The sequence below is a fragment of the Lacticaseibacillus parakribbianus genome (genome assembly GCF_025490915.1).
GTDB classification, from domain to species: Bacteria; Bacillota; Bacilli; order Lactobacillales; family Lactobacillaceae; genus Lacticaseibacillus; species Lacticaseibacillus parakribbianus.
This window is the reverse complement of sequence record NZ_JANQBA010000018.1, coordinates 1-41,356: the sequence shown is the minus strand read 5'-3', so window position 1 is coordinate 41,356 and position 41,356 is coordinate 1. Positions and strand designations below refer to the sequence as shown.

Annotated in this window: 34 protein-coding genes, 3 tRNA genes and 1 rRNA gene; 9 read left to right on the top strand and 29 right to left on the bottom strand. The window is 62.9% G+C overall.

Annotated elements, in window-relative coordinates; genetic code table 11:
* Positions 1-164: 164 nt before the first annotated feature.
* The 6 genes from NUH19_RS12235 to NUH19_RS12210 form a co-directional block, all read right to left on the bottom strand.
* Positions 165-1,043, bottom strand: a complete 879-nt coding sequence (locus NUH19_RS12235) for an ROK family protein (RefSeq protein WP_262316832.1) — start codon at positions 1,041-1,043, stop codon at positions 165-167.
* Between the two features lie 66 nt (positions 1,044-1,109).
* Complete coding sequence (locus NUH19_RS12230) at positions 1,110-2,114, bottom strand: GDSL-type esterase/lipase family protein (protein ID WP_262316831.1); 1,005 nt, start codon at positions 2,112-2,114, stop codon at positions 1,110-1,112.
* Between the two features lie 46 nt (positions 2,115-2,160).
* On the bottom strand, positions 2,161-4,188 hold the full coding sequence (locus NUH19_RS12225) for a beta-galactosidase (RefSeq protein WP_276580330.1): 2,028 nt from the start codon (positions 4,186-4,188) through the stop codon (positions 2,161-2,163).
* 1 nt (position 4,189) lies between these two features.
* Complete coding sequence (locus NUH19_RS12220) at positions 4,190-6,436, bottom strand: alpha-galactosidase (RefSeq protein ID WP_262316830.1); 2,247 nt, start codon at positions 6,434-6,436, stop codon at positions 4,190-4,192.
* Between the two features lie 107 nt (positions 6,437-6,543).
* Entirely contained in the window at positions 6,544-6,993 is a 450-nt protein-coding gene (locus tag NUH19_RS12215) for a DUF3284 domain-containing protein (RefSeq protein WP_262316829.1), read from the bottom strand.
* 33 nt (positions 6,994-7,026) lie between these two features.
* On the bottom strand, positions 7,027-8,331 hold the full coding sequence (locus NUH19_RS12210; protein ID WP_262316828.1) for a PTS sugar transporter subunit IIC: 1,305 nt from the start codon (positions 8,329-8,331) through the stop codon (positions 7,027-7,029).
* 193 nt (positions 8,332-8,524) lie between these two features.
* On the opposite strand from NUH19_RS12210, the gene NUH19_RS12205 reads away from it, so the two are divergent.
* From NUH19_RS12205 to NUH19_RS12190, 4 genes are all read left to right on the top strand, one after another.
* Positions 8,525-9,376: an AraC family transcriptional regulator gene (locus NUH19_RS12205; protein ID WP_262316827.1), complete on the top strand. Its 852-nt coding sequence runs from the start codon at positions 8,525-8,527 to the stop codon at positions 9,374-9,376.
* A gap of 134 nt (positions 9,377-9,510) precedes the next feature.
* Positions 9,511-10,113 carry an NADPH-dependent FMN reductase gene (locus tag NUH19_RS12200; protein WP_262316826.1) on the top strand — a complete coding sequence of 201 codons (603 nt, stop codon included), beginning with the start codon at positions 9,511-9,513 and terminating at the stop codon, positions 10,111-10,113.
* Between the two features lie 11 nt (positions 10,114-10,124).
* The gene (locus NUH19_RS12195) at positions 10,125-10,976 is read left to right on the top strand and encodes a helix-turn-helix domain-containing protein (RefSeq protein ID WP_262316825.1); all 852 of its coding nucleotides are present in this window, start codon (positions 10,125-10,127) and stop codon (positions 10,974-10,976) included.
* Positions 10,977-11,394: 418 nt separating this feature from the next.
* Complete coding sequence (locus NUH19_RS12190) at positions 11,395-12,858, top strand: ABC transporter substrate-binding protein/permease (RefSeq protein ID WP_262316824.1); 1,464 nt, start codon at positions 11,395-11,397, stop codon at positions 12,856-12,858.
* Positions 12,859-13,047: 189 nt separating this feature from the next.
* Here the strand turns inward: NUH19_RS12190 and NUH19_RS12185 are convergent, their stop codons facing one another.
* Positions 13,048-13,308, bottom strand: a complete 261-nt coding sequence (locus NUH19_RS12185) for a hypothetical protein (RefSeq protein WP_262316823.1) — start codon at positions 13,306-13,308, stop codon at positions 13,048-13,050.
* Between the two features lie 219 nt (positions 13,309-13,527).
* Between NUH19_RS12185 and NUH19_RS12180 the strand changes: the two genes are divergently transcribed.
* The 3 genes from NUH19_RS12180 (at position 13,528) to NUH19_RS12170 (ending at position 16,839) form a co-directional block, all read left to right on the top strand.
* Positions 13,528-14,073 (top strand): Crp/Fnr family transcriptional regulator, encoded by a 546-nt coding sequence (locus NUH19_RS12180; protein WP_262316822.1) that lies wholly within the window; start codon positions 13,528-13,530, stop codon positions 14,071-14,073.
* Between the two features lie 68 nt (positions 14,074-14,141).
* Positions 14,142-14,732, top strand: coding sequence for an NAD(P)H-dependent oxidoreductase (locus tag NUH19_RS12175; RefSeq protein WP_262316821.1), 591 nt, complete (start codon positions 14,142-14,144; stop codon positions 14,730-14,732).
* Positions 14,733-15,357: 625 nt separating this feature from the next.
* Positions 15,358-16,839 carry a hypothetical protein gene (locus tag NUH19_RS12170; protein WP_262316820.1) on the top strand — a complete coding sequence of 494 codons (1,482 nt, stop codon included), beginning with the start codon at positions 15,358-15,360 and terminating at the stop codon, positions 16,837-16,839.
* Between the two features lie 406 nt (positions 16,840-17,245).
* Here the strand turns inward: NUH19_RS12170 and NUH19_RS12165 are convergent, their stop codons facing one another.
* The 17 genes from NUH19_RS12165 to NUH19_RS13125 form a co-directional block, all read right to left on the bottom strand.
* The gene (locus tag NUH19_RS12165; protein WP_262316819.1) at positions 17,246-21,520 is read right to left on the bottom strand and encodes a 2-hydroxyacyl-CoA dehydratase; all 4,275 of its coding nucleotides are present in this window, start codon (positions 21,518-21,520) and stop codon (positions 17,246-17,248) included.
* Positions 21,521-21,585: 65 nt separating this feature from the next.
* Positions 21,586-22,050 (bottom strand): flavodoxin, encoded by a 465-nt coding sequence (locus NUH19_RS12160; RefSeq protein WP_262316818.1) that lies wholly within the window; start codon positions 22,048-22,050, stop codon positions 21,586-21,588.
* Between the two features lie 318 nt (positions 22,051-22,368).
* Entirely contained in the window at positions 22,369-22,866 is a 498-nt protein-coding gene (locus NUH19_RS12155) for a GNAT family N-acetyltransferase (RefSeq protein WP_262316817.1), read from the bottom strand.
* Between the two features lies 1 nt (position 22,867).
* Positions 22,868-23,653: a tyrosine-protein phosphatase gene (locus NUH19_RS12150; protein ID WP_262316816.1), complete on the bottom strand. Its 786-nt coding sequence runs from the start codon at positions 23,651-23,653 to the stop codon at positions 22,868-22,870.
* Positions 23,654-23,687: 34 nt separating this feature from the next.
* Positions 23,688-24,131, bottom strand: coding sequence for a GNAT family N-acetyltransferase (locus NUH19_RS12145; protein ID WP_262316815.1), 444 nt, complete (start codon positions 24,129-24,131; stop codon positions 23,688-23,690).
* Complete coding sequence (locus tag NUH19_RS12140) at positions 24,131-24,613, bottom strand: GNAT family N-acetyltransferase (protein WP_262316814.1); 483 nt, start codon at positions 24,611-24,613, stop codon at positions 24,131-24,133. Before NUH19_RS12140 ends, NUH19_RS12145 begins: the two co-directional genes overlap by 1 nt.
* A 10-nt stretch (positions 24,614-24,623) precedes the next feature.
* On the bottom strand, positions 24,624-25,079 hold the full coding sequence (locus tag NUH19_RS12135) for an NUDIX hydrolase (protein ID WP_262316813.1): 456 nt from the start codon (positions 25,077-25,079) through the stop codon (positions 24,624-24,626).
* Positions 25,080-25,745: 666 nt separating this feature from the next.
* Positions 25,746-26,756: a diacylglycerol kinase gene (locus tag NUH19_RS12130; RefSeq protein WP_262316812.1), complete on the bottom strand. Its 1,011-nt coding sequence runs from the start codon at positions 26,754-26,756 to the stop codon at positions 25,746-25,748.
* A 13-nt stretch (positions 26,757-26,769) separates the two neighbouring features.
* On the bottom strand, positions 26,770-28,200 hold the full coding sequence (gatB, locus tag NUH19_RS12125) for an Asp-tRNA(Asn)/Glu-tRNA(Gln) amidotransferase subunit GatB (RefSeq protein WP_262316811.1): 1,431 nt from the start codon (positions 28,198-28,200) through the stop codon (positions 26,770-26,772).
* Positions 28,197-29,618 (bottom strand): Asp-tRNA(Asn)/Glu-tRNA(Gln) amidotransferase subunit GatA, encoded by a 1,422-nt coding sequence (gatA, locus tag NUH19_RS12120; protein ID WP_262316833.1) that lies wholly within the window; start codon positions 29,616-29,618, stop codon positions 28,197-28,199. The genes gatB and gatA overlap by 4 nt, the downstream gene beginning before the upstream one ends.
* Before the next feature lie 26 nt (positions 29,619-29,644).
* Positions 29,645-29,941 carry an Asp-tRNA(Asn)/Glu-tRNA(Gln) amidotransferase subunit GatC gene (gene gatC / locus NUH19_RS12115; RefSeq protein ID WP_262316810.1) on the bottom strand — a complete coding sequence of 99 codons (297 nt, stop codon included), beginning with the start codon at positions 29,939-29,941 and terminating at the stop codon, positions 29,645-29,647.
* A gap of 140 nt (positions 29,942-30,081) precedes the next feature.
* On the bottom strand, positions 30,082-31,230 hold the full coding sequence (locus NUH19_RS12110) for a CamS family sex pheromone protein (RefSeq protein ID WP_262316809.1): 1,149 nt from the start codon (positions 31,228-31,230) through the stop codon (positions 30,082-30,084).
* A complete protein-coding gene (gene ligA, locus NUH19_RS12105; protein WP_262316808.1) occupies positions 31,227-33,245 on the bottom strand; it encodes an NAD-dependent DNA ligase LigA in 2,019 nt (672 codons plus the stop codon). Before ligA ends, NUH19_RS12110 begins: the two co-directional genes overlap by 4 nt.
* A gap of 144 nt (positions 33,246-33,389) precedes the next feature.
* Positions 33,390-35,621, bottom strand: coding sequence for a DNA helicase PcrA (pcrA, locus tag NUH19_RS12100; protein ID WP_262316807.1), 2,232 nt, complete (start codon positions 35,619-35,621; stop codon positions 33,390-33,392).
* 176 nt (positions 35,622-35,797) lie between these two features.
* The gene (locus tag NUH19_RS12095) at positions 35,798-37,474 is read right to left on the bottom strand and encodes a DUF438 domain-containing protein (RefSeq protein ID WP_262316806.1); all 1,677 of its coding nucleotides are present in this window, start codon (positions 37,472-37,474) and stop codon (positions 35,798-35,800) included.
* The gene (locus NUH19_RS12090) at positions 37,467-37,697 is read right to left on the bottom strand and encodes a DUF1858 domain-containing protein (RefSeq protein ID WP_262316805.1); all 231 of its coding nucleotides are present in this window, start codon (positions 37,695-37,697) and stop codon (positions 37,467-37,469) included. The genes NUH19_RS12095 and NUH19_RS12090 overlap by 8 nt, the downstream gene beginning before the upstream one ends.
* An 11-nt stretch (positions 37,698-37,708) precedes the next feature.
* Positions 37,709-38,992, bottom strand: coding sequence for a 3'-5' exonuclease (locus tag NUH19_RS13125; RefSeq protein WP_262316804.1), 1,284 nt, complete (start codon positions 38,990-38,992; stop codon positions 37,709-37,711).
* 107 nt (positions 38,993-39,099) lie between these two features.
* Between NUH19_RS13125 and NUH19_RS12080 the strand changes: the two genes are divergently transcribed.
* Positions 39,100-39,522 (top strand): hypothetical protein, encoded by a 423-nt coding sequence (locus NUH19_RS12080; RefSeq protein WP_262316803.1) that lies wholly within the window; start codon positions 39,100-39,102, stop codon positions 39,520-39,522.
* Between the two features lie 2 nt (positions 39,523-39,524).
* Entirely contained in the window at positions 39,525-39,737 is a 213-nt protein-coding gene (locus tag NUH19_RS12075; RefSeq protein ID WP_262316802.1) for a zinc ribbon domain-containing protein, read from the top strand.
* Positions 39,738-40,031: 294 nt separating this feature from the next.
* On the opposite strand, the gene NUH19_RS12070 is transcribed toward NUH19_RS12075, so the two are convergent.
* From NUH19_RS12070 to rrf, 5 genes are all read right to left on the bottom strand, one after another.
* On the bottom strand, positions 40,032-40,844 hold the full coding sequence (locus tag NUH19_RS12070; protein WP_262316801.1) for a DNA/RNA non-specific endonuclease: 813 nt from the start codon (positions 40,842-40,844) through the stop codon (positions 40,032-40,034).
* Between the two features lie 49 nt (positions 40,845-40,893).
* A tRNA-Thr gene (locus NUH19_RS12065) sits at positions 40,894-40,966 on the bottom strand.
* A gap of 13 nt (positions 40,967-40,979) precedes the next feature.
* A tRNA-Glu gene (locus NUH19_RS12060) sits at positions 40,980-41,051 on the bottom strand.
* A gap of 101 nt (positions 41,052-41,152) precedes the next feature.
* Positions 41,153-41,224, bottom strand: a tRNA-Asn gene (locus NUH19_RS12055).
* Between the two features lie 12 nt (positions 41,225-41,236).
* Positions 41,237-41,353 (bottom strand): 5S ribosomal RNA (rrf, locus tag NUH19_RS12050).
* Between the last annotated feature and the right edge of the window lie 3 nt (positions 41,354-41,356).

The following is a 41,356-nucleotide window of genomic DNA, read 5'->3' as shown; positions in this document are numbered from 1 at the left end:
ACACAGCATACGGGTATAAGAACTGGATGAACTTCATCAACCGCATTTTCTTGGAACGCGTCTGGTTCAAACCAAATGGCACTAATAAAAGAGCACCCAGACCAATTAAGGTCCAGGCACTCTTATAAATCTGTATCAACTCCACTTGACGAAGAGCCAATGTTTTAGTCGAGCAGGGCCTGGGCCATGGCGAAGTCGCCGACGGTGGCCGAGCCGTTGTTCGGGACCTGGCTCAAGACGATCAGGTCCTCCAACGGTGGGGTCTGAACGTAGCCGTTGTTGAGCTGCTTGAAGAAGTCACGCACCTTCGGCAGTTCGGCCTCACTCAGGACGGAGCCGCCGAACACGATCTTGGCCGGGGCCAGGTTCAGGTAGGCATCAAGCGCCAGCTGCGCGGCGTAGTAGCTGATGTAGGTGAACACCTTGTTGTCGCGCGGCACCTTTTCGCCCGGGATGCCCAGGCGCTTTTCGATCGACGGGCCGGCCGCCATGCCTTCAAAGCAGCGGTTGCCGTGGAACGGGCAGACGCCTTCAAAATCGTCGCCGGGGTACGGCACGACCAGGGCGTGACCCATCTCGGCATGGGCGCGGCCGCCGATGAAGTGACCGTCTTGGATCGCGCCGCCACCGATGCCGGTGCCGATGGTGAAGTACACCAGCGAATCGACGTCCTTGCCGGCGCCGACCGAGTACTCACCGTAGGCCGAGGCGTTCACGTCGGTGGTGAACGCGATCGGCACGTTCAGCGCCGCCTTCAGCGTGCCGACCACGTCGGCGCCTTCCCAGTGCGGCTTCGGGGTTGCCAGCACGTGGCCGTAAGTGGCGGAGTCCTTTTTGACATCGATGGGGCCGAAGCTCCCGATGCCCAGTGCCGCGACCGGGAATTCCTTGAAAAAGGCCACGCACTGCGCCAGGTTCTCCTCCGGCGTGGTGGTTGGAATGCGCTTGGTCTGCAAGATGTTGTAGTGTTCATCGGCCACCGCCAGCACGAACTTGGTGCCGCCGGCCTCGATACTGCCAAGACGAGTTTCTGTGATCGTCATCACCCTCATTTCACGATTGATTGAATCCGGTTTCTATTCTAGCACGAAGACCGAATTCGCTCACCTTTAATTTAGCCAGTCCGTCCGGCCGCGCAACAGCGGCCGCAGCTGGGTCGTGAGGTTGGCCGCAATCGTGGTCATGCCGGCGATGCTTGGGTGCAGCAGGTCGGCGGAAAGCCCGGACAGGTCCGGCAGCAGCTTCAGGCCGCTGACGTAAGGCAGCTTGCCTGCGCATTCGCTTCGCACCACCTGGCGGAACTGGTCGACTTTGGCCGGGTCCTCCGGGTAATCGGTCGCAACCATGTCAAAGGCCAACACCGGCCGCTTGTCTTCGGCAAACGGCGCGATGAAGCGCCGCACCCGGGCGCGGAAGTCGGCGACCGAAAAGCCGCCGAGCATGTTGATGCCCATCTCCAGCGTGGCAAAATCCCAGTCGCTGCGGCCAGCCAAGGCGTCGGCCACCCCGGGTTCCAGCCGCGCCGACCCCGCAAAGCCGTAGTTGAGCAGGTCGGCGGAAAGCTTGGTGGCCGTCTGCTGGGCGTAGGTCGCCATCGGCGTCACCGCCAGAGTCCCGTGGGTGATCGAGGAGCCGTAAGCCAGGTAGGTCGCACTCGGCACCTCGCTTGGCCGCGGCGGCCGGATCGCGCCTTGGACGTCGATCAGCCAGTTGCGGCAGTACGGCAGGCACAGCCGCACCACCGCCGGATCAAAGGGCTGACCCAAGGCGGCCGCGACCTCTTGCAGCCGCGGCAGGTTGGCTGGACGGTGAATCGTCAGCGTCGTCGGCGTCGTGTGCAAAAGCAGGTTGGTCTCCTGGTAGGTGCCTTGAAAGCAGCCGTGCATCACGTACGCGACCTGCAGCTCCTCAGCTTCTTGCGCCTGCAGCGTGATCTGGGCGGTGTCGCCGGTCATCACAAAGCGCAGCTCGACGCCCGAGTCGTTATTGGAGGTGTGGGTCCCCGGCTCGTCCAGTGCGGCGAACATTGCCGCGTCGGCCCGGTCCAAAAGCACCCCGTGGGGGCTGGGCAACACCCGGGCGACGTTGTGCAGGTCCATGTTTTGGTATTCCATTGTTTTCCTCCCAAAAACGCGGCCGGTTCCCACCGGTCGCGCTTATTCACTGCCGCAACACCCGCACCGCGTACGGTGCGAGGGTCAAGGCCCCGGCCGCCACGGCGCTGCCGTCTTCGGCGTCGGTGGTCGCGACGGTCGTGGTCATCGTCTGAACGGTGGCGCTCATGTTCATCACAAAGTAATACGACCCTCTGGCCTGCACGGACACCACCGGGTTGGCGGCCGCCACCAGCGTTGGCGAAAAGCCCAGCGCGGCTGCCACCCGCTGGTACAGCGCCGCCAGCAGGTCGCGGCCGGTGCGAGGCGCGATGTAGTAGGCCTGCCCCGCCCCAAAGGCGTTGCCCGTCACGGCCGGGCTGCCCTGGTAAAAGTCGCGCTGGTAGGTGCCAAGCACCCGGGCCCCGGTGGCCTCAAGCACCTGGGCGAACTGCGTCGTCTCATACGACTGCTCGCCGTAAGCCACGGCGTTGTGCTCGCCTTCGTACAGCGAGTCGAACTCCAGCGGGTGAATCCCAAACAGCCGCTGCAAGACGCGTGGCCAGCCGCCGAGAATCACGGTGTCGGTGGGATCGACGATGCCGGTGAAGTAGCTGGACACCAGGGTGCCACCGCCTTGAACGTAGTCGCTCAAGCGCTTGGCCAAGTCCTTGGTCATCACGTACAGCATCGGCGCGATCACGAGGTCATAGCCGCTGAAGTCGTGGTCGCTTGGCACCATCGCGACGGGAATGTCGTGCTGCCAAAAGTACGCGTAGTGGTCCTCAAGCGTCTGGAAGTAGGCCTTGCGGTCGCGGCCAAACGCCGCCTCGCGCTTTTGGGCCCAAAGGCTCTGCCAGTCGTAGACGATGGCGACTTGGGCCACCCGCTTGCTCCCCTTCACGCCGTCAAGCGCCGCCAGCCGGGCCCCGTAGGCCGCGACCTCGCGGAACACGCGGTTGTTGGCGTCGCCGTCGTGGCCGACCACGGCGCTGTGAAACTTCTCCGAGTTGGCCCGGGCCTGGCGGAACTGGAAGTACAGGCTCCCCTCCGAGCCATGCGCGATCTGCTGAAAGGAGCTCAGCGCGTGAACGCCCGGTCGCTTGGCCTTGGCCACCGGCGAGTTGACCCGCGACGGCGTGGCCTCCATCACCAGAAACGGCTGGTTCTTCAGGCCGTAGAACGTGTCATGAACGAAGGCCGTTTTCAGCGCGGTCTCGGCCAGCGGCTCGAAGTTGTTGTTCCACTGCGGGTAGGCGTCCCAGGACACCAGATCGACGTGCTGGGCGAACTTGGCGTAATCGATGCCTTCAAGCGGAATGAAGTCGTGGCCCGGCCCCTCCGCCATGAAGTTGGTGGTCACCGGCACCGCCGGGTTGGCCGCCCGTAGCACCTTGACCTCGGCGTCGTAAAAATCAATCGTGCGGTCGGTCACGAAGCGCTTCCAGTCCAGCGCCATGCCGTGAACCTTGGTCGAGCCCAAGGCGTTGGGCGTTTTGATCTGCTCCCAGGCCGAGTAGGTGCCGCCCCAAAAGCTCATCAGCCAGGCGTCGTTGACGGCCTTCAGGCTGCCGTACTTTTGGCGCAGCCAGTCGCGCCACGCGTTTTGGCACAGGTCGCAAAAGCACTCGCCGGAGAATTCGTTGGAGACGTGCCACATCGCAAGCGCCGGGTTGTGGCCGTAGCGCTTGGCCAGCTCGCGGTCGATTCGCGCGACGTACTGGCGGTAGACGGGGCTGGTGTAGCAGTGATCGTGGCGGAAGCCGTGGGTGTGGCGGCGCAGCTGGTCGTCGACGCGGTTGACCTCCGGGTACTTCTCGGACAGCCACTGCGGCCGCGCCCCGCTTGGGGTGGCTAAAATCACGTTGCCGCCCCGAGCGTTGACGTCTTCAAAGACCTTGTCCAGCCAGCCGAACTCGAACTGGCCATCGGCGGGTTCAAGCGCCGACCAGGCGAACACCCCCAAGGTCACGGTGTTGATGTGGGCCTTTTGCATCAGCTTCAGGTCCTCTTGCAGCACAGCCGGGTAATCCAGCCACTGGTCGGGATTGTAGTCCCCCCCGTGCAGCAGCCGGGCATCGACATCAAAGCGCATGTTACCCCTCCTTGGTCAGAATCAAGAGCTTGGACTGAAAATCACCGGCGAGCTCGGCGACGGCCTGGTTGGGCCCGTTGAACTCGTAAGGCAGGCGCAGCCCCAGGTGCTTGAGCACAGCCCCGGACACCGGCACGGCGCGGCCGCTGATCGAATAGGACGCCTGCGAATCGACGAACGGCAGGCGCAGCCGATCCACGGCGTTGCCGTCGGGGTTGGCCAAGAGCCGGTAGAAGCCAAAGGCGATGCGGCTGTGATCCGCCGCCTCAATCGCCCAGGCCACGGTGTTGTGTTCGCCGTCTTCAAGCGTTCGCAGGAAGTGGAAGTCGCCGGTCAAAACCAGCGGCTGCAGCTTTTTGTACAGCCGAATCTGCGCGGCGATCGCGTCTAACACGCTTTGGGGTTCTTGGGTCAAATCCAGCTCGTAGCCCAGCGTCCCGAACAGCGCGACGTTGAAGCGCGTCTCAAGCGGCGTGGTGCGGTTGACCTGGCCGTTGGGCACGGCGGTGACGTGGTTGCTCATCGCAGACAGCGGGTAGCCCAAGGCGGTGCCGGTTTGAATCTTCAGGCGTTCGACGGCGTCGGAGTCGTCGGACACCCAGATTTGCGGCGAGTAAAACAGGATTCCCAGGTCAAAGCGGCCGCCGCCGCCGGCACAACCTTCAATCAAGACGTCGGGATAGGCGGTCAACAACTTGGCGTAAAGGCGGTAGACGCCTTGGATGTAGCGGTGGAAGAACTCGCCTTGCGGCCGGCCGATCGCGGCCAAGTACTGCGAGTAGGCCTCGGTGATGTTGCGGTTCATGTCCCACTTGATGTACTCCAAGTGCGTCGCGTCAATCACCTTGGACATCTGCGCAAACAGGTTGTCGACCACCGCCGGGTTGGCGAAGTCCAGCACGTACTGGTTGCGCCCGATCGCACGCCGCTCGTGCGGTGGTGCCACCACCCAGTCGGGGTGAACCGCTATCAAATTGGAACGCGGCGAAATCATTTCGGGCTCGAACCACAGGCCAAACTGCAGCCCCAGGTCGTGAATCGACTGGGCGAAGCCGTCGATGCCGTGCGGGAACTTCTTGGCGTAAACCTGCCAGTCGCCGAGGCTCGAGCGGTCGTCGTCGCGGTGGCCGAACCACCCGTCGTCCAAGACGAAGCAGTCGATGCCGACCTTTTTGCCGGCGGCGGCGAGCTTCAGGAGCTTCTCGGTGTCAAAGTCAAAGTAGGCCGCCTCCCAGGAGTTGAGCACCACCGGCCGCGGCCGGTCGCGCCAGATTGGCGCGATCACGTGGTTGCGAACGAAGTCGGCGTTGGTCCGGCTGAGGCCGGCCAGCCCGGCGTTACTGTAGGTCACAACGGCCTCGGGCGTGGTGAAGCTGGTGGTCGGGTCCAGGCGCCAGGCGAACTGGTCGGGGTGCAGCCCGATCATGAAGCGCGTCTGGTTCCACTCGTTGACCTCGGCTGAGGCCTGGAAGTTGCCGGAGTAGATCAGGTTGAACCCAAAGGCCTCACCCGACTGCAGCGTCCCGTCTGCGGCCTGCAGCGCGACGTACGGGTTTTGCTGGTGGCTGGAGGCGCCGCGCTGCGATTCGATCGCAGTCGTCCCCTGCGCCAGCGGCCGCGACTTGACGTGCCGCTCCCGGGCCCAGTTGCCGGACAGCTGCACGAAGCGGTAGTCGGCCGTCGGCAGGTCCAGGCCGCCTGACAGCGCCCGGGTCAGCGTCAGCGCCGCATCCCCGACGTTGGTCACCGTTTGCCACCGCACGACGGCGGCGCTGTCGTCAAACATCGCGTAATGCTGTTGCAGCGTCAGCCCGTGGGCCGCGTCGGCCAGGTCGACGGTCAACACCGTCACCTGCCCGGCTTGCCCGAAGCTGGCCGGCAGCGCCAGGTTGCGCGGCTTCTCGTGGCTTTCGGCAAAGCCCTGGTACGTGAAGTTCAGGTACAGCGGCGCGTCGCCGCGGGTGGCGGCAATGGCGCCTTGGCGAAAGTCCGAGGTGCCGTAAACCGGGTACTCCTGCAGCTGATCGGCCAGGGTGAACATGGTGTTTTCGGCGGAAAAATGCACGGTGCCACCGGACTTACTCTCAAGCTTGGTGTACGCCTCAAGCGTCTGGGCGGTGGCGGTCACCCGCGGCCCGTAGTACAGGTGACCGAGCTGGTTGTTGGGCAGCAGGTACAAAATGTAACTGACGGAATCGTTGTGAAGGTGAAAGATTCGGTTGTCGATGACGTTAAGCAGTGGTCTCATCTACTTTCTGTTGGCAGCCGGCCGCGCTGCGGCCGGTCGAATTGGGCAATTCAAAGCAAAACGGGTCACCAGGCCCTTGCAGCCCGGTGGCCCGATACGAAGTGCGGCTAATGCCCGGCAGCTTGAGTCAGCTGCTCGATGGCCTGCATCCGGCGCTTCAGATTGTGCTTGTACATGAAGGTGTACACCCAGCCGACGAGCCAGAAATTAGTGGTCAGGCGGTTTTTGGTGAAGCTGTTTTGCTCCGAGTAGGTCAACTTGGTGCCGTCTGGGGCCTGCGCGAATTCGTAGCGCGTGATGATCTCACCTTGGCTGTAGGAGACCTTGGTGGCGATCACCGCGTTGTCAACGACTTCAAGCACCTCGACGTGCGTCGGCACTTCGGCCTGTTGCACCTTGGTTCGCATCTCGGAATCGACGGCAACACCCGAGCCGAGTGCGGTGATGGCCGGATCGAAGTGTTGAAAATACTTCAGTTGCTGCGCGTAGACGGTGGCGTAAGTCGCCTCAAGCGGCGTGTGCAGCGTGGTCGTGTAAGTCATCGGCTTCAGTGGCATGGGGTACCTCCATTGCAAGTTAGGGTTAATCGTTTATTTGGCGGCGGCGGCCTTTTCGAGTTCCTTTTCGCCGTCTTGTTCGTCCTTCAGGAACTGCTTATCAAGTACCTGAAGGAACGGCACCCAGATCAAGGTCGACACGGCAACTTGAACCAGCTGCAGCGCGGCCCCCTTCCAGGAACCGACCGCAATCCAGCCGGACAGGAAGATTGGCGTGGACCAGACAACCGTGGCGCCGATTGGCTTTGGCACCAGGCCGATCGCCATGGCGACGTAGCCGATGGTGATCATCACCATTGGGCCGAGGACCCAAGGAATGAAGATAGTCGGGTTCAACACGATCGGCAGGCCGAAGGTGACAGGCTCGGAAATGTTGAAGAACGCCGGCACGGCAACCATGCGCATGGTCTTCTTCATCCGGGCAGACCGGGCGAAGACCCAGCCCATGGCCAGGGCAAAGCCGAGGATCATGCCGGTGATTTCAAAGACCCCCATGAAGGTCGTGCAGATGATGTGGGGAATCGGCTGGCCCAGGGAGTAGGCCTTGTAGTTTTGCAGCGCCAGGGCGTCGTAAATCGGCTGAACCACCGAGTTGACGACCAAGGTGCCGTGAATCCCGAACCACCACAGGAACTGGGAGAAGAAGCCCACGACTAATGTTGCCGGCAGCGTGGCGCCGATACCCTGCAGTGGGGTCTGGAGAATGTCGTAGATGAAGTCGAACGCGTTGCCCCAGCTGGTGAAGGTGAACAGGTAACGCACCGTGGTGAAGACCAGAAGCGAGGCGGAACCGGGGATAATCGCGGTGAAGGACGTCGCGATAGCAGGCGGAACGGATTCCGGCATCTTAATCGTGATGTTCGCGTTTTCAAGTGCCGCGAAGATCTCGGTGGCAACGATCGCCGTGATGATGGCGACGAACATGCCCTTGGAGCCCAGGTAGTTGATGTCGATGTAAGAGCTCGTCTTGTTGGTCATGATGGGCAAAAGCAAGGCGAAGGCCGCCAGCGAAATGCCGCCGGCGTAAAGCTGGGTGGCGTGGAGCTTGCCGGCCAGGTGGTAGGCGATGCCGAAGACCACGAACAGCGCCGTGATGTTCATCGTCGCGTTACTGATGGGGCCGAGGAAGTTGTTCAGGAAATCGGTTACAACTTTCGGCAGGAACTTGGCGAAGCTGAAGGTCGTGGGGAGATTTTGGATGATGATCATGATGGATGCGAACATGGTGGCCGGGAACGCAACCATCATCCCATCACGAACACTTAACAAGAACTTGTTTTCTGACAGCTTAGTCGCGATTGGTAGGACTTTTTCTGTCATCACATCTTGCATACTCATGCGATGTGCCTCCTAATTGATAATGGCGTTGGGTGCCGCCGCACCGCGTTGGCCGGTATCTTGGCCGAGATGGCCGCCTAACGCAGTGCGGGTACTCACGAAAAAATGTTTTTGAATAAATCGATTTACAAGACCCATCTTAACCGCTTACACTTAAAACCGATATATGCAAATGTTGAGGAGGCATGTCCAAATGTCGACAACTCGCGAAAATCCCCGAATTTACGATTTTTCCAACACCAACCGGACGTTCAACCTGGACGTCAACGTTTACACCTGCGGCAGCGAGGCCTGCGAGCCCGATCACGCCTACGGACCCACCGTGCGGTCCGGCTACATGATCTACTTCGTCTTGAACGGCGAGGGAACTTACACGGTGCGGGACCACCAATACCAACTGGGCCCCAAGCAGGGCTTTGTGATCGAGCCCAACACCCTGATCACCTTCAAGGCCAGCCACGAGAAGCCTTGGACCTACCTGTGGGTCGGCTTTTCCGGCCAAAGCGCGGCCAAGTACATGGCCGGCACCGCCCTATCGTCGGCCGCCCCGCTGTTTGACTTTGAGTTCAACTCCGCGATTTTGCGAGCGGCCAACCAGGTGATCGAAGGCTCCAACCACCGCGAAAACCGCAACCTGATCATGACCGGGCGGCTGTTCGAGTTCCTGTACCGACTGGCCACCGACTACCCCAACCAGCACACCGCCACGACCATGTCGCACCGCGAGCTGGTCGAGTACGCCTTGTTTTACATCTCCCAAAACTACAGCGAGCCGATCTCCGTCGCCAGCCTCGCGGCGGTGATGCACATCGACCGCACCTACCTGCACCGCCTGTTCACCAAGCGCGTCGGCCGCTCCCCTCAAGCTTACATCAAACGCTACCGCATGGACCAGGCCGCCCAGCTGCTGCGCGAAACCGACTTCCCGATTCAAGTCGTCGCCAGAGCCGTCGGGTACGAGAACCAGTTCTCCTTCTCCAAGGCCTTCTCAAGCCTGTACGGCGAGGCCCCGACTGGCTACCGGGCCCGGCAGCACGAGGGCTAGATCGCACGCTGTCAAGCCGCCGGGCGGGGGCCGGCCGGGGCCTCGCCTCCGCGGAGCGACCGCCGGGCCTTTCCGACCTCCGCGACAACGCGTATATTAGAGGCAATGCATTCCGTCTCAGAAAGGACCTCACCATGACTTTGAAGCTCGGCATCATTCTCGGCACCATTCGCCACCAATCGATCGGCGGCAAGCTGTTCGCCTACCTGCAGGCGGCCTTCCCGGACCACGACGACGTGCGGTTCGATTGGATCGACCTGCACGACTTTCCCCTACCGCTGTACGACCACGCGGAGACCCCGGCGGATTCACCGGTCCAAAACCTGGTGTTCGGCGAGTCGGCGTGGCTGGCGGCGCTGGCCGCCCAGGACGGGTACGTGATCATCAGCCCCGAGTACGACCACGCGATGACCGGCGCCCTTAAAAACGCGTTGGATTACGTCGGCCAAGAGATCAGCCGCAAGCCCCTGCAAATTGTGACCTACTCGCACGACGAAACCGGCGGCATCATGGCCGCCGAAAGCATGGTCAACGTGCTGCGAATGCTCGACGCCTTGGTGCTGCCCAAGCCCGTGCTGCTGGCCGGGTGCGACCGCAACTTTTTGCCGGACGGGCGGCTGGATGCGACCGTGCCAACCAGCGCGGCTTACGCCAAGCGACTGGCCGTCGCCTTTCACGAGCTTGAATTCTACGCGCGGCTGTCGCACGACCATCCCTATCGGCCGTTGAACGCCTGACTGGAGGCATTATGTACACCGAATTATCCGGCTCCGACCCGATCACCATCGACACCCCGCTCGGCGGGAAGGTCCCCTTTGGCATTTTGCAGTGCCTGACCGGGGCGACGCTTCACCTGGCGTCGCGCCAGGCGATTCTCAAGCCCGGCGACATCGCGCTGCTGCGGCCCAACGGCCCCTTCACGCTGGCACCGACCACCGGGCCCTTGAACGCCCGCTACTTCACCGTGCCGCTGACCGCAGACGCGAGCTTTGGCCCCAACGAACTGATTCACGCGATGCTGGCGTCGACGGAAACCGCCCACATCGTGTTTCGCCGCATCGACCACGCGCTGACCAACGGCTACTGCGCCCAGCTGGCCCGGCTGATTCGCACGACGCCGCAAGACGACCTTTTGGCCTATCAGGAAGGAACCGTCGCCCACCTGCTTTTGACCGAGCTGTCGCGCTCCGACCTCAACGCGATGATGATCATCGAGTCGGACTTTCCCGAAACCGACCTGCGCCACACCCCCAAGGACCGCCAGGCCGGCAGCATCCTGAACTACATCATGCAGCACATCGACCGCGTCACCCTGAACGCGGCGGCGGCGCATTTTGGCTACGAGGCGAATTACTTCTCGCGGCTGTGCCACCAGCTGTTCCAAAAGCCCTTCTCCGAGGAGGTCCGCTTCATTCGCATGAACCAGGGCAAAAAGATGCTGACCCTGTCCGACCAAAGCATCAACGACATCGCGGCGGCGCTGGGCTACAAGAACCCCGCCAGCTTCGATCGCCACTTCAAGCACTACACCGGCCTCACCCCGTCGCAGTACCGGGCGGCCAAGGCGAGCGAGCCAGGCGCTGACGGAGGCGAGGCGTAACCGGGCCCGAAACGGCGGATCCGAGGTGGCAAATCCGAGGTGGCTGCGGGTGGCCCGTGGTCCGACCGCCCCGCGACCGCGGCCGACGCGCCACGGCCGACGCGCCACGACTGACGCACCAGGGCTGACACGCCACGACCGACGCGCGACCGCGGCCGACACGCCACGGCCGACACGCCAAGGCTGACGCGCCACTGCGGTCGCCGCGCCACTGCAAAGCGCAGACGCAGCGCAGCAGGCCGGGCGCCGGCGCCAAGGCCGCGCCACCGCACCACCGAACCACGTCGCCGCACCAGCCGGGCGGTCGCCAAGCGACCGCCCTTTTTGGCGCGGCGAACGATCGCATCTGAATTTTTATTGAATATTATTCCATGACGTTGTATAGTGGGCGTAATGTTTTTTTAAAGAAGGAGACCGCATGAAACCCAAATCAATTCTCATCTGGCTGTTCGCCTGGCTGCTGTGCCTCGCCGGCCTGGCCGCCCAGCCGGTGCAGGCCGCAAGCGACGACTCGCTGGCCCAAGTCAAGGCCAAGGGCACCCTCATCATGGGCAACTCGCCCAACTACCCGCCCTACGAGTTCACCATTAACGAGAACGGCAAGGAAAAAATCGTCGGCATGGACATCGCGCTGGGCAAGCAGATTGCCAAAGACCTCGGCGTTCGCCTGGTGATTAAGAAGATGTCCTTTGACTCGCTGCTGGTCGCGCTTGAAACCGGCAAGGTCGATATGATCCTCTCCGGCTTCTCACCGACGCCCGAGCGCAAGGCCCACGTCGATTTTTCCAACAACTACTACGTCTCCAAGCAGTACCTCATCGTCAACAAGGCCGACAAGGGGTACTACAAGGACCGCCACTCGTTTTCGGGCAAAAAGGTCGGGGCGGTGCTGGGCAGCACCGCCGCCACCTTGGTCAAGCAGCAGATGCCAGGCGCCGACCTGACGACGATGGAGAACGCCGCGGATCTGGTGTTGGCGCTGAAGGCCCACAAAATCGACGCGATCGTCAAAGACTCCGCCTCGGCCATCGCCTACGCCCAAAGCGACAGCAGCCTGGCCGCCATCGACGGCAAGTTCGCAGTCTCAGCCGACGAGGCCGGCAACGCGATCGCGCTGCCCAAGGGCGCGACCAGCCTAACCGCCGCCGTCAACCAGACCATCGCCAAGGTCCAAAAAAAGGACCTGTTCAACAAGGTCTACCTCAAAGACGCCGGCAAGGCGATCGCCCAGACCAACGCGACCAAGTCGATGTGGCACTACTGGCCATACTTCGCCAAGGGCGTCGCCTACACCGTCGGCATCTCGCTGGTCGCCGTGGTGATCGGCACCCTGCTCGGCGCGGTGATCGCCTTCGTTCGCCTGGGTGACATCAAGGTGCTCAAGGCGCTTTTCACCGCCTACGTCGAGTTCGTCCGCGGGACGCCTTTGATGGTTCAGGTGATGTTCATCTACTTTGGCATCGGCATGTTCTACGACATCTCCGCGGTGGTCGCCGGCACCCTGGCCGTGGGCCTCAACTCGGCGGCTTACGTCTCCGAGGTCTTCCGCGGCGGCATCGAGTCGATCGCCAAGGGTCAAAGCGAGGCCGCGCGGTCCTTGGGCCTGAGCCAAAAGGCCACGATGCGCTACGTCGTCTTGCCGCAGGCGTTGGCCAACATCTGGCCGGCGCTTGGCAACGAGTTCATCTCGCTGATCAAGGAGACCTCGATCGTCTCGATCATCGGCGTCGCCGATTTGATCTACCAGCTGCGCGTGGTTCAGGCCGACACCTACTCAGGGGTGTTGCCGATCACCATCGCGATGGTCCTGTACTTCATCCTGACCTTCGGCCTCTCGCGGCTGTTGCGCCACTTCGAAAAAAAGCTGCACCACGCCGAATAACCGCACAAAAACAGGCGGCCGAACCCCCACGGGTGCGGTCGCCTGTTTTTCGCGTCTATGTCGCGTCTATGTCGCGTCTATGTCGCGTCTATGTCGCGTCTATGTCGCGTCTATGTCGCGTCTATGTCGCGTCTATGTCGCGTCTTTGTCGCGTCTTTGTCGCGTCTTTGTCGCGTCTGTGGCGCATGGTCAGGCCACCTGGCGCGGCTGCTCCAAAAGCACCCGGTCGACGATGCCTTGGGCCGCCACCACCGACAGGCCCGGAAAGGCCTTTTGCAACGCCCGAATCGCCTGCGTCTGGCCGAAGCCACGCTCTTGGGTCAGCCGCCGCGCAACCGCCTCAAGCTCGGCGGGATCGCGCGGAATGCTGGCCGAAAACCGTGCCAGTTGCACGTCTTGAACCACAATCACCGCTGCCCCGATCAACACAACCCACATCAACCAAGCCATCGCTCGCACCTCCCGCATGCCGCTTTGCCTCGGGCGGCCCATGCCACCCCTCTAAGCGCATTATGCCACTGATTGTAAGCGGATACAAGAAGTATAATTTAGCGGGTCAATAATCGGTCGCGTCAGACCTCATCACGGTAGTCGCCGCCAGATGATGTACCCGACAACGCAGTGCAGGCGTATACTCAAGTCACTATCCCCTACAAAGAGAGGCAAACTATGGCAATCACAGATTTCAGCGACCAAATTCGCAGCCTGGGCCAGCGCAGGCACTACGCCGCCGGTGCCGACCTCCTGCGCGAAGGTGACCCGGCGCAGCACCTGTTTTTCATCGAACAAGGCGGTGTCCGGCTGTGGCACAACGACGACGGTCGCGACATCACCGTCCAGTTCTTCTTTGAGGACCAGGTGGTCGCTTCCTTTGAGAGCTTTTACCTGAAAAAGCCCAGCCTCTTTGCCATCACGGCGATTGAACCGACCACCGTCGTTACCGTCGACGCAGCCGCGTTGCAGCGCGTGTTAGACCTTGAGCCGACTTTGATGGCGGCCTTCACGAACCACATCTGCCACCGCTTCATCGCTTACACCCGCTACTTTTTGAACCGCATCGAGCAATCCCCGGAGCAGCGGTTTCGCACCCTGCTGGCAACAGAACCGGCGCTGGTCGCCCGCGTCCCCCAGCACGAGCTGGCCTCGTACCTCGGCATCACGCCGGTGTCGCTGTCGCGCATTCGCAGCCGCATCAAAAAAGAGTCGGGCGCTTAACATTTGTTAAGGCCGCCGTGCAAAAGGTCCACTAAACTAACCTCATCAACCAATTGGAGGTTCGTTACATGGCCAAAACCATTATTGTCACCTGTCACCCCTACGCCGGCAGTTTCTGCCACGCACTGATGTTAGCCGTTCAGCAAGGCGCCAGTGCCGCCGGTCAGGAAGTCGACGTGATCGACCTGGAGGCCGACCACTTCGACCCGGTGATGCACAGCGCAGATTTAATCGGTTTTCTCAAGCACCAGGCGCAAGACGCCCAAGCACAAGACTACATTCGCCGGCTCCAAACCGCCGACCACCTGGTGTTGATTTTCCCCATCTGGTGGGAGCTGATGCCGGCCATGATGAAGGGCTTCATCGACAAGGTCGTCTTTCCCGGTGAAACTTTCGATTACACGCCGAGCGGTACGGGCATGCGCTCGCGCCTGACCCGCCTAAAGTCCACCACCATCATCACCACGATGAACACCCCCCAGTCCTTGTACCGCTGGGTGTTCGGCAACGCCATTCAACGCGCCTTGGTCCGTGGCACGTTCCAAAAAATGGGACTCAGGCACGTGTCTTGGTGCAGTTGCAACATGGTGAAAAAAAGCAAGGCGGCCAAGCGCCAAGCCTGGTTGCGGCAAGCCGAGCGCATCGGGGCGCGGAGCTGACCCATCACCAAAAAGCCCGCCGCAACCTGCGACGGGCGCGTCGAAGCCACCGCACCCTGTGAGTGCGGTGGCTTCGGCCTTATTTGGCTAGGATTCTGGCTTCGTCTTACCGTGGTGGTACCCACCGGTCTCGTCGGGGCCGCAGCTACCTCGCGATGCGAGTAGGTCCCAGCTTGAAGCGACTCGTGGGGTGGAAAAGTCCTTTACCCTGGTATCTCCTCCTAAGGCGGGGGAGTTGCACTAAAACGTGTACGTTTGAAAGCCGTGTGGCGCTACACTGCGGCTTGGCATGGGTGGGGTACTAGAGGCGCTTGCGCTCCGGATCGTTCCCCTATGCGGCAGAGGTGCCAGCGTTGCGGCCACAACGCCATCCCCGCACTTGAACAATCATTCGAGTGTAGCTTAACACCGGACCAATTTGGCGTCAACTTTTTTGACTCACACTGTAAAAAAATGATGATGATCGCGGTCACCGCGCCAAAACAGCGCTGCATCAGGATTAATGGATTATTTCCCCCTTGAGGGTTCGTCGATATGTTACCTGTTTCATCCGCGTAAGCACATGACGTTACATTCCAACCAATCGCGTTTATACTAACATCAAAAGCCAAAGTGGGTGATGACATTGAAACAACGTGAAAAACAGCCCCGTTTCACCGTTCAGATTGTCGGTGGCTTCTCAGGCAAGCTTCTCAATCAGTCTCTTGAGATTACCAACCCAAAATTGCTAGTCGTCTCCGTTACCGAAGTGGTACACGGCGACGTCACACTAACCTTCCCACCGACACTGGCGTATCTCGATTTTCATCCTGAGGCGTCACGGTTTGGTAAATTCATTTGGGAGGTTGGCGACATCCTTCAGCTCACCGGCCGAGTGATTCCATGCTACGAGTATCGGGGCCATGATGCCGACTCACGCCTCCGGTTTGTAGAACAACGCTTTCACAGCCGTGTGGTCGCGCACACCCAACGCTGGTTAACCCAATTGCCCCGTGCAATCAATCGTCGTCCGTTAACTGCGACGTTGAGTCGTTACCTCAACCACCAACTCTCATTTAATCGATTTCAAGAACAGATGTGGCGGTTGGCCCGACCGCTGCCTGCCCCCTACCAACGCGGCCTCCATCATGTCCAGCTGGCCCAGGTACAGGCGATTCGCAGCGTGTACCAGCAACGGGCATCACTTGCACCGGAACACCTCTTAATCACCGACGTCCGTCATCTAACCACAAAACACCTCGCGACCCCAACACCACCAAACAGCAGGCAACCGGAAATCTCTTTGGTCAAGGCACGCCTTCAAGATCCGGCTTATCTGACACAGCTGTTACGCAGAATCACTAACCAAAACCCGGTGTTCCCACCGCACACAGCGGCCATTCCAACTGACGCTGCCACGCCGCTTGCGTCACCAGCCATCCCCACACTGGCGCTGGCCCCCGCATCGCCCGCTGCGCAGTCCCGAGTCTCCGCTTCAACCCTAGTGTCATTGACCATCACCGTGCAACGTGCCCGAACCGTATGCGCGGCCCCTGCGACCGGTCCCCTCACGCCAGTGGACACCTTGGCGGCCACCGTGTCCGACTTCGCCCTGCCGCCGCAAGCACCGGATGGCACCGGTGCTTACTTCAACCCGCACTTTGCGACCTGCCTGGTTTACGACGCCGCCCTGGCTCGCCTGCAGCTGACGCCGGGCTACCAAGGGACCCTCACCGGCACCCTGACGCAGGTGCGTGTGGTGGCGCCTGCCCAACAGGCCGCGCTTGCCCGCGCCCAAAAGCAGGTGCTGCATCACCTGCGCCGGCTGCTCGATCAATCCCTCGCGACCTTTGGCGACCCGATTCTTCCCGCTTACGCCCAGCTTTCGGCCAAGCTGGCGGCAGGCCAACTCGACTTTGCCGCCTACCGCAAGGCGCTGGCCACGCTTCGTCCGGCGGCCGACCCGCCGTTGGCTGACCAGGCAGCGACGCGCCTGGCAGGCCTTCACCAAAAAGTACCGGGCGCTGACCGCCCCGGCGTGGTTTCTAGACCGCATCACCGACCAGGAAACCCAAGAAGACGGGGTGATGCTGCCGCTGCTTGCCATCGACGCCGCGCAACTGGGTGATGCCGCCTACCGCCACCAGCTGTTCGGCCGGTGGCAGCAAAACGCCGCCCAGGCCACCACGTCCAACCAGGGAGAGTGAGACGCCGCTCTGCCAGCCGCCACGCGACAGCCAAGCTGCCGCCGGCCGGCCACCGCAACCACGCCGCCCCGGACCGCTGGATTCACCGGACCACCGACGACTGATCACTTGACCACCGCCGGCCGTGCCACGCCGACCCCGGCCTCGCCGCCTTGCGCCGCTGGGTTTCCCCGGACACGTAACGGCAAAGCCATACCGCAACCACGCTTCAGCCAAGTCTCCGCCACGCCACAGCCTTAGCCACACCAGCCACGACACCACTCAACCACGCCAAAAACGGCCACCGCGCAATTCGCGCAGTGGCCGTTCTTGTTTGGCCCCCAGCCGCTAGCGGCTGGCCACCGCCTGGCTTTCGGCCAGGTGCTTGTTGGCCGTCGCCAGCATCAGCCGGATGCGGTTGAGCTGGTTGACCACGCTGGTGCCGGGGTCGTAATCGATCGGCGCGATGTTGGCGCCTGGGAACTGCTGGCGCAACGCCTTGACCATGCCCTTGCCGACGATGTGGTTAGGCAGGCATCCGAACGGCTGCATGCAGATGATGTTCGGCACCCCGGACTTCAGCAGCTCGATCATCTCGCCGGTCAAAAACCAGCCTTCACCGGTTTGGTTGCCCAGGCTCAAGACCTTGCTGGCGTCATGGGCGATGTCTTCGATCGCCTCGATGCCCTCGAAGCGCTTGGACGCCTTCAGTGCCTTTTGCATCGGCAGCTCGCACCAGCGAATCACCTGGATGGCGAACTCGCCGAACCACTTGGCCGAAGCCTTGGCGCCGAGGTGGTCGTACTTGAAGACTTGGTTGTACAGCGAGTAGTTCATGAAGCCGACGATGTCCGGCACCACGGCCTCGGCCCCCTCCCGCTCCAGCAGGCGAACCAGGTCGTTGTTGGCGATTGGCGAGTACTTGACCAGGATCTCGCCGACCAGGCCGACTTTCGGTTTGACCGCGGCGGTGAGCGGAATCGTGTCGAAGTCCTGGACGATCTGGGCGACGTTCTTCTTGAACTCGTGGAAGCTGCCCTTTTCAATCGACGGGCGAACCAGGTCCAGCCAGTCTTGGTGCAGCTTGTCGACCGCGCCGGCCTCGACCTCGTAAGGCCTGGTGTGGTACACCACCCGCTCGAACAAGTCGCCGTACAAAAAGGCGATGGCGACGCGCCGCAACAGCGGCAGCGTGAACTTGAAGCCTGGCGTCTCCTCGACGCCTTGGTTGCCCAAAGACAAGGAGACCACCGGGATGTTTTCGAAGCCGGCGTCCTTCAGGGCCTTGCGAATCAGCGGGATGTAGTTGGTCGCGCGGCAGCCGCCGCCGGTTTGGGTCATCATCACCGCGGTTTTGTTCAGGTCGTACTTGCCGCTTTGCAGGGCCTCAAGCATCTGGCCGATCGAGATAATCGCCGGGTAGCAGGCGTCGTTGTTGACGAACTGCTGGCCGACGTCGACCGCCTTGCGGTCTTCCATCGGCAAGTTGACCACGTTGTAGCCCGACGCCTGAAGCGCGACGTCGACCAGGCCGGCCTGGTGAATCGGCGACATCATCGGCAACAGCAGCGTGTAGCCGCTTTGGGCCATCGCCTTGGTGAAGTCCACCGGCTCCGGCGCCTCTGCCAGCTTTTGCGGCAGGATGTGGCGGCCTTCGCGCTCGGCGACGGCGGCCTTCAACGACCGCAGGCGGATGCGGATCGCGCCCATGTTGGTGCCTTCGTCGATTTTCAGGCTGGTGTACAGGCGGTTGTAGCGGTCCATAATCTCCTCGACCTGATCGGCGTCGATCGCGTCGATACCGCAGCCAAAGGAGTTGAGCTGGACGAATTCCAGCTGTGGCGTCTTGGCCGCGATTTTGGCCGCGGCGTAAAGCCGGCTGTGATAGACCCACTGGTTGACCACGCGCAGGCCCGCGACGTCGCCGAGGTGGGCGATCGAATCCTCGGTCAGCACGTGGAAGCCCTCGGCGGTCATCAGCTGGGAGATGCCGTGGTTGACCTCTGGATCCAGGTGGTACGGGCGGCCGGCCAGCACGATGCCGTGCTCGCCGGTGGCCATCAGCATTTTGAGCGTGTCCTCGCCGCGGTTTTGAATCTGCTGGTGGAAGTGGGCGAGCTCCTTGTAGCCGGCCTCAAGCGCGTCCGTGACTTCCTGCTTGGTCACGCCGAAGTCTTGCAGGCACTCGTACAAGTTGGCCGCGGTGCCGGCGTGATCAGCCAGGTTCAAGTAAGGCGAGCGCATGTCGACTTGCCCCGAGGCAATCTCGTCGACGTTGTTGCGGATCACGGCCGGGTAGCTTTGAACGATTGGGCAGTTGAAGTGGTTTTGGGCCTGCTGGGACTCGGTCACCTCGTAGACCACCGCCGGGTAGAAAATGTGCTGGTAGCCCTTGTCGATCAGGGCCTGGATGTGGCCGTGAACCTGCTTGGCCGGGTAGCAGACCGTGTCGCTGGGGATGGTTTCCATCCCTTTTTCGTACTGGGCCGCCGAGCCCTTGGGCGACAGCTCCGCGCGAAACTTCAGCTGGGTGAAAAACGTCTGCCACAGCGGGTAGTTCTCGTACATGTTCAAGACCCGCGGCAGGCCGATCGTGCCGCGAACCGCGAGCTTCTTTCGCATCGGCTTGTAGGAAAACAGCAGGTTGTACTTCTCCTGCACCAGGTTGACCTTGCCGTTGTCTTTGGGCAAGCGCTCTTTGAGGCCCCGGGCCTCGCCTTTTTCGCAGCGGTTGCCGGTGACGAAGCGCCGGCCGTCGTTGAACACGGTGATGGTCAAGGCGCAGTTGTTCTCGCAGCCCCCGCAGTGCATGTACTCCTTGGTGAAGGTCAGATTATCCATCTGGGCGGGCTCAAGCATCGTGGTGTGGTCGCCGGCCGCCGCGGCGTCTTGGGCGATCAAGGCCGCGCCGTAAGCGCCCATCAGCCCGGCGATGTTGGGCCGGATGACGTTGACGCCGGCGATCTGCTCGAAGGCGCGAAGCACGGCTTCGTTGTAGAAGGTCCCGCCTTGGCAGACGATGTGTTGGCCCATGTCCGACGGCTTGCGCATCTTGATCACCTTGAACAAGGCGTTTTTGATGATCGACACGGACAGGCCGGCGGCGATGTCGCCGATTGTCGCGCCTTCTTTTTGCACCTGTTTGACCTTGGAGTTCATGAACACGGTGCAGCGCGAGCCCAGGTCGCTGGGGTGCTTGGCCAACAGCGCCGCCTGGGCGAAGTCTTGAATCTTGTAGTTCAGGCTGGTCGCAAAAGTTTCCAAAAACGAGCCACAGCCGCTGGAGCAGGCCTCGTTGAGCTTGATGGTCGACAACGCGTGGTTCTTGATGGTCATCGCCTTCATGTCCTGGCCGCCGATGTCCAAAATGAAGTCGACGTCCGGCTGGAAGTAGCTGGCCGCGCGGTAGTGGGCGACGGTTTCGACCTCGCCGATGTCCACCATCAAGGCGTTTTTGATCAGGTGCTCGCCGTAGCCCGTCACCGCAGCCTTGGCGATGGTGACGCCGGCCGGCAACTTCTGGTACATGTCGCGCATGATCTGCTTGGTTTTCTCGAGCGGATCGCCGTCGTTGCTGTCGTAGTAGGTGTACAGCAGCTTGCGGTCGTCGCTCATCAGGGCCACCTTAGTCGTGGTCGACCCCGCGTCGATGCCCAAGAAGGCAGGCCCTTGGTAGCTCGCCAGGTCGCGGGTGTCGACCCGCGCCGTTGCGTGGCGCTTGCGGAATTCCTGCAACGCGTCGTCGTCTTCAAACAAGGGCGTCAGCGCATGCGCCGGGCGCATGGCCGAATCGTCGCCGTGCTCGAGGGAATCGAGCAAAGCGACCAGCGTGGTCTGCGGCTGGTCTGCGGCGTAAAACGCCGCGCCTTTGGCCACGAACAGCTGCGGGTCGGCCGGGAACACCACCTGCTCCGGCGTCAGTTTCAGCGTGGTGATGAAGCGCTCGCGTAGCTGGTCCATGAAATACAGCGGCCCCCCGAGGAAGGCGACGTTGCCGCGAATCTTGTGGCCGGCGGCGAGCCCGGAGATGGTCTGGTTGACCACCGCCTGGAAGATGCTGGCGGCGATGTCGGCCTTGGCCACGCCGTCGTTGATCAAAGGTTGCACGTCGGTTTTGGCGAACACCCCGCAGCGGCTGGCGATCGGGTGAATCACCTTGGCGTCTTTGGCCAGCTCGTTGAGCCCGTCGGCGTCGACCTTGAGCAGGGTCGCCATCTGGTCGATGAACGCGCCGGTGCCGCCGGCGCAGGAGCCATTCATGCGCTGCTCGAGGCTGGCGCCGAAGAACGTGATCTTCGCGTCCTCGCCGCCCAGCTCGATTGCCACGTCGGTTTGGGGAATCAGCGTCTCGACCGTTTTGGTGCAGGCGATCACCTCCTGAACGAACTTGAGCTTCAGCAGGTTCGCCAGCCCCATGCCGCCAGAGCCCGTGATGGTCAACGACAGGTGCGTCAACGGGCCGAGTTCGTGAATCGCCTCTTCGATAATCTTGTGGCTGGCCGCCTTGACGTCTGAAAAATGCCGCTCGTACCGGGCGAACTGGGTGTGATGCGCCTCGTCCATCACGACGAGCTTAACGGTGGTCGACCCCACGTCGATGCCGCCGATCCAATGTTGTGCCATACTTCCTCCTGGGCGCCCGAGGACGCCTTGCCACCGGCGTCTTCGGGCGCGGCAGCGCGTTGTGTCTACTTCCCCTTGGCCGCGACGGCCGCGATCAGCGAATCCGTGAACGCGTCGAGGTTGGCCAGGTCTTCTTCTTCAGGCTCCAGGTCGATTTTGACGCTGGCCGCGCCTTGCGTGGCGCCGGTGCCCTTGAAGGCCGCCGTGAACATCTCGACGGCCGTGCAGAAGCGCTCGTAGGCGGTGTCGCCAGACCCCGCCACGCCGAAGACCTGCTCGGGCAACTCGAGTTCCTGCAGCTCGTCGTAAAAGTCCAGCGCCTCGTCCGGCAGCTCGCCATCGGTCACGCCGGAGTAGGTGTAAGACGCGACCACGCACAAGTCGACGTCCAGGAAATCCTCGGCCACCGCCTGGGAAATCTCCTGCACGTCGGTGTCGTACCCGGCCGCCTCCAGCCGCTCATTGATGTGGTTGGCGATGAGTTCATTGTTGCCAGTCAGGCTGGCGTAGACGATCAATGCTGATGCCATGTTGTCCTCCTTGGGCACTGCCCTAAATGTGGTGAGTACTTACTCATACGATAGTCCGATGTTGCCGACCGCGCAACATTTTTGTGCCCTTTTGCACAAAATGTCACATTGCCTGGGCCCGGGCCGGCCGGGCTCACCGGCCCTTGCCGCAGCCCTCCGGATGGGCGACCGCTGCGGCCACCGGCTCGCCGAGCCCTGGCCGCCATCTGCCCCGGCTCACCGGCCGGGCGCTGGGCCCCTGCCCGGCCTCAGAAAATGCGCAACTACCGGCCCTGCGCCGACCCACGCAAAAGGCGGCCCGAGTCATCGGGTCGCCCTTCACTTGGCGGCAAGCGGTTTGTCCATGATGGTCACGGCCACGACGTTCAGGTCGCCCAGGTCCGTGGTGGTCGCGCTGACCGGCACGAAGCCTTGGGCCTGCCAGAACGCGGCGGCCGGCTTGTTGTCGTCGACCACGGCGACGCGCAGCCGCTGGTAGTCCTTGAAGCGCTCGGCCAGCTGCGCCACCGCCTGGCGCCCCAGGCCGCGGTGCTGGTTAGGCTCGGCGAACAGCAGCAGGCCGATGTAGACGGTGCCGGCATCCGGGTAGCCGACCAGCAGGTCCAAGACCCCGACCGGCACGGCATTTTCAAGCAGCAGGCCGTAGTGCTTGGCTTCGGCCGGCGCGTCCTGCGGCTTGGCCAGCCGGTCCGAAGTCACCGTCGCGCGAGTCGGCGCCGGCTGGTGCGTCAGGCGAAAGTAATCCGGCGCCGCCTGGTACAGGGCCAGCGCCGCCTTGCGGTCGGACATCGCGCTGACGGGTTTGAAAGTTAGCATGTCACGCCTCCTTCAAATAAAGCTGCTTGAGGTCGGCCTGCTCGCCGAGCGACAGCGCCAGTCCCGCACTCAGGTACTGCGCCATGCCGCCAAACGCCGCGTTGATGGTGGCAAGCGCCGCGTCCAGGTACTCGGGCCGGGCGATCCAAAGATCGGCGAGGCTTTGCTGCATGTTGGCGTTGGCGCCTTCCTGCTTGGCCGCCGCAATCACCTTCGCCTTTTGGCCGCCGACGTACTGGTTGGTCGCCAGGTAGTCCTCGCGAATCGTGGCCTCTGGGACCCCCAGCACCGCCAGGGCGAACACCGCGGCCATCCCCGTGCGGTCCTTGCCGGCCGAGCAGTGAAAAAGCACGGCGCCGTCGGTTGAGGCCAGCAGCAGGTCGAAGAAGTGGCGGTAGGCCTTCTTGGAGGTGTCGTTGGTGATGAATTCGCGGTAGGTCTTCAGCATGTTTTTGTAGCCGCCCTGGGGGTCAAAGGCGAACTCGGCCTGCTCCTCCGCCCAGGACTTAGTCACCTGGGTCTTGTCGTAGGGGAAAACCGGGTTGAAGTCGTAGGTCGCCCCGACCGGCAGCCGGTCGGGCGCGGCCTCGCGCTCCTCCGGCGAGCGAAAATCCAGGTCGGTGGTGACGCCGTGAGCGGCCAGGAAGGTCTGGTCGCGCTCGGACAACTCGTCGAGCTTGCCGGCTCGCACCAGCCGGTGGCCGGCCACCACGCGGCCGTCAGCCGTGCGGTAGCCACCCAGGTCGCGGAAATTGTAGCCGTGATGAATGTTCAGTAGTTGGACCAAATCCTGATTCTCCTTTTTGTAGACTACCTATACCCTACCCGACTGACCGGACCATGTCCAGGTGGGGAATCCCGTCCTCGAGGTAAACCGCCGACGTCGCGGTGAAGCCAAACCCCGCGTAGAATTCCTGCAGGTAGGCCTGCGCCTGAATGCGAACCGGCTGCCCCGGGTCCCGCCGCGCAATTTCCGCCAAGGTCGCCGCCACCAGCCGCCGGCCCAAGTGGCGGTGGCGCTGTTCGGCCACGACCAGCACCCGGCCGAAGCTGATCGCCCCACCGGCCGGCCACGGCACGATTCGTGCGTAGGCGACCAGCTCGCCGTGGTCTTTCAGCAGCACGTGAACCGCCTGAAAGTCACGGGCGTCGACCTCCTGGTAGGCACAGTTTTGCTCAACGACGAACACCTTGGTGCGAGCCGCCAAAATCGTCAACAGCTCACCGGGCGTCAGTGCCGCCGTCTCCTTGATCAAAAACTCCATCACTGGACCTTCTTCATGTACAACACCAGATCGGCCACCGGCGCCACCGTATCTTCGGCGACCGGCCGCTTGCCGTCCAGCCACACCCCGGAGCCGTCCGGCACGTAACCGCGCCGCACGTACAGGCGCTGGGCCGGCCCGTAGCCCGGATGCAGGCCGACGCCAAGCGTCACTGGCAATCCCGCCGCCTGCTCCGCGGCGGCCATCAAGGCGGTCCCGACGCCGTGCTGGCGAAAGGCCGCAAACACGTTGAAGTCGGCAAGCTCCGGCAGCTGCCCCGCCCAAGGCCCGTGCAGCGCCTTGGGCAAAAGCGTCAGGTAGCCGGCGACTTGGCCGTCAATTTCTGCGATGAACACCCGCCGCGAGCCGGCCTGCTGCTCGGCCCAGTACTGCGCCAGCACCCGTGGCCGCTGCGGCCAGCCCATCGCCGCGAAGCCGGCGTTGATCGCCGCAATGTCTGATTCTTGCATCTCGCGAATCATGTAACCCCTCCTAATCGGCGAACGGCGTCTCCCCGTTCAGGTAATGCCGCACCGCCCGTTCGTGCTGCGGTGAGAACAGTGGCGGCAAGTCAGCCGGCGCGAAGTACCGCAGCGCTTGGGTCTCGGCGTTCTCGGCGTTCAGCCGCCCCCCCACGACCCGGCAGGCGAAAAACAGCACGACGCACTGCGCGACGTCGCCGTTGGCGTAGTGCTGAATCGCCCCCGAGTCAACGCCGAGCAGCCGCGTTGGCGCCACCTCAAGCCCGGTTTCCTCGAGAAACTCGCGGCGGCAGGCCGCCGTGGCGGTTTCACCAAACTCCAAGGCGCCGCCAGGCAGCCCCCAGCCGCCGTCGCTTCGCTCCTGGAGCAGAATTGCCCCGGTCGCGTCGGTGACAATCCCCCCGGCAAAGGTCAAAATCACCGGTGCGTGACCGATCGCCCGGCGCAGGTCCTGAATGTAATCCATAACATCCTCCTCGGCTTGCTTAGCTCGATTAGCTCGATTAGCTCGATTAGCTCGATTAGCTCGATTAGCTCGATTAGCTCGATTAGCTCGATTAGCTCCAGTATACCGTTGCCGCCAAGGCGGCACAACGGCGAGTGCAAGCAGCCAATTGCAGTGACTCTCCCCCGCTTTCAATGCGGTAGCCAAGCGCCGCTACCGGAGCCACCCGATAGGCGCCATCACCGGGCCAGCTCGCGCATCATGCCACGCGGCTAACATTTCTCGCCTCGCGTCGCACACACTTGGCCGACCCGCCGACTCAGCGTAGCGGCCGGAGGGGCCCGGGGCCAGTCGGGCCGTGAAAGAATCAGCGGCCCGGATGACCCGCGGTCTTGGCGGGGCATTCGCGCGGCTGATTCCGGCAAAAGGTGAGACAAGCTCGAGGCCGTAGGCAACGGCTTGGCTCAGCTTTTAGGTTGGAGCCCAAGAGAGTGGAACGAGGCGGTTCAAGCTGGTCGCACCGGCGTTGCCGACTGGAACCCGTTTGGGCGGAAACCGGCCGCACAGCGCGACTGGCCCCGGGCCCCGGAGGCCGCGGCCGCAACCCAGGACCACGCCGCAACCGCAACCCCGCAACCCAAAGACCCCCGAGCCACAAAACGCGGTTCGGGGGTCACCTGGTTGAGGCTAGTTGCCGATGGTGCCGTTGCCGTTGACGTCGTGGCCGGTGAGGTGTTCGACCTCGGCCATGTAGTCGTGCTGGGCATCGTCGGGCGGCAGGTTGTTCTTTGGAATCTCATCGACGTTAGCGAACATCTCGATGTGCTGGCGCAGGTTGACGAAGGTCATCGGGGCGTTGCCGCCGAACTCGCCGTCCAGGTTGATTTTCATCTCGCCGTCGTCGAGCCGGGCGGCCTTGAGCCGCTGGGTCTTGGTGTAGATGATGTTGGCGTCATCGACGTGGCGGCCGCCGTTCAAGACCTTGGCCATCAGCACCAGGATGTCGCCGAGGTTGCCGGTTTTGACCACAATCAGCGAGAACTTGCCGTCGCCCAGGGACGCGTCGGGCACGATCTGCTCGAAGCCACCGATGGAGTTGGTCATCGCCAGCAAAAACATCGAGGCCGGGCCGTCGTATGTGCCGTCGTCGAACTCCAGGTGCATCGGCACCGGCCGCACCCCCGGCAGCATCTCCGCGCCCTTCAGGACGTAAGCGAAGTAGCCGAAAATCGACTTGAACTCCGACGGCACGGCGTAGGTCAGCTCGGTGAGCATGCCGCCGGCCGCGATGTTCATGAAGTAGTGGTCGTTGGCCTGGCCGATGTCCATGAGCAGCGTTTGGCCCTGCAGGATCATTTTGGCCGCGGCCACCGGGTCCTCGCGCGGAATGCGCAGGGCCCGGGCGTAGTCGTTAGTGGTGCCGGCCGGGATGATCGCCATCTTGGGCCGCTTGGGGCTTGGCGCGACCCCGTTGACCACCTCGTTGATGGTGCCATCACCGCCGGCGGCCACGATTAGATCGAAGCCTGCGGCCGTGGCCCGGGCCGCCTCGGTTTGGGCCGACAGGGGCGTCGGCGTGGTCTGAAAGGCGCTGCTTTCGTAGCCAGCTTGCTCCATCACGTCCAAAATGTCCGCGACGTAGCGCTTCATGCCTTCATTACCGCTGGTGGGGTTGTAAATCAGTCGTGCCCGTTGCATGCGGGGCCTCCTTTTACCGCTTCTTCAGCTCGCTCATCAGGATTTGGTTGACCACTTTCGGGTTGGCCTTGCCGTGCGTCTCCTGCATGATCTTGCCGACCAAAAAGCCGATGGCGCGATCCTTGCCGTTGTGGAAGTCGTCGATACTCTGCTGGTTGTCGTCCAGCACCGCGTCGATGATCGGGGTCAGCTTGGCAGGGTCTGACAGCTGCACCATCCCCTTGGCCTCGACCCAGGCCTTGGGATCCGTGTCGTTGGCGATGATCTCCTTGAAGACCTTCTTGGCGATTTTGCTGGAAATGGTGCCGTCTGCGATCAGCTTGATCATCGAAGCCAGGTGAGCCGGGGTCAAGGCGACCTGCTTGAGCTCGACGTGTTCGGCGTTCAGGTAGCCGGACACCTCGCCCATCAGCCAGTTGGAGGCCAGCTTGGGCTCGGCCCCGGCGGCCACGGTGGCCTCAAAGAAGTCGGACATCTCAAGCGTGTTGGTCAACACGCCGGCGTCGTAGGCCGGAATCTTCCAGTCCTCGACGTAGCGGCTGCGCCGCCGTGCCGGCGGCTCCGGCAAGGTCGCGGCGACCTCATCGATCCAGGCCTGGGAGACATGCACCGGCGGCAGGTCGGGCTCCGGGAAGTAGCGGTAGTCATCCGCGCCTTCCTTGACGCGCATCAGGATGGTCTCCTTTTTGTCGACGTCCCAGCGCCGCGTCTCCTGGCGAACGGCGCCGCCGGCCATCAGGAGCTGCACCTGGCGCTTTTGCTCGTAGGCCAGGCCGTCTCGCACGTGAACGAAGCTGTTCAGGTTCTTGATTTCGGTCTTGGTGCCGTACTTTTGGCTGCCGATCGGGGCGACGGAGAGGTTGGTGTCGACACGCATCGAGCCTTCCTCCATCTTGACGTCGGACGCGCCGGTGAACTGCACGATCTGGCGCAGCTGCTCGAGGTATTGGTAGGCCTCTTCCGGGCTTGCGATGTCAGGTTCGGACACGATTTCGATCAGCGGCGTCCCCTGCCGGTTCAAGTCGACGTAAGAGTAGCCGTCGTCTTCGTGCTGGTTCTTGCCGGCGTCTTCTTCGACGTGCAGCTCGTGGATGCCGATGCGCTTTTTCTGGCCGTCGACCTCGATTTCGATGTAGCCGTTGGTGGCCAGCGGCGTCTCGGATTGCGTGATCTGGTAGGCCTTGGGGTTATCCGGGTAGAAGTAGTTCTTGCGGTCAAAATGCGTGTCGCGCGTGATGTCGGCGTGAAGCGCCAAGGCGACCATGATGCCGTAGCTGTAAGCCCCCTTGTTAATGCTTGGCAAAACGCCCGGGAAGCCCCAGTCGATCACGTTGGTCTGGGTGTTGGGCTCGGCGCCGTAAGACACCGGTGACGGCGAGTACATTTTGGACTTGGTCTTCAGTTCGACATGGACCTCAAGCCCGATGGTGGTTTCAAAATTCATTCTGCACCTCCTGGCAGCTGGGCCAAGTAATCGTTGGCGGCTTCAAAGGCTTCGGCCGCCTGGAAAATCGTGGCCTCATCAAAGGCCTTCCCGATCAGCTGCAGCCCCACCGGCATGTGATCGACGAACCCGGCCGGAATCGACGCGGCCGGCAGCCCCGCCAGGTTGACCGGAATGGTCAAGATGTCGTTCATGTACATGGTCAAGGGATCCGTGACCTTGTCGCCGATCTTGAAGGCGACCGTCGGCGTGGTCGGGCCCATGATCAGGTCGTAGTCTGCAAAGACCTGCTCGAAGTCGCGAGTGATCAGGGTGCGAACCTGCGCCGCCTTTTTGAAGTAGGCGTCGTAGAACCCGGCAGACAAGCTGAAGGTCCCCAGCATGATGCGCCGCTTGACCTCGGGCCCAAAGCCTTCGGACCGCGACCGCACGTAGACGTCGGTCAGGTTCTTGACGTCTTGGGCCCGGAAGCCGTAACGGATGCCATCGAAGCGCTGCAGGTTGGAGCTGGCCTCGGAGCTGGCGATGATGTAGTAGGCCGGCACCGCGTACTTGGTGTGCGGCAGGCTGACGGTATCGACCGTCGCCCCGAGCTCGCGCAGCTGGGCCGCGGCCGCCTGAATTTGGGCGGCAACCTTGGGATCCACGCCTTCGCCCAGGTACTCCTCAGGCAGCGCGATCTTGAGCCCGGCGACGCCCTTGTGCAGGTTGGCCGTGAAGTCCGGCACCGGATCCGGTGCCGTGGTCGCGTCCTTGTCGTCGTGGCCGGCGATCACGTTCAGGGTCAAGGCCGCGTCTTCGACGCTGCGCGTCAGGGTCCCGACCTGATCGAGGCTTGAGGCAAAGGCGATCACGCCCCAGCGTGACACGCGGCCGTAAGTCGGCTTGACGCCGACGATGCCGTTGAAGGCCGCCGGCTGGCGAATCGAGCCGCCGGTGTCGGTGCCAAGCGCCATCGGCACCTGGCCGGAGGCGACGGCCGCGGCGCTACCACCTGACGAGCCGCCCGGCACCCGACTGTGGTCCCAGGCGTTTTTGGTCACCTGAAAGCCGGAGTTTTCCGTCGAGGAGCCCATGGCGAACTCGTCGAGGTTGACCTTGCCGACGTTGACGGCCCCGGCCGCCTGCAGCTTCTCAACCACCGTCGCGTCGTAGATCGGCTCGAAGTGCTCGAGGATCTTGGAGGCCGCCGTGGTGGTCAGGCCGTTGGTCACGATGTTGTCTTTGATCGCCACCGGCACACCGGCCAGGGGCTGGCTGAAGTCGCCCTTGGCGTCGACGGCCTCGGCCTGCGCCTGGGCCTTGGGGTTACGCGCCAAAAAGGCGGCGACGTCCGGGTCGATGGCATCGATTCGCGCGTTGGCCGCGGCCACCAGGGCAGAAGCCGTGGTGGTGCCGTCTTGAAGCGCCTGGTGCATTGCGGTGATGGTTAACTGATCCGCCACTAGTCTTCCTCCTTGTCGATGATGGCAGGCACCTGAATCAACGTCCCCTTGCGCGTCGGCACGTTTTTGAACAGGTCCTCCACATTCGTGTCATTGTGCGGCACGTCTTCTCGCATCACGTTGTGCAGGTGAATGCTTTGGGTCGTCGCCGGCACCCCGGTGGTGTCGACCTCCTCCAGCTGTTCCACCATGTTCAGAATCTCGCCGAGCTGGTCGGTGTACTGATCCAGCTCCGCATCGGTAAAGCTCAGCCGCGAAAGCTCTGCGACGTGGGCAACACTTTCCTTGGTGATCATCGAATCCCTACTTTCCTTGGGTCAACGCGAAAAGCCAGCCACGAATGACTGGCCTCGGGCCCGTATTCTTATCATAGTTTACCATAAACCACCGGGCCACAGGCGCCAAACTTGGCGCCTGGCCGCGGTTTTGGGTCGGACTAGTAGCTGCCGAAGACGTGCGTGGTGAAGGTCTTGGCGCCGCTTTCTCGGGCGACGAAGGCCTGGATGCCCTGCGTGGCCTGAATCGTAATCTCGATTTTAGCGCCGCTTGGCAGGTACTTGGCGGCGCTGGTCGCGACGTACTGGGTGAAGCTTTCCACCTCGGTTTCGCCGTAGAACTGGGTGTTGATGGTCACGTTCAGGCCGCTCAACGCCCCGTCTTCGTAATGGGCCTGGGCGGTCACGCCGGCCAGCGTCGGGAAGAAGTTTTCGACCTGGCTGGAAAACGTGCTGAAGTCCGTGGCCACCGTCGAATTGACGGGCTTGGCGTTGTTGACCACCGGCAGCACCTCGTTTTGCTGGTTGATGGTCTGCCAGTCGCCCAGCGTGGTGCCGCTTTTGGCCGTCACCGAAGCGAAGAAGGTACCGCCGACCAAGGCGTCTCGCGCCGCGTTCTTGTACAGGCTGACCACGATCGGCACGTTTTGGCCGACGCCGCTCATCTTGCGGACCCGGGCGATCACCTCCGCGGCCATCTTCTTACCCTCGGTTTTGAGCTTGGCGTCGTCGATGTGGGTGGTGTAGGTGGCACCGTACTTCTCTTTTTGGTAGTAGTCGTAGGCGTTGAGGCCCAAGGCGATCGCGATGCCGCCGTACTTGAGCTTGCTGCCGCTTTGCAGCATGTAGTCTTGCTCGACCATGCTTTGCAGGTACATCGGCCGCCGCGTCGTCTCGCCGGTCTTCTTGTTGTCGACCGGGTTGAGGCCGTCCGGGTTGGTCTTGCTCTTGCGGTTCAGCCACTTGGTCGCCGTCGCCGTGCTCAAGAGCTGCCCCTCCTGGAACACGTACTTGGACGTGGCGAAGTGGGTCTTGGCGATGTCCTCCAAGCCGATTTCCATGCTCTTGACGTTGAAGCTGTTGCCGCCTTGGACGTTGGTCTGAAGCGTCAGCCCCCGCGCCGAGCTGGTCTGGTAGCGGCCGTTTTTGATCACGCCTTGGTACAGGCTGTCATCCACCGTGCCGGTGGTTTGATAAGTCGCGGTTTTGGTGCCGGAGCTTGCCGTGCTGGTGTTGTCAAAGCTCAGCTTGCCGCACCCCACTAAGGTGACCGCGATCAGGCCGATGGCACCAGCTAAAAGTTTCTTCATTCGTCATTCTCCTTTGGTTTCTCCGCAAGCGCCTGGCGCAGGGCCGCCTGGTCCATCACGGTGACGCCCAGCTCCTGGGCCCGAGTCAGCTTGGACCCCGCCGCCTCACCGGCCACCACCAGGTCCGTGCGTTTGGACACGGAGCCGGTGATTTTGGCGCCTTGGGCCTTCAGCAGCGCGGTCAAAGCCGGGCGGGTATAATCGGCGAAGGTGCCGGTGATCACCACGGTCAGACCGGCGAACGGCCCGGTGGTGGCCACCGGCCCGGCCCCGCGGTAGGTCAGGTTGACCCCGGCGGCCCGGAGTTCCTCAATCAGCACCTGGGCCCCTGGGTTTTGGAAGTACGTCGTGACCGCCTCTGCGATGGTCGGGCCGATGCCAGCGACCGCGGCGATGGTCTCGGCGTCGGCCTGGGCCAGGTGGTCCAGGTCGCCGAAGTGGGCGGCCAGGCTGGCCGCGGCCTTGCCGCCGACGTGGCGGATGCCTAATCCAAATAGTAGGCGTTCCACGGAGTTTTGCCGACTCAAGTCGATGGCCTTTAACAAATTATTAACGGACTTCTCCTTGAACTTGTCCAAAGTCGCCAGGGTGTCCGCGGTCAGCCGGTACAGCCCGGCGACATCCGCCACCAGCTTGCGCTCCAGCAGCTGCGCGATGATCTTGGGCCCCAGCCCGTCGATGTTCATCGCGTTGCGGGAGGCAAAATGGGTCAGCTGCTCTTGCACCTGCGCCGGGCAGCGCGGGTTGACGCAGCGCAGCGCCACCTCGTCGTCCAGGTGAACCAAGGGCTCGCCGCAAGACGGGCAGGCGCTGGGCACCGGCGCCTTCACACTGGTCGCCGGCCGCTTGGCCATCACCACTGAAGACACCTCGGGAATGATGTCGCCGGCCTTGTGCAGCCGCACCGTGTCGCCGATGCGAATGTCTTTGGCGGCCAGCATGTCGACGTTGTGCAGCGTCGCTCGCGCCACCGTGGTGCCGGCCAAAAGCACCGGGGTCATCACCGCGGTCGGCGTCACCACGCCGGTGCGGCCGATGGTCCATTCGATATCGAGGACTTGGGTTTCGGCCTCCTCCGGCGGGAACTTGTAGGCGATTTCCCAGCGCGGCACCTTGACCGTGTTGCCCAGCTCCGCCTGAAGCGCCAGGTCGTTGACCTTGACCACGATGCCGTCGATGCCGTAAGCCAAGGCGTCGCGGTCGGCGGTTTGGGTCGTGATGTAGGTGTCGATGGTGTGTAGGTCGGCGGCCACCACGCTGGTCGGGTTGGTGGCAAAGCCGAGCCGCTGCATGAACGCCAGCGCCTCGTGCTGCGTGGTCAGGCCGTAGCGCTCGGGGTCCACCACGGTGTAAAGGAAAGTCGCCAGGCTGCGCTGTTTCGTCACCGCGACGTCCAGCTGGCGCAGGCTGCCGGCCGCCGCGTTGCGGGGATTGGCAAAGGGCGGCTCACCGGCCGCCTCACGCGCCGCATTGAGGGCGGCAAAGGCCTTTTTGGGCATGTAGCACTCGCCTCGCACCTCGAGGTCCAGGGGCTCGGGCAGCGTCTGTGGAATGTCTGGAATCGTGCGGACATTGGCCGTCACGTCCTCGCCGACGCTGCCGTCGCCGCGGGTCGACCCCTGCACCAGCCGGCCTTTTTCGTAGACCAAAGACAAGGACAGGCCGTCGATTTTGAGCTCGACGTTGTAGGCCACCGGCCGGCCGACGCCGGCCGCAAGCCGCGCCGCCCAGTCCTCAAGCTCCTCAAGCGAAAAGACATCGCCCATCGACAGCATCGGCACGGCGTGTGGCACCTTGGTGAAGTCCGGCGACACCGCATCTCCGACCAGCTGCGACGGCGAATCCGGCGTCACCAGGCTCGGGTCTTTGGCCTCAAGCGCGAGCAGCGCCTGGTAGGCCTGATCGTACTCGTGGTCCGTGACGCTTGGGGCGTCTTCGGTGTAATAGGCCTTGCGCCAGCCGTTGAGCTTGGCCACCAAAGCCCGGTACTGCGCGATTTCATCAGTTTGTGCCATCTTGTCTCCTCCGTTGTTGATTGCAGCCTCGGCGCCGTCTGCCAACCCAAGGCGATGCCGCCGAGGCCACCGCCTGCAGGGGCCGCCTCTGGTGGCCTGGCCACCGCGTCGCATCGCGACTCACTGCTTGCCGATTGCGGGCAACTACTGCTTGACGATCGGGGCGAACGCCGTCAGCAGGCGCTTGACGCCTTGCTGCGGAAAGGCGATGTCGAGCTCCTGATCGTCGCCCGTGCCCGAGACCTTGACCACCGTGCCGACGCCCCACTTGCGGTGTTCGGCCTTGTCGCCGACCGCCCAGGCCACCTTGCCGGCGGCGCTTTGCGGGGCGGCCACGACCTTGGCCTTGGTGCCGACCGGGTGGCGCGAGTACGTCGGGGTGACGGCGCGTTGGGTGCGGTCGATGAACGGGATGTTGGTCTTGGGTTGCGCCTGGCCGGCCCGGGTCAGCAGGTCGTCATCGATTTCGGTGATGAAGCGGCTTTCCGGGTTGTTTTGGCGCTGGCCGTACAGCATGCGGCCGTAAGCGTTGCTGAGGTACAGCTTGGACTTGGCGCGGGTGATGCCGACGTATGCGAGGCGCCGCTCCTCCTCCAGCTGCGTCTCATCCATCGCGGCGCGTGACAGCGGGAACAGCCCCTCTTCCATGCCGACCAGAAAGACCACCGGGAACTCCAGCCCCTTGGCGGCGTGAAGCGTCATCAAGGTGACCTCCTGGGCGTCTTCTTCGACGTCGTCTTGGTCGGACAGAAGCGACAGCTCGGCGAGAAAATCGACGAAGATGTCCGAGTCCTCTTCCTCCGGCTGGTACCGGGCGTCGAACTGCTGGGTCACCGACAGGAGTTCCTGCAGGTTTTCGATGCGGGTGTCGGCTTCGACCGAACCCTGGGCCTTGAGCGTCGGCAGGTAGCCGCTGTCTTCAAGAATCGCCTCCATCAAGGCGGTCACGGAGCCGCCTTGGCGCTTGGCCGCGATTTTTTCGATGGTCGCGCCGAACTTCACCAAGGCGGTTCGCGCCTTGCCGCCGACCGGCGAGAGCTCGGCGTTGGCCGCCGACTCCAGCAGGCTCCAGCCATTGTTGTCGGCGAAGGCCTGGAGCTTTTCGATCGAGGTCGCGCCGATGCCGCGCTTGGGCTCGTTGACGATGCGGTTGAAGGACATATCATCGGCCGGGTTCACCACCAGGCGGAAGTAGGCCAAGGCGTCTCTGATTTCCTTGCGGTCGTAGAACTTGTGGCCGCCGACCATTTTGTAGGGAATGCTCGACTTGACGAACGCCTCTTCGATCGTTCGCGACTGGGCGTTGGTGCGGTACAGGATGGCAAAATCGCCGTACTGGCGGTGGTGTTCCTGCATCTGCGCCTCGATCTCCTTGATCACGAAGAACGCCTCGTCCATTTCGTTTTGGGCGCGGTAGTAGGTGATCTTCTCGCCGGTCTTATTTTCCGTCCACAGCGTCTTGACCTGGCGGGTCTTGTTGTTTTTGATCACCGCGTTGGCGGCGGCCAAAATGTTCTTGGTCGAGCGGTAATTCTGCTCGAGCATCACCACCTGGGCCGTCGGGTAATCCTTCTTGAAGTCCAGGATGTTTTGCATGTTGGCACCGCGCCAGCCGTAGATGCTTTGGTCGGCATCCCCGACCACGCAGACGTTGTGGTAGCCCTCGCCCAGCATGTGGACCAGCTGGTATTGGGCCTCGTTGGTGTCTTGGTACTCGTCGACGTGAATGTATTGGAACTTGCGCTGGTAGAATTCAAGCGTCTCCGGGTTGTCTTGGAACAACACGATGGTCTGCATGATCAAGTCGTCGAAGTCCAGCGCCTGATCGGAGCGAAGCCGCCGCTGGTACTCCTTGTAGACGCTGGCGACCACCTGCTCCATCGGCGTGGCCGCGCTTTTGGCGTAGTCCTCAGGCGTCTGCAGGTCGTTTTTGGCGTTGGAGATGATGCTGAGCAAGGCCTTGGGGTCGTAGCGCTTGGGGTCCAGGTTGAGGTCGGCCAAAATGTGCTTGACCAGCGTTTTTTGCTCGGCGGGATCGGCGATGGTGAAGGCACGGTTCATGCCGAGCTTCTCGATGTCGCGGCGGAGTATGCGAACACACAGCGCGTGGAAGGTCGACACCCAGACGTCACGGGCGAGCTCGGGGTCCAGCAGCTTGCCGACCCGCTCGCGCATTTCCTTGGCCGCCTTGTTGGTGAAGGTGATGGCCAAAATGCGCCAGGGGTTGATGTTTTTCTCCTCGATCAGGTAGGCGATGCGGTGCGTCAGCACCCGCGTCTTCCCCGACCCGGCGCCGGCCATGATGAGAACCGGCCCCTCGGTCGCAAGGACCGCTTCTTGTTGCTTATCGTTCATACCAGTGAGTGCAGAATCCATGGAATCGAATCGTCCTTTCGCAAAACCGTTGGCGGCAAGTTGCAGACGCGACCAGCGCGTATCATTGTCCATTGTACCAGAAAACGCGGCAACACCAAAGGCGCCGCCACCGGAACCAAACCCCGGTGCGACGCCCTTTGAGTCGCGTTAGCGGTCATCCACCGCAACTGGGGCGGCTAATCGCCCAGCCTTTTTTCACCCGTCAGCCGCTGGATGGCGGTGATGTCTTGGGTCACCTCGAGGCAGCCGAGGTAGCGGTTGGCCTGGTCGGTGATGGCGAAGTAGCGAATGTACACCATCCGTTCGCCGTGCAGGTTGATCCAAAAATCGGCGTGCCGCTCACGCCCGGCGTGAAAATCGGTCAGGATCTTCTCGACCTTGTCCACGGAACGCGGCGGGTGGCAGTTTTGCACCTTGCGGCCGATGACGGCGGTGGTGCGGGGAAAGACCCGCTCGCCGGAATCGGAGAACCACCGCACCGTGTCCGTGTCGTCGACGAAGGTCAGATCAAGCGGCAACAGCCGCAGCACGTGGGTCAGCTGCGCGAGGTCGAAGCTGCCGGTCGGCAACAGCACCCGGGCCGGATGCACCCCATCGATTTCGATGCGTCCGTCCGGGCCGCCGGAGGTCGCCCCGGGGGCGGGCGAACCACCGGCGCCGAGCGCCGCCGCCACCGCGGCCGGCATCCCGGCCGGCGCCGCGTCTGCGCCTGAGGCGGCAGTGGCGGCACTGGCGGCCAAGTCTGCGCCGGCGCCTGTCGCAGCAGGGGCCACGGCGGTGTCGGCGGCCGGACCCTTGCGCGGCGCAACCGTGATTCGCGGTCCGGCCGCCGCGACGTCGTCAGGCGCCGCGGTGGCGGCCGCCGTCGACACCGTGGTGGCCGCGCTTTGGGCCGCGGCGGCCAGCTTGGCCTGCACCTCAGCCGGCGCCGGGCTGTCTCGGTGAATCTGGGCCAGCAGCGCGGCATCGCTTGGCGCCTGCTGCCGCGTTGAGCCGAGGTCTTGGCTGGCCGCCAGCGCCTTGGCCATTTCGTTAAGCGCCGCGGCCATTTTGGCCGGCTGGGGCTTGGTCGCCAGCTCCGCGGCGGTCGGCCGCCAAGGCAAGGGCGTCGGAATCAGGGTAAAGCCGATGGCCGGCGATTCGCGCTGAATCAGCGCCCAATCCGCGGCGGAGAAGACCTCAAGCACCATCGGCAGCATGATTTCCTCTTCCTTGAACACCATCTCGTCGACTTCCTTGGCGACCTTCTCGACCGCCGCCTCGACGTCGTACTTATCCGCCGCCGGTTCCTGGGCCAGCAGGCGCCGCGCCGCGCGAATCCAGCCGCGAATGTCGTCGTCGACACCCCACATCACCTTCGGCGGCGCCGTGATGCCGTACTTGTCCATCAGGGGGAAAATCAGGTTCTCCTTGCGCAGGTAGTGCTTGTCGATGGTCGCCAGATCCGCCAGTGCCGCCGTCATGCGGCCGTGTTGCACGGCGTCGGTGCCGCTTTGCTGCCACTTCTTCAAGGCCGGCAGCAGCTCGTCGTTGAGCAAAGACATCAGCACCACGTTTTCGAGCTTCATCACCTGCACCGGGTGACCCGGGATCGCTTCCATCGGCGTCTTTTCGCCGTTGTTAATTTTGCCGCGAAACACCGCGGCGTGAACGTTGCACAGCGTCTGAATCTCCATCGGGTTCAGGCCGCTTGCAATCAGCTCCCGCTCCGCGCTGGTGATCTCGGCCACGTCGACGCCATCGAAGGTCGCGTCAAAAATGGCCTTGGCGTCCTCGAAGCTTTCGCCCTCGTGCAGCATCGACAGGATCTGCACGATTTTTTTCTGCCGGTCCACGGCGTTGTGATCAGTCATCTTCTCTCACCTCAAACCCGGCGGCGGCCAGGGCCGCGACCAGGGTATCTTGGTCAATGTGCTTCATGCGTGTACCCTTGGCCAGCGTCATGAAGCGGCCGACCGTGTTCAACAGCGCCGGATCGGTCACGCCGTCCAGGCCCATCGCCACCATCACCGGCACAATCGCCGGCTGGGCCAGCACCAAGTCCCGCACCGGGGTGTTCAGGCTAATCGTTGTCATCTCGTCACTCCTTAGGCTTGCAAGAGTTGGCCGACCTTGGCGACCGCGGCGGCCGGCACCACCGGCCGGCCCTGCAGGTAGGCATAAAGCGCGTGGGTGGTCAGCGCGTCGTACAAGGCCCCATGCGCCATCACGGCGTTGAGACCGAGGTAAATGCGGTACTTGGACAGGCTGACCTCGGGCATGCCGGGCATCGGGCCGCAGTCTTCGGCGAGCTTGGCGACGTCCAGCACCCGCTTGGGCTGCGGGTAAAGCGCAAACTGCCGCCGCAGCACCGCCAAGTCCCCACCGCGAACGGAAAAGCCCAGCAGCTCGTCGTCGCCGACAAAGCCCAAAAAGGCGGCCAGCGCCGCGTCCGGCGCCTGGCCGTAGCGGTTGAGCAGCCGGGCATCAAGCGCCGTCATGCGCTGCGACTGCAGGTTCAGGTGCAGGTTCGCCGGAATCTTGACGAAGGTGTTGAACGCACCGACCAGGCGGCCCCGCCGCACCTTCAACGCCCCGATTTCGGTGATGAACCAACCCTCCCGCGCATTGCCGCTTGAAAACTCGAGGTCAAACACGGTGTAGTCGACCGGCGCGTCCATCGCCAGCACCAGCGCTTGCTCGCGCTTGGTGAACGCCGGGTTCACCGCCTGGGGGTAGCGCTTGGCGACCAGCGCCTTGGCCCGGGCGGTGGCGGCGGCTCGCTGCGCCGGCCCGGCCCAGTGGGTCACCTTGGGGCCACCCAAAACAATCGGGCCGATGCTCTCGGCCGTGAACGCCTGGGGCCAAGGCGTCATCATCTCCCGCCGCACCAGCGGCAGCCCGGCCGCCTCAAGCAGGGTCGCCGTCTCGGCCGCCACCGGCCCGTACAGCGTCACGGTCAGCTCGCGGTCCGGCTCCAGCCGCAACCGGTGGCAAACCGCCTGAAGCGCCTGCAGGTGGTTGGCCACCGCTCGCACCCGGCCCCAGTCGGCGGAAAGTTGCGCCGGCAGCTGGGCCGGGTCGCGCAGGGTCGCGACGTAAGCGGCGATCAGCTTGCGAATCACCTTGTCGACCGGCTGGCCCGGCCGCGGCGTCTCCCACAGCTCGACGTGCGGCGTGAGGCTCGGCGCGGCCACCCGGCAGCCGGCCAACGTCAGCCGCGCCGGCCACAGTCCTTCGACTTGGACCAGCGTGGTCGCCCCCACCGGCAGCACCGCCACCTGGGTCTTGGTCCCGCCGCCCAGCGTCGCCAAAGCCTGCAGGGCGGTTTGGATCGTCACCGGCCAATCCGCGGCCGTCAGCGGTTGTTGCACGATTGCCTTGAGTTCCACAATGCCACTTCTTTCTTCGCGATTGCGTCGGCCCCAAGCGTTTCTGGTATACTGAGGGCAGACACCTTGTGCCTAATATCATAGCATAATTGAGCGGAGGCGACACCGTGGCCCTATGGCACCTCATGTTTTCCAGGCCGGCCTATCCCAAAGGCCAGATTAAGCACATCGTCTACACCCTGCAGGACGCGCAATCCTTCGGGGGCTTTGCGCTGAACAACGTGGGGATTGTGCGTGAGACGACGGAGCTTTGGTACGTCGATCTCGATTTTGTCCAGCCAATCGGCCTGACCCAGGGCCTGTTTGAGGAAATGGTCAAGTACCTGGTGGTGCTGGCCGGCCGCCTGGACCACGCGCCGCTACCCGTCTACTTCGCGGTGATGCAGCGCAGCCTCGCGGATCTAGACATCACCTACCACCAGTACCAAGACCACAGCATCGACATCATGTTCTGGCAGGGCCCCCCGATTGTGGCCCCGCCGGAGGATCAATCGCACCTGCGTTTTCGCGACGACGCGGAGGAGGAATGACTATGGACCCGATTCAATACGTGTGCCCCAAGTGTGGCAACCACAGCTACGAGGCCGACAAGTTTCAGGCGACCGGCGGCAACTTCGCCAAGATCTTCGACGTTCAAAACAAGCGCTTCGTGACCGTGTCCTGCACCCAGTGCGGCTACACCGAGCTGTACCGGCAGACCACCAGCACCGGCATGAACGTGCTCGATTTCCTGATGAGCAACTAAACTCAAAAAGCGGCCGCCTCAACTTCTGCGTTGAGGCGGCCGCTTTCGCGTTCTGGGCCAAATGATGATTCGGGTGGAGATCCGGGTTGCGATCCGGTCGGCGATCCGGTCGGTGGTCCGGGTGGCAATCCGGTCGGTGGTCCGGGTCGCGATCCGGGTGGCGATTCGGGCGGTGGTCCGGGTTCCAGTCCGGTTTCCAATGTGAGCCACGGCTCGCATTGCGGTCGGTGCCGAACCGCGAGCTGTCATTGTCGTTTTGCAGGCCATGCGTCGGTCACCCGACCGCGTGACACACTACTGCTTCGCACTTTCGGGCACGGTCACGCTTTGGTCCACCCGGCTGCGACCGGTGGCGTAATCGTAGCGGATGCCGGTCTGCACGTTGTAGATGTAGACGTTGAAGTCGAGACCCTGCAACGCCTTGGCGCGAAGCCAGTACCCCCGAGGCATCAGCTCGCTACCGCGAAACACGGTGGTCACCTTGTAAATGACGCGCTGGTGCTTGGCCAACGCGTCTCGCACCTGCTGCTCGAAGGGCTGCATCAGCACCTGATTGGCGTATTCGGTTTGCGACGCCAAGTTTTTCGGATTGTCACTTGAGCCCAACGCGCCGGCGGAATAATGACCGTCCGCATCCAGGTTGCCGGACAGCGTGTAGGCAATCAGGTGACCGCGGTTTTGCCGGTTAACCCGGCGGCCGTCGACCCACGTGTAGCGGTTGTGCCAGCCGGTCGGTGTGAAACTTTGGCCGGGTCGCCCGGCCGACTTAATCAGCGTTCGGGCGTCGAGGTCACCGACGTTGGTGGTCGTGCGGTTGAGCGAATCCAGGTCCCCGTACTGAATGCGGGGCCCGGCCCAATCGCTCAGCGAAAGCCCCGCGTGACCGCCATTGACGTCGATCACCGGATCGCTGTCGTTGGGGTAATCCAACGCGGCCAGCTTGGCGTAGGTCGCCTGGTCACCCTTGGCCGCTACCGTGGTGGTTGCCGGCGCCTGCGTCGCCGGCTGTGACTGCTGCCAGGTGTTGTAACCCCACGCGACCACCGCCACCAGCGCCGTGATTGCCAGGCTGGCGAGGCTCGCCTGCTTGCGTCGTCTTCTTGCCATTTTTCTCCCCCTCGGTATCAAAAAAGCCTCGCAATCCGCGAGGCCGTGCTGCCGTCTACTGGATTCGAACCAGCGACCCCTTCATTACGAATGAAGTGCTCTGCCAACTGAGCTAAGACGGCATAATTATATTTTTGACCCGTACGAGATTTGAACTCATGTTACCGCCGTGAAAGGGCGGTGTCTTAACCACTTGACCAACGGGCCATCGCAACAACAAGATTGATTATACCTGACGCAAAACGCGGTGTAAACCCCTTTTTGCGGGCGGCGGGAATAAAAAAACAGGCCGTTACGGCCCGTATCTCCTCCGGATGTCAGGCTCGAACTGACGACACCCTGATTAACAGTCAGGTGCTCTACCACTGAGCTAATCCGGAAAAACAAAAAAAGCGCGGCAGCTTCCTACCCTCGCAGGCAGTCACCCACCAACTACTCTCGGCGTTGAGAAGCTTAACTTCTGTGTTCGGCATGGGAACAGGTGTATCCTTCTCGCTATCGCCACCGCACTT

Excerpts from the sequence above, each read along its gene's own strand:
- NUH19_RS12235 (WP_262316832.1), bottom strand. The coding sequence starts at position 1,043 with ATGACGATCACAGAAACTCGTCTTGGCAGTATCGAGGCCGGCGGCACC.
- NUH19_RS12230 (WP_262316831.1), bottom strand. The coding sequence starts at position 2,114 with ATGGAATACCAAAACATGGACCTGCACAACGTCGCCCGGGTGTTGCCC.
- NUH19_RS12225 (WP_276580330.1), bottom strand. The coding sequence starts at position 4,188 with ATGCGCTTTGATGTCGATGCCCGGCTGCTGCACGGGGGGGACTACAAT.
- NUH19_RS12220 (WP_262316830.1), bottom strand. The coding sequence starts at position 6,436 with ATGAGACCACTGCTTAACGTCATCGACAACCGAATCTTTCACCTTCAC.
- NUH19_RS12215 (WP_262316829.1), bottom strand. The coding sequence starts at position 6,993 with ATGCCACTGAAGCCGATGACTTACACGACCACGCTGCACACGCCGCTT.
- NUH19_RS12210 (WP_262316828.1), bottom strand. The coding sequence starts at position 8,331 with ATGAGTATGCAAGATGTGATGACAGAAAAAGTCCTACCAATCGCGACT.
- NUH19_RS12205 (WP_262316827.1), top strand. The coding sequence starts at position 8,525 with ATGTCGACAACTCGCGAAAATCCCCGAATTTACGATTTTTCCAACACC.
- NUH19_RS12200 (WP_262316826.1), top strand. The coding sequence starts at position 9,511 with ATGACTTTGAAGCTCGGCATCATTCTCGGCACCATTCGCCACCAATCG.
- NUH19_RS12195 (WP_262316825.1), top strand. The coding sequence starts at position 10,125 with ATGTACACCGAATTATCCGGCTCCGACCCGATCACCATCGACACCCCG.
- NUH19_RS12190 (WP_262316824.1), top strand. The coding sequence starts at position 11,395 with ATGAAACCCAAATCAATTCTCATCTGGCTGTTCGCCTGGCTGCTGTGC.
- NUH19_RS12185 (WP_262316823.1), bottom strand. The coding sequence starts at position 13,308 with ATGGCTTGGTTGATGTGGGTTGTGTTGATCGGGGCAGCGGTGATTGTG.
- NUH19_RS12180 (WP_262316822.1), top strand. The coding sequence starts at position 13,528 with ATGGCAATCACAGATTTCAGCGACCAAATTCGCAGCCTGGGCCAGCGC.
- NUH19_RS12175 (WP_262316821.1), top strand. The coding sequence starts at position 14,142 with ATGGCCAAAACCATTATTGTCACCTGTCACCCCTACGCCGGCAGTTTC.
- NUH19_RS12165 (WP_262316819.1), bottom strand. The coding sequence starts at position 21,520 with ATGGCACAACATTGGATCGGCGGCATCGACGTGGGGTCGACCACCGTT.
- NUH19_RS12160 (WP_262316818.1), bottom strand. The coding sequence starts at position 22,050 with ATGGCATCAGCATTGATCGTCTACGCCAGCCTGACTGGCAACAATGAA.
- NUH19_RS12155 (WP_262316817.1), bottom strand. The coding sequence starts at position 22,866 with ATGCTAACTTTCAAACCCGTCAGCGCGATGTCCGACCGCAAGGCGGCG.
- NUH19_RS12145 (WP_262316815.1), bottom strand. The coding sequence starts at position 24,131 with ATGGAGTTTTTGATCAAGGAGACGGCGGCACTGACGCCCGGTGAGCTG.
- NUH19_RS12140 (WP_262316814.1), bottom strand. The coding sequence starts at position 24,613 with ATGATTCGCGAGATGCAAGAATCAGACATTGCGGCGATCAACGCCGGC.
- NUH19_RS12135 (WP_262316813.1), bottom strand. The coding sequence starts at position 25,079 with ATGGATTACATTCAGGACCTGCGCCGGGCGATCGGTCACGCACCGGTG.
- NUH19_RS12130 (WP_262316812.1), bottom strand. The coding sequence starts at position 26,756 with ATGCAACGGGCACGACTGATTTACAACCCCACCAGCGGTAATGAAGGC.
- gatB (WP_262316811.1), bottom strand. The coding sequence starts at position 28,200 with ATGAATTTTGAAACCACCATCGGGCTTGAGGTCCATGTCGAACTGAAG.
- gatA (WP_262316833.1), bottom strand. The coding sequence starts at position 29,618 with ATGCACCAGGCGCTTCAAGACGGCACCACCACGGCTTCTGCCCTGGTG.
- gatC (WP_262316810.1), bottom strand. The coding sequence starts at position 29,941 with ATGATCACCAAGGAAAGTGTTGCCCACGTCGCAGAGCTTTCGCGGCTG.
- NUH19_RS12110 (WP_262316809.1), bottom strand. The coding sequence starts at position 31,230 with ATGAAGAAACTTTTAGCTGGTGCCATCGGCCTGATCGCGGTCACCTTA.
- ligA (WP_262316808.1), bottom strand. The coding sequence starts at position 33,245 with ATGGCACAAACTGATGAAATCGCGCAGTACCGGGCTTTGGTGGCCAAG.
- pcrA (WP_262316807.1), bottom strand. The coding sequence starts at position 35,621 with ATGGATTCTGCACTCACTGGTATGAACGATAAGCAACAAGAAGCGGTC.
- NUH19_RS12095 (WP_262316806.1), bottom strand. The coding sequence starts at position 37,474 with ATGACTGATCACAACGCCGTGGACCGGCAGAAAAAAATCGTGCAGATC.
- NUH19_RS12090 (WP_262316805.1), bottom strand. The coding sequence starts at position 37,697 with ATGACAACGATTAGCCTGAACACCCCGGTGCGGGACTTGGTGCTGGCC.
- NUH19_RS12075 (WP_262316802.1), top strand. The coding sequence starts at position 39,525 with ATGGACCCGATTCAATACGTGTGCCCCAAGTGTGGCAACCACAGCTAC.
- NUH19_RS12070 (WP_262316801.1), bottom strand. The coding sequence starts at position 40,844 with ATGGCAAGAAGACGACGCAAGCAGGCGAGCCTCGCCAGCCTGGCAATC.